The 53424-nt window shown below is 68.4% G+C and carries 63 protein-coding genes and 5 pseudogenes (2 of these 68 running past the window's edge); 40 read left to right on the forward strand and 28 right to left on the reverse strand.

Annotated features, from left to right (window positions below; translation table 11 throughout):
* The 3 genes in view from ACWCO2_RS01260 to ACWCO2_RS01270 are tightly spaced (at most 5 nt apart) and all read left to right on the forward strand, a layout consistent with a single transcriptional unit that may run on beyond the window.
* On the forward strand, positions 1–334 hold the 3' portion of the coding sequence (locus tag ACWCO2_RS01260) for a hypothetical protein (protein ID WP_450125679.1). Its footprint begins 311 nt before the window's first position; the window shows 334 of its 645 coding nt (coding positions 312–645); its start codon lies beyond the left edge, outside the window; it ends in the stop codon at positions 332–334.
* Positions 335–339: 5 nt separating this feature from the next.
* On the forward strand, positions 340–1332 hold the full coding sequence (locus ACWCO2_RS01265) for a peptidoglycan recognition protein family protein (protein WP_450125680.1): 993 nt from the start codon (positions 340–342) through the stop codon (positions 1330–1332).
* A complete protein-coding gene (locus tag ACWCO2_RS01270; protein ID WP_450125681.1) occupies positions 1329–1652 on the forward strand; it encodes a hypothetical protein in 324 nt (107 codons plus the stop codon). The genes ACWCO2_RS01265 and ACWCO2_RS01270 overlap by 4 nt, the downstream gene beginning before the upstream one ends.
* Before the next feature lie 143 nt (positions 1653–1795).
* Here the strand turns inward: ACWCO2_RS01270 and ACWCO2_RS01275 are convergent, their stop codons facing one another.
* Positions 1796–2998, reverse strand: coding sequence for a helix-turn-helix domain-containing protein (locus tag ACWCO2_RS01275; protein ID WP_450125682.1), 1203 nt, complete (start codon positions 2996–2998; stop codon positions 1796–1798).
* A 164-nt stretch (positions 2999–3162) separates the two neighbouring features.
* Here ACWCO2_RS01275 and tgmA point away from each other — a divergent pair, with 164 nt between their 5' ends.
* From tgmA to ACWCO2_RS01300, 5 genes are all read left to right on the forward strand, one after another.
* The gene (gene tgmA, locus ACWCO2_RS01280) at positions 3163–3462 is read left to right on the forward strand and encodes a putative ATP-grasp-modified RiPP (RefSeq protein WP_450125683.1); all 300 of its coding nucleotides are present in this window, start codon (positions 3163–3165) and stop codon (positions 3460–3462) included.
* 7 nt (positions 3463–3469) lie between these two features.
* On the forward strand, positions 3470–4453 hold the full coding sequence (tgmB, locus tag ACWCO2_RS01285; RefSeq protein ID WP_450125684.1) for an ATP-grasp ribosomal peptide maturase: 984 nt from the start codon (positions 3470–3472) through the stop codon (positions 4451–4453).
* Positions 4437–5570, forward strand: a complete 1134-nt coding sequence (locus ACWCO2_RS01290) for a methyltransferase domain-containing protein (RefSeq protein ID WP_450125685.1) — start codon at positions 4437–4439, stop codon at positions 5568–5570. Before tgmB ends, ACWCO2_RS01290 begins: the two co-directional genes overlap by 17 nt.
* A 369-nt stretch (positions 5571–5939) precedes the next feature.
* Positions 5940–6224, forward strand: coding sequence for a PadR family transcriptional regulator (locus ACWCO2_RS01295; RefSeq protein ID WP_450125686.1), 285 nt, complete (start codon positions 5940–5942; stop codon positions 6222–6224).
* Positions 6224–6610 (forward strand): hypothetical protein, encoded by a 387-nt coding sequence (locus ACWCO2_RS01300; RefSeq protein ID WP_450125687.1) that lies wholly within the window; start codon positions 6224–6226, stop codon positions 6608–6610. Before ACWCO2_RS01295 ends, ACWCO2_RS01300 begins: the two co-directional genes overlap by 1 nt.
* 428 nt (positions 6611–7038) lie before the next feature.
* Here ACWCO2_RS01300 and ACWCO2_RS01305 read toward each other — a convergent pair whose 3' ends face one another.
* Positions 7039–8253: a helix-turn-helix domain-containing protein gene (locus ACWCO2_RS01305; protein ID WP_450125688.1), complete on the reverse strand. Its 1215-nt coding sequence runs from the start codon at positions 8251–8253 to the stop codon at positions 7039–7041.
* A 367-nt stretch (positions 8254–8620) separates the two neighbouring features.
* Here ACWCO2_RS01305 and map point away from each other — a divergent pair, with 367 nt between their 5' ends.
* Entirely contained in the window at positions 8621–9388 is a 768-nt protein-coding gene (gene map, locus ACWCO2_RS01310; protein WP_450125689.1) for a type I methionyl aminopeptidase, read from the forward strand.
* 25 nt (positions 9389–9413) lie between these two features.
* Here map and ACWCO2_RS01315 read toward each other — a convergent pair.
* Positions 9414–9949, reverse strand: a pseudogene (locus ACWCO2_RS01315) (aldo/keto reductase).
* 263 nt (positions 9950–10212) lie between these two features.
* Here ACWCO2_RS01315 and ACWCO2_RS01320 point away from each other — a divergent pair.
* Entirely contained in the window at positions 10213–11385 is a 1173-nt protein-coding gene (locus ACWCO2_RS01320) for a macrolide family glycosyltransferase (protein WP_450125690.1), read from the forward strand.
* A gap of 41 nt (positions 11386–11426) precedes the next feature.
* Here ACWCO2_RS01320 and ACWCO2_RS01325 read toward each other — a convergent pair whose 3' ends face one another.
* Positions 11427–12122: a DUF2306 domain-containing protein gene (locus ACWCO2_RS01325; protein WP_450125691.1), complete on the reverse strand. Its 696-nt coding sequence runs from the start codon at positions 12120–12122 to the stop codon at positions 11427–11429.
* Positions 12123–12305: 183 nt separating this feature from the next.
* Between ACWCO2_RS01325 and ACWCO2_RS01330 the strand changes: the two genes are divergently transcribed.
* On the forward strand, positions 12306–13253 hold the full coding sequence (locus ACWCO2_RS01330; protein WP_450125692.1) for a TetR/AcrR family transcriptional regulator C-terminal domain-containing protein: 948 nt from the start codon (positions 12306–12308) through the stop codon (positions 13251–13253).
* A gap of 57 nt (positions 13254–13310) precedes the next feature.
* Here the strand turns inward: ACWCO2_RS01330 and ACWCO2_RS01335 are convergent, their stop codons facing one another.
* The 3 genes and pseudogenes from ACWCO2_RS01335 to ACWCO2_RS01345 all read right to left on the reverse strand — a co-directional run bounded on the left by ACWCO2_RS01335 (position 13311) and on the right by ACWCO2_RS01345 (position 15313).
* Positions 13311–13598 carry a hypothetical protein gene (locus ACWCO2_RS01335; RefSeq protein WP_450125778.1) on the reverse strand — a complete coding sequence of 96 codons (288 nt, stop codon included), beginning with the start codon at positions 13596–13598 and terminating at the stop codon, positions 13311–13313.
* A gap of 24 nt (positions 13599–13622) precedes the next feature.
* Positions 13623–14158 (reverse strand): annotated as a pseudogene (mtnB, locus tag ACWCO2_RS01340) (methylthioribulose 1-phosphate dehydratase); the annotation flags it as partial.
* 126 nt (positions 14159–14284) lie between these two features.
* Positions 14285–15313, reverse strand: a complete 1029-nt coding sequence (locus ACWCO2_RS01345) for a s-methyl-5-thioribose-1-phosphate isomerase (RefSeq protein WP_450125693.1) — start codon at positions 15311–15313, stop codon at positions 14285–14287.
* Positions 15314–15616: 303 nt separating this feature from the next.
* Between ACWCO2_RS01345 and ACWCO2_RS01350 the strand changes: the two genes are divergently transcribed.
* The 6 genes and pseudogenes from ACWCO2_RS01350 to ACWCO2_RS01375 all read left to right on the forward strand — a co-directional run bounded on the left by ACWCO2_RS01350 (position 15617) and on the right by ACWCO2_RS01375 (position 18936).
* Positions 15617–16582: a Tn3 family transposase gene (locus tag ACWCO2_RS01350; RefSeq protein ID WP_450125694.1), complete on the forward strand. Its 966-nt coding sequence runs from the start codon at positions 15617–15619 to the stop codon at positions 16580–16582.
* A pseudogene (locus ACWCO2_RS01355) lies at positions 16507–16917 on the forward strand (Tn3 family transposase); the annotation flags it as partial. The gene ACWCO2_RS01350 and the pseudogene ACWCO2_RS01355, both read left to right, overlap by 76 nt.
* Positions 16918–17122: 205 nt before the next feature.
* The gene (locus ACWCO2_RS01360; RefSeq protein ID WP_450125695.1) at positions 17123–17767 is read left to right on the forward strand and encodes a GNAT family N-acetyltransferase; all 645 of its coding nucleotides are present in this window, start codon (positions 17123–17125) and stop codon (positions 17765–17767) included.
* Positions 17768–18461: 694 nt separating this feature from the next.
* Positions 18462–18560, forward strand: a pseudogene (locus ACWCO2_RS01365) (recombinase family protein); the annotation flags it as partial.
* Positions 18557–18703 carry a recombinase family protein gene (locus ACWCO2_RS01370; RefSeq protein ID WP_450125696.1) on the forward strand — a complete coding sequence of 49 codons (147 nt, stop codon included), beginning with the start codon at positions 18557–18559 and terminating at the stop codon, positions 18701–18703. The pseudogene ACWCO2_RS01365 and the gene ACWCO2_RS01370, both read left to right, overlap by 4 nt.
* Positions 18703–18936: a helix-turn-helix domain-containing protein gene (locus ACWCO2_RS01375; RefSeq protein ID WP_450125697.1), complete on the forward strand. Its 234-nt coding sequence runs from the start codon at positions 18703–18705 to the stop codon at positions 18934–18936. Before ACWCO2_RS01370 ends, ACWCO2_RS01375 begins: the two co-directional genes overlap by 1 nt.
* A 440-nt stretch (positions 18937–19376) precedes the next feature.
* On the opposite strand, the gene ACWCO2_RS01380 is transcribed toward ACWCO2_RS01375, so the two are convergent.
* The 5 genes from ACWCO2_RS01380 to mug all read right to left on the reverse strand — a co-directional run bounded on the left by ACWCO2_RS01380 (position 19377) and on the right by mug (position 23469).
* Positions 19377–20390 carry a MerR family transcriptional regulator gene (locus tag ACWCO2_RS01380; RefSeq protein WP_450125698.1) on the reverse strand — a complete coding sequence of 338 codons (1014 nt, stop codon included), beginning with the start codon at positions 20388–20390 and terminating at the stop codon, positions 19377–19379.
* Positions 20391–20394: 4 nt separating this feature from the next.
* Positions 20395–21072: a HEAT repeat domain-containing protein gene (locus ACWCO2_RS01385; protein WP_450125699.1), complete on the reverse strand. Its 678-nt coding sequence runs from the start codon at positions 21070–21072 to the stop codon at positions 20395–20397.
* A 209-nt stretch (positions 21073–21281) separates the two neighbouring features.
* The gene (locus ACWCO2_RS01390) at positions 21282–21710 is read right to left on the reverse strand and encodes an HIT family protein (RefSeq protein ID WP_450125700.1); all 429 of its coding nucleotides are present in this window, start codon (positions 21708–21710) and stop codon (positions 21282–21284) included.
* Between the two features lie 354 nt (positions 21711–22064).
* Positions 22065–22529: a hypothetical protein gene (locus ACWCO2_RS01395; RefSeq protein WP_450125701.1), complete on the reverse strand. Its 465-nt coding sequence runs from the start codon at positions 22527–22529 to the stop codon at positions 22065–22067.
* A gap of 349 nt (positions 22530–22878) precedes the next feature.
* Positions 22879–23469: a G/U mismatch-specific DNA glycosylase gene (gene mug, locus ACWCO2_RS01400; RefSeq protein ID WP_450125702.1), complete on the reverse strand. Its 591-nt coding sequence runs from the start codon at positions 23467–23469 to the stop codon at positions 22879–22881.
* A gap of 221 nt (positions 23470–23690) precedes the next feature.
* Between mug and ACWCO2_RS01405 the strand changes: the two genes are divergently transcribed.
* From ACWCO2_RS01405 to ACWCO2_RS01420, 4 genes are all read left to right on the forward strand, one after another.
* Positions 23691–24734, forward strand: coding sequence for a tyrosine-type recombinase/integrase (locus ACWCO2_RS01405; RefSeq protein WP_450125703.1), 1044 nt, complete (start codon positions 23691–23693; stop codon positions 24732–24734).
* Between the two features lie 85 nt (positions 24735–24819).
* On the forward strand, positions 24820–25173 hold the full coding sequence (locus ACWCO2_RS01410; protein WP_450125704.1) for a VOC family protein: 354 nt from the start codon (positions 24820–24822) through the stop codon (positions 25171–25173).
* 254 nt (positions 25174–25427) lie between these two features.
* On the forward strand, positions 25428–25556 hold the full coding sequence (locus ACWCO2_RS01415; protein WP_450125705.1) for a hypothetical protein: 129 nt from the start codon (positions 25428–25430) through the stop codon (positions 25554–25556).
* 147 nt (positions 25557–25703) lie between these two features.
* A complete protein-coding gene (locus ACWCO2_RS01420; RefSeq protein WP_450125706.1) occupies positions 25704–26621 on the forward strand; it encodes an NADP-dependent oxidoreductase in 918 nt (305 codons plus the stop codon).
* A 251-nt stretch (positions 26622–26872) separates the two neighbouring features.
* Here ACWCO2_RS01420 and ACWCO2_RS01425 read toward each other — a convergent pair whose 3' ends face one another.
* The gene (locus ACWCO2_RS01425; RefSeq protein WP_450125707.1) at positions 26873–27751 is read right to left on the reverse strand and encodes a helix-turn-helix transcriptional regulator; all 879 of its coding nucleotides are present in this window, start codon (positions 27749–27751) and stop codon (positions 26873–26875) included.
* A gap of 131 nt (positions 27752–27882) precedes the next feature.
* Here ACWCO2_RS01425 and ACWCO2_RS01430 point away from each other — a divergent pair, with 131 nt between their 5' ends.
* Together ACWCO2_RS01430 and ACWCO2_RS01435 are read left to right on the forward strand one after the other, a co-directional pair.
* Complete coding sequence (locus ACWCO2_RS01430) at positions 27883–28785, forward strand: MBL fold metallo-hydrolase (protein WP_450125708.1); 903 nt, start codon at positions 27883–27885, stop codon at positions 28783–28785.
* Between the two features lie 14 nt (positions 28786–28799).
* Positions 28800–30239 (forward strand): carboxylesterase/lipase family protein, encoded by a 1440-nt coding sequence (locus ACWCO2_RS01435; protein WP_450125709.1) that lies wholly within the window; start codon positions 28800–28802, stop codon positions 30237–30239.
* Positions 30240–30314: 75 nt separating this feature from the next.
* On the opposite strand, the gene ACWCO2_RS01440 is transcribed toward ACWCO2_RS01435, so the two are convergent.
* The 4 genes from ACWCO2_RS01440 to ACWCO2_RS01455 all read right to left on the reverse strand — a co-directional run bounded on the left by ACWCO2_RS01440 (position 30315) and on the right by ACWCO2_RS01455 (position 33423).
* Positions 30315–31301, reverse strand: coding sequence for an esterase/lipase family protein (locus tag ACWCO2_RS01440; RefSeq protein ID WP_450125710.1), 987 nt, complete (start codon positions 31299–31301; stop codon positions 30315–30317).
* Positions 31302–31541: 240 nt separating this feature from the next.
* Complete coding sequence (locus ACWCO2_RS01445; RefSeq protein ID WP_450125711.1) at positions 31542–31853, reverse strand: DUF6204 family protein; 312 nt, start codon at positions 31851–31853, stop codon at positions 31542–31544.
* A complete protein-coding gene (locus tag ACWCO2_RS01450; protein ID WP_450125712.1) occupies positions 31841–32494 on the reverse strand; it encodes a TetR/AcrR family transcriptional regulator in 654 nt (217 codons plus the stop codon). Before ACWCO2_RS01450 ends, ACWCO2_RS01445 begins: the two co-directional genes overlap by 13 nt.
* 20 nt (positions 32495–32514) lie before the next feature.
* Positions 32515–33423, reverse strand: coding sequence for an EamA family transporter (locus tag ACWCO2_RS01455; protein ID WP_450125713.1), 909 nt, complete (start codon positions 33421–33423; stop codon positions 32515–32517).
* A 68-nt stretch (positions 33424–33491) separates the two neighbouring features.
* Here ACWCO2_RS01455 and ACWCO2_RS01460 point away from each other — a divergent pair, with 68 nt between their 5' ends.
* Positions 33492–34355 carry a LysR family transcriptional regulator gene (locus ACWCO2_RS01460; protein ID WP_450125714.1) on the forward strand — a complete coding sequence of 288 codons (864 nt, stop codon included), beginning with the start codon at positions 33492–33494 and terminating at the stop codon, positions 34353–34355.
* Positions 34356–34494: 139 nt separating this feature from the next.
* Complete coding sequence (locus ACWCO2_RS01465) at positions 34495–35244, forward strand: dienelactone hydrolase family protein (protein ID WP_450125715.1); 750 nt, start codon at positions 34495–34497, stop codon at positions 35242–35244.
* Positions 35245–35278: 34 nt separating this feature from the next.
* Here the strand turns inward: ACWCO2_RS01465 and ACWCO2_RS01470 are convergent, their stop codons facing one another.
* Positions 35279–35830 carry a DUF1697 domain-containing protein gene (locus ACWCO2_RS01470; RefSeq protein WP_450125716.1) on the reverse strand — a complete coding sequence of 184 codons (552 nt, stop codon included), beginning with the start codon at positions 35828–35830 and terminating at the stop codon, positions 35279–35281.
* A gap of 165 nt (positions 35831–35995) precedes the next feature.
* On the opposite strand from ACWCO2_RS01470, the gene ACWCO2_RS01475 reads away from it, so the two are divergent.
* Both ACWCO2_RS01475 and ACWCO2_RS01480 read left to right on the forward strand, forming a co-directional pair.
* Positions 35996–36148: a hypothetical protein gene (locus ACWCO2_RS01475; protein ID WP_450125717.1), complete on the forward strand. Its 153-nt coding sequence runs from the start codon at positions 35996–35998 to the stop codon at positions 36146–36148.
* Positions 36149–36190: 42 nt separating this feature from the next.
* Complete coding sequence (locus tag ACWCO2_RS01480) at positions 36191–36409, forward strand: hypothetical protein (RefSeq protein ID WP_450125718.1); 219 nt, start codon at positions 36191–36193, stop codon at positions 36407–36409.
* A 1-nt stretch (position 36410) separates the two neighbouring features.
* On the opposite strand, the gene ACWCO2_RS01485 is transcribed toward ACWCO2_RS01480, so the two are convergent.
* From ACWCO2_RS01485 to ACWCO2_RS01495, 3 genes are read right to left on the reverse strand one after another with little or no spacing between them, the layout of a single operon-like run.
* On the reverse strand, positions 36411–37565 hold the full coding sequence (locus ACWCO2_RS01485) for a glycosyltransferase family 9 protein (RefSeq protein ID WP_450125719.1): 1155 nt from the start codon (positions 37563–37565) through the stop codon (positions 36411–36413).
* 42 nt (positions 37566–37607) lie between these two features.
* A complete protein-coding gene (locus ACWCO2_RS01490; RefSeq protein WP_450125720.1) occupies positions 37608–37955 on the reverse strand; it encodes an SDR family oxidoreductase in 348 nt (115 codons plus the stop codon).
* Positions 37956–38009: 54 nt separating this feature from the next.
* A complete protein-coding gene (locus ACWCO2_RS01495) occupies positions 38010–38828 on the reverse strand; it encodes a pentapeptide repeat-containing protein (RefSeq protein WP_450125721.1) in 819 nt (272 codons plus the stop codon).
* A gap of 87 nt (positions 38829–38915) precedes the next feature.
* Between ACWCO2_RS01495 and ACWCO2_RS01500 the strand changes: the two genes are divergently transcribed.
* On the forward strand, positions 38916–40040 hold the full coding sequence (locus tag ACWCO2_RS01500; RefSeq protein WP_450125722.1) for a hypothetical protein: 1125 nt from the start codon (positions 38916–38918) through the stop codon (positions 40038–40040).
* Positions 40041–40116: 76 nt separating this feature from the next.
* Positions 40117–41325 (forward strand): suppressor of fused domain protein, encoded by a 1209-nt coding sequence (locus ACWCO2_RS01505; protein ID WP_450125723.1) that lies wholly within the window; start codon positions 40117–40119, stop codon positions 41323–41325.
* 8 nt (positions 41326–41333) lie between these two features.
* Here the strand turns inward: ACWCO2_RS01505 and ACWCO2_RS01510 are convergent, their stop codons facing one another.
* On the reverse strand, positions 41334–41744 hold the full coding sequence (locus ACWCO2_RS01510; protein ID WP_450125724.1) for a RidA family protein: 411 nt from the start codon (positions 41742–41744) through the stop codon (positions 41334–41336).
* 100 nt (positions 41745–41844) lie between these two features.
* Between ACWCO2_RS01510 and ACWCO2_RS01515 the strand changes: the two genes are divergently transcribed.
* The 6 genes and pseudogenes from ACWCO2_RS01515 to ACWCO2_RS01540 all read left to right on the forward strand — a co-directional run bounded on the left by ACWCO2_RS01515 (position 41845) and on the right by ACWCO2_RS01540 (position 44987).
* Positions 41845–42015 (forward strand): hypothetical protein, encoded by a 171-nt coding sequence (locus ACWCO2_RS01515; protein WP_450125725.1) that lies wholly within the window; start codon positions 41845–41847, stop codon positions 42013–42015.
* A 32-nt stretch (positions 42016–42047) separates the two neighbouring features.
* The gene (locus ACWCO2_RS01520; RefSeq protein ID WP_450125726.1) at positions 42048–42578 is read left to right on the forward strand and encodes a hypothetical protein; all 531 of its coding nucleotides are present in this window, start codon (positions 42048–42050) and stop codon (positions 42576–42578) included.
* Between the two features lie 575 nt (positions 42579–43153).
* Positions 43154–43417 carry an amidohydrolase family protein gene (locus ACWCO2_RS01525; RefSeq protein ID WP_450125727.1) on the forward strand — a complete coding sequence of 88 codons (264 nt, stop codon included), beginning with the start codon at positions 43154–43156 and terminating at the stop codon, positions 43415–43417.
* Between the two features lie 284 nt (positions 43418–43701).
* Positions 43702–44031, forward strand: a pseudogene (locus tag ACWCO2_RS01530) (amidohydrolase family protein); the annotation flags it as partial.
* Positions 44032–44107: 76 nt separating this feature from the next.
* Positions 44108–44566, forward strand: coding sequence for a GNAT family N-acetyltransferase (locus ACWCO2_RS01535; protein ID WP_450125728.1), 459 nt, complete (start codon positions 44108–44110; stop codon positions 44564–44566).
* A gap of 28 nt (positions 44567–44594) precedes the next feature.
* Positions 44595–44987, forward strand: coding sequence for a VOC family protein (locus ACWCO2_RS01540; protein WP_450125729.1), 393 nt, complete (start codon positions 44595–44597; stop codon positions 44985–44987).
* Between the two features lie 4 nt (positions 44988–44991).
* Here the strand turns inward: ACWCO2_RS01540 and ACWCO2_RS01545 are convergent, their stop codons facing one another.
* Complete coding sequence (locus ACWCO2_RS01545) at positions 44992–45531, reverse strand: GNAT family N-acetyltransferase (RefSeq protein ID WP_450125730.1); 540 nt, start codon at positions 45529–45531, stop codon at positions 44992–44994.
* 6 nt (positions 45532–45537) lie between these two features.
* On the opposite strand from ACWCO2_RS01545, the gene ACWCO2_RS01550 reads away from it, so the two are divergent.
* Positions 45538–45828 (forward strand): hypothetical protein, encoded by a 291-nt coding sequence (locus tag ACWCO2_RS01550; RefSeq protein ID WP_450125731.1) that lies wholly within the window; start codon positions 45538–45540, stop codon positions 45826–45828.
* Positions 45829–45896: 68 nt separating this feature from the next.
* Here the strand turns inward: ACWCO2_RS01550 and ACWCO2_RS01555 are convergent, their stop codons facing one another.
* The gene (locus tag ACWCO2_RS01555; protein WP_450125732.1) at positions 45897–46883 is read right to left on the reverse strand and encodes a malate dehydrogenase; all 987 of its coding nucleotides are present in this window, start codon (positions 46881–46883) and stop codon (positions 45897–45899) included.
* Between the two features lie 820 nt (positions 46884–47703).
* Here ACWCO2_RS01555 and ACWCO2_RS01560 point away from each other — a divergent pair.
* Positions 47704–48378, forward strand: a complete 675-nt coding sequence (locus tag ACWCO2_RS01560; protein ID WP_450125733.1) for a DUF899 family protein — start codon at positions 47704–47706, stop codon at positions 48376–48378.
* 90 nt (positions 48379–48468) lie between these two features.
* Entirely contained in the window at positions 48469–49110 is a 642-nt protein-coding gene (locus ACWCO2_RS01565; RefSeq protein WP_450125734.1) for a LysE family translocator, read from the forward strand.
* A gap of 8 nt (positions 49111–49118) precedes the next feature.
* Here the strand turns inward: ACWCO2_RS01565 and ACWCO2_RS01570 are convergent, their stop codons facing one another.
* The 3 genes from ACWCO2_RS01570 to ACWCO2_RS01580 form a co-directional block, all read right to left on the reverse strand.
* Positions 49119–49385 (reverse strand): YdeI/OmpD-associated family protein, encoded by a 267-nt coding sequence (locus ACWCO2_RS01570; protein WP_450125735.1) that lies wholly within the window; start codon positions 49383–49385, stop codon positions 49119–49121.
* 37 nt (positions 49386–49422) lie between these two features.
* A complete protein-coding gene (locus ACWCO2_RS01575; RefSeq protein WP_450125736.1) occupies positions 49423–49962 on the reverse strand; it encodes a phenylacetaldoxime dehydratase family protein in 540 nt (179 codons plus the stop codon).
* A gap of 132 nt (positions 49963–50094) precedes the next feature.
* Positions 50095–51339, reverse strand: a complete 1245-nt coding sequence (locus ACWCO2_RS01580; RefSeq protein WP_450125737.1) for an MFS transporter — start codon at positions 51337–51339, stop codon at positions 50095–50097.
* Between the two features lie 245 nt (positions 51340–51584).
* Between ACWCO2_RS01580 and ACWCO2_RS01585 the strand changes: the two genes are divergently transcribed.
* Positions 51585–51707, forward strand: a complete 123-nt coding sequence (locus ACWCO2_RS01585; protein ID WP_450125738.1) for a hypothetical protein — start codon at positions 51585–51587, stop codon at positions 51705–51707.
* Positions 51708–51794: 87 nt separating this feature from the next.
* Here ACWCO2_RS01585 and ACWCO2_RS01590 read toward each other — a convergent pair whose 3' ends face one another.
* Positions 51795–52631, reverse strand: coding sequence for an SDR family oxidoreductase (locus ACWCO2_RS01590; protein WP_450125739.1), 837 nt, complete (start codon positions 52629–52631; stop codon positions 51795–51797).
* A 233-nt stretch (positions 52632–52864) separates the two neighbouring features.
* Between ACWCO2_RS01590 and ACWCO2_RS01595 the strand changes: the two genes are divergently transcribed.
* On the forward strand, positions 52865–53424 hold the 5' portion of the coding sequence (locus ACWCO2_RS01595) for a GNAT family N-acetyltransferase (protein ID WP_450125740.1). The gene runs 187 nt beyond the window's last position; only the first 560 of its 747 coding nucleotides appear in the window; its start codon is at positions 52865–52867; its stop codon lies off the right edge, out of view.

Here is a 53424-nt window from a genome sequence, read left to right on the forward strand (position 1 = left end):
CCCGGGACAGCCGGGCCGTGATGGTCAACAGGGTGTTCCTGGGCAGTCAGGCCGTGATGGGGAACCAGGAGCCGCGGGAGCGCAGGGCGAGCAGGGGCTGCCTGGCCAAAACGGCAAGGACGGCAAGGACGGCCAGGACGGGGCCGACGGCAAGGATGGGGTTGACGGCAAAGACGGCGCACCGCCGGCGACGTGGTCGTGGACCGATCCCAAGTCGGGCACGACCTACTCGTGCAGCCGGTCCGGTGGCAGCGATGACGCCCCGGCTTACTCCTGCACCCCGGCATCCAGCGACGGCGAGTCCGGGCTGCTGACGAACACGAAACCGAGGTGATCTGAATGGCTCAACCGCTCGTGTGGCTCGCTGACGTGCTGCAGGCTGCAGGGCTGCGGGTGGTGGAAACCCCTGGCTGGCGCGACCGTGCCGCCAGCGGTACCCCTCTGCGGCCGGTCGGTGTGCTCGAGCACCACACCGCCACCCCGACCAGCTACCAGCGTCCGGCACCGACGGTGGACCTGTGCATCAACGGCAGGCGGGATCTCGCCGGGCCGCTGTGCCACGGCGTCATCGGCTACGACGGCACCGTGCACCTGATCGCCGCCGGGCGCGCGAACCACGCCGGGAAAGCGAAGGCGTCGGGCCCGAACCCCGCCGGGGACGGCAACACGCTCTACGTCGGGTTCGAGTGGGACTACCAGGGCGTGAACCAAGGCCCGAGCCCGCAGCAGTACGACGCAGCGGTGCGCGCGACGCGGGCGGTGCTGGCCAAGCTCGGCCGCCCGCCGGAAGCCGCGCGCGGCCACCGCGAAACCTCCGTGACCGGGAAGATCGACCCCGGCCGCGTGGACCTCGACCAGTTCCGCCGCGACGTCGCCGCGGCCAATTCTCCGGAGGACGATTTGACCCCCGACCAGGCAGCCCAGCTCACCCGCATTGAGAACGAATTGCTTGGCCCTCGGGGTGATCGTGGCCAAATCCAGGGATGGGGCACCGCTGTTGGCCCGCGCACCATGGTCGCGATGCTCGTCGATCTGGTGAATGCGTTGCTGGCCCCGCAGACGTCGCGGGTTCCAGGTTCCAAGGTGAAGGTGACCGCGGTCGATGCGATCCGCAACGTGGACGGCGTGGTGTACCAGCTCCCGCCGCTGATCAACGCCGCCGGGCAGTCCGACCCCGCTGCGGTCGCCGAAGCCCTGCGCCCGGTGCTGGCCTCGGTCGTCGGCCCGGTCGTGGCCGAGTCCGTGCACGCCGCGCTCGGCCAGGACAACGCCGACCAGGCGGAAGCGATCGTCTCCGAGCTGGCGCGGCGGCTGGGAGGTGCGGCGGCATGAGCAACGTCGAGCTGACCGCCCTGGTCGTGTCCGGGCTCGTCGGGCTGGTCGTGCCGTGGCTGACGGAGCTGGTCACGCACTCCACGGCGCGCACCGAGCTGAAATCCGCGGTCACCGCCGCGTTATCGGCGTTGGTCGGCGCGGTCTCGACGATCGCGGTTGTGCCGGGCGCGGACTGGCGGGCGTACCTGCTGGCCATCGGCGCCGCGTGGGTCGCTTCGATGCGCACCTACTTCGCCGGGGTCGTGCGGCCGATCGCGCCCAGCAGCGGGATCGGTGCCCCCGCACCGAAGCACGCTGCACCCGACACCTCCGAGTAGTCCGTTCCTGGAAGCTACGGTCAACACGTAGCCCCCAGCGCCATTATCTGGCGCTGGGGGCTCTTAAGCGTCTCGACCTGACCCACAGATTGTGTTGGCCCCCCAGACTGGGGGCGTTGGTCATTAGCTCGGGATCTTCGAGCCTAGGTGGGCGTGAGTCCGATCCAGCGGGCGTAGCGGGTGAGATCCGGGTTGGAGCGGCGGTGCAGGCTGATCAGGACGGCGATGGTTTCGCGGACCATCGGGTGCAAGCGGGTTTGCTGGGGTGTGATCCGTTGGGCATGCTGGAGGGCGGCGAGGCTCGCGGCGCGGTCGCCGTGGATGAGGTGGGCGCGGGCGAGGTCGATGTAGTGGTGGCCGCGGCGGGTTCGGGGCATTGTGCGTGGGGGTGACCAGGAGTTCGCGGCGGCCAGTGCGGCTGCGCCGTTTCCGAGCTCGACTTGCGCGGCGACTTCGTGGGTCGTGGTGTTGGCGGGCCCGAAGGTCAGTCCGTAGTGGACCTGGTCGTCACCGAGTCGCGCGGCCAGTTCCCGTGCCGCGGCCAGGTGGTCGCGGGTGGTCGCGGTGTCTCCAGCGCGGGACGCCAGGGTGACCGACCGCAAATGCAGGCTGCCGACCACGGTTAGCGTGGCGGGGCTGGGCCGCCGCCGTAGTTCGTCGTCGAGGTCGGTGCGGGCGGTGTCGGTGAGCTGGAGTCCGTGGGTGTAGTCGCCGCCGGACTGGAAGCTCTGTGCTCGCACCCATTGGGCCAGGCCGCCGGCAAGGGGATCGCTGGCGCGGTGGGCGGTTTCGGTGAGGTGGTGGCCGACGGAGTCGGCGAGGTCGGGGAAACCTAGGCGGTGAAGCAGGGTGTGGGCGGCGTGGTAGGTCGTCACGAGCAGCCCGTAGACGCGGTCTGCCTGGGATGTGGGCAGGGTGTGGGCGGTGGCGGCCAGCTCGTCGATCAAGCTCGGCAGGCGGGCGGAGATCTGGCGGTATTTGGCGTCCCGGCGTAGTTGCGCGATCGCGGTGACGTCGGCGGCCAGCTCGTCGACTGGGCGGGGCCTTGTGTCGCTGGGCAGGTCGGTGCGGCGCAGCACGGTGCGGAGTGCGTCAACGGCGTCGTGTGTTGCGGCGTCGTGGGAATTGTCGTTGTAGGGCTGTCCGGTGAGCCGTTCCAGGGGTATCCGAAGGCCCCGGGACACGGCGGCCAGAAGTGCGTGTGTGGCGGCTCGGTCCCCGCATTCGACTTTGCCCAGCAAACTGAGTGAGACGTTCGCGCGTGACGCCAGCTGACGCTGGCTGTACCCGGCGGCTTTGCGCAGCAGCCGGATTGTGGCGCCAACATGGGAATCCTGATCCACCACAGCATTCTCCGGTCGTTGATGGTGTCCTGGTCAGTCAGCCTCGCAGACCACAGGTGCAGCCCACGACGTTTGTGCATGGTCTGTGAATGGTCACTGCCGCCCCAAGGTCGACACTCACAGTGCTCAAACGGGCACGTAGTGTTTACATCCCCGAGGAGGACACTGTGACCAGCATTCTGGCCGATCCGGTCGCACCCAATCCGCTACCAGCGCGGCGGGCAGACATGGCCATCTCCACCGACATCCCAACCGAGGGGGCGACGCGGCCGTTCGGTCTCACCCGCGCCACACCGCTGGGTGCAGGTGAGGCGATGGTGTCGCTGAAGGGCGCCACCTACGACCCCGGCCGCCAGGTCAGTGTCGACCCCGGAGGGCGGCCGTTCGTCGAGACCCCGGGTGTGATCCACGCCGGGACCAGCTACGACACCCAGTACGACATGCAGTGGTTCGTCGACGGGGACTGATGTTGCGATGACCGCTCCTTCCGTAGTCGTGATTACCGCCGACCAGGACATCACCGCCGATCTGGTAGTCGCCGAGCTGTGCCGGCGGGACGTGGGCGTGGTGCGCTTCGATCTGGCCGACTTCCCTGAAAACCTCGTCCAGGTGGCCTATCTGGTGCCGGACCGGCAGCGGTGGACGGGAGCGCTGCGCGGTCGGCGACGCGATGTGGACCTCTCGGCCGTCGAGGGTGTCTGGTACCGCAAGCCGTCGCCGTTCGCGCTGCATGCGGGCCTGACCGACACGGAGCAAGAGTGGGCAGCCGCCGAAGCCGCGATGGGCTTCGGCGGCCTGCTCGCCGCTCTGGACGCACGGTGGATCAGCAGGCCCGAACGGATCGCCCTGGCGGGCCGTAAACCGTTGCAGCTGTCGGTCGCGGCGGCCTGCGGCCTGGCAGTGCCGGAATCACTGCTGACCAACGACCCCACCCAGGCCCGCGACTTCTGTCGTACCCACCGCGAGGTGATCTACAAGCCCCTCACCGGCGGTCCGGGAACGGAGAACGGTCACCGCGTCGCACTGCGCGCGGACACCGTGTCGGCCGAGGAGATCACCGATGCCGTCCGCCGCACCACGCACCTATTCCAGGTGCGTGTCTCATGCGCGTACGCCGTCCGGCTCACCGTCGTCGGCCGGCGCCTGTTCGCCGCCCGCATCGACACCCCGTCCGATGTGGACGTAGTGGACTGGCGGGCGGTTCACGACCAGCTCACTTACACCCCCATCGACGTGCCCGACGACGTCGCGGCCGGGATCCACAAGGTGATGGACACCTTCGGCTTGGCCTACGCCGCACCCGACTTCGTGGTCGACCACGACGGGCGCTGGTACTTCCACGGCGACCTCAACCCCAATGGGCAGTGGGCATGGATCCAACCGTTACGGCAGGCCATCACCAGTGCGCTGGCCGACGAACTCACCTCACTCAAGGACGATGATGACGACCATCGATGACACGACGGCGCTGCGAGCCCGGCTCGCCGATCACCTGTCCGGCATCACCACCACACCGATGTGGCGGGATGCGTTCCGGACTGTCCCTCGCCACCTGTTCGCCCCGCAGTTCGCGATCCATAACCCTGCGGAAAACAACTTCGTCCACCACGACGTCACGGCCCCGGATAACGAGCGTCGTGAAGCTGCACTCGCCGCGGCCTATACCGATGACACGTTGATCACCCGGTTCAGCGAAGACGGTACGGCCATCAGTTCGTCGACCGAGCCAAGCTTGATGGCGAATATGCTGGAAGCCCTCGACGTCCAGCCAGGTCACCGTGTGCTGGAGGTCGGGGCGGGGACCGGCTACAACGCCGCGCTGCTCTGCGAAGCACTCGGCGACAGCAACATCACCACCATCGACGTCGACTCCGAGTTGGTGGACACCGCCCGTGCCGCACTGACTTCGGCCGGGTATGCCCCCACCGTCGTGTGCGGGAACGGCGCGGCCGGAGCTCCCGATCGTGCTCCCTTCGACCGGATCATCGCTACCTGCGGGGTGGATCGGGTCCCCGCCGCATGGCTGGGGCAGATCGCACCGGGCGGCGCGATCCTGGTCAACGTCAGCAAGGGGATCGTGCTGCTGCGACACCAGCACCACGCCGTGTCCGGGCGGTTCATCAGTTCGGCTGGGTTCATGGCGCTGCGATCAGCAGGCGATCCCAGCCGGTCACACGGCCGGCACATCGTCGAGATGACCGCCGGTGCGCCCGACAGCACGTACACCGCAGACGTGGCGCCAGACGTCGACTTCACCATGGCGGCGTTCTTCAGCAGCCTGATCGCCGAACACAGCCAACTTGTCTTCGTGCACGACGAGGACGGGGACGTCAGCTCATACCGGTGGATTCACCCCGCAACACAGTCATGGGCACGCGTCGATCTCACCAACGACCACGCGGCCGTGAATCAGTCCGGGGCACGTCGGCTGTGGACAGAACTGGCCCCGGTCCTCGATTCCTGGCACGCCGCCGGTAGACCTGGGCTCGAGCGGTACGGGCTCACCGTCACCGGCAGCGACCAGCACACATTGTGGCTCGACCACCCTGACCAGAAGATCACAGTGCTTGACTGAAGTCGTCTCAGGTGCTCGGCGAACAACATGCATGGAGTCGTTCGACGACGGGCGAGTGGATTGCGCTTGTGCGTTACCGCATGGTTCGCGGTGTAGGGGGTGGGGGATGCGGCTGGGCCATTGGGGGCCGGCGGAGGCGATATCACCAAGGCAGGACGCGCCCGCCCGGAACGACATGAGACCTGGTAGCGGCGGACGTGCTGAGCAGGGACAATGATCTGCGAAGTCTTCGCGGTGGGTTCGCGGAGGTGTGTCTCGGGGTGAGATGCAGGGTGATGGGAGAGCCCCTGGCGTTTCGACGCCGGGGGCTCTTTGCATGTCGTTGACAACCTATGTAGTTTAAGAGGCATGAGGAAAACGCACGCGCTGATGCAGGTCGCATCGGTGTTGATGGGGAACCCGACTTCGAAACACTGGGGGTACGAACTCGGCAGGCAAGCCGGGGTTCGTTCGGGCGTGCTGTATCCGATGCTGACCCGGATGCTTGACGAAGGGTGGCTGACTGATGGCTGGGAAGACCCAGAAACCATCCAGGGCCGTCCGCCGCGCCGTTACTACGAGCTGACCGAGGAGGGCAAGCTGGAACTGGGGGCGGTCCTGCAGGCCGGCATGTCGGACGCCCGGTTCAAGAACCTGCAGCTGGGGTGGGCATGATGGCTGAGCTGCTGGAAGCGGTCGCGTCCTGGAAAAGTCTTCTGTCGGTGCTGCTCGTTTTTGGGTTCGCACCCGGGTTTCTGATGCGCCTTCTGGTCCGGATTTACCCGAAAGACGATCCGCAACGCGCCAACCTCATGGCGGAGCTCTACTCGCGTGGTCGGCTGGAGCGGCCACTGTTTGTCGCGGAAAACCTGGAAACGGCGTTGGCCGAAGGCGTGCCTCATCGCATCCGAGCGCTCTTGCGCCGGAAGCCCGTTGTGAGCGGGCCGGTCGGCCAAAGTGCGCCGGACCGTTCTGAGTTCATGCATGAGCAGGAGATCAGGGAGCCCTTCTTCTACGGTGGCGTGACCTGCCTGGGCTGTAAGAGCGCGCCTCCGAACTAGTTGGATCGCAACCCGGAGTCGCGTAGCGCATTCGCCCGCGGATTAGCCGTGTGTTTCCTCGTGTGCGTCGAGTTCGGGTCCGGAGGACTCGAACTCGCGCCCGCACCGATAACACGTCCGAGACAGGCGCGCGTTCCACTCGGCGACGGTCTCCCCGTCGCGACGTTCCATGTGCGTCTTCCAGCCTCTTGGCTTGTGCGCCTCGGGAGTCTTGGTATCCGACACTGGCGTGGATCGCATCAGCTCGGATAGCGGGACAAGTCGCCCACTGCTGGCGCTCATCGGTCCCACCACCAGCGGTGTGCGGGCCCGGTGGCATCGAGGGAATCCACCGGCCCCGCGACGGTGAGGTTCAGCAACGGTTGCGGCATGACTCTAAGATCGACCGCTTCGTCGCAGCGAGAGGTACGTTTTGTACCCCTACCCGATCAGCGGATACCGATCCGATCTGCCAAGGAGCGCACCGCCGTCGCCTCGCCGCTCGGAGGACGGTCGAGAAGCGAATGCGTCAGCTCGCGTGCCCAGCCATTGAACCGAGCCGTTTCTGGGGCGGTCCTTTCTGAGCGGTCGAGCATCGCGAGTACTCCTGCGTGATCGCCCTGCAAAGCGTGGACACGGGCGACCTCGATCATGTGCCGAGCCCGGCGCGGCACCGACGCGATCTCGGCCGGATCGAAGTTCGCCGCCTGCATCGCCTCGCCACCGCGCCGCAGCTCCACGCCGAGCGTGACCGCGTTCGCCTGCATCACAGGGAGCCCGAAGCTCGATTGCACGTGCCGATAGCCCGGTCCGAGTTTCCGGGCGATGCCAAAAGCGGATTCCCAGCACCGCCAAGCTTCGCCGTGCCGGCCCCGGCGGGCGTAGGTCAACGCGTTCTCGGCTTGGAGTGCACCGACCATGCCGCGCCAGTCGCTCGGGGCTGACTCCAGGTAGGGCTCGAGCTGGGCGGCACCGTCATTGGCGACGCTGATCGCTTCTTCCCAGCGTCCGGACTCCCGCAGAATCTGGACCAGTGCCCACGCGCCGGCGGCCATCGCATACGGATCGTCGGCTTCCTGCCCTTCGGTCACGGCCCGGTCGGCGACCAGCCACACCAGCTCCGGTGCGGGTTGATAGGCGACGTAGAAGTCGGCGAGCTGGTAGACGCCGGCCAACGTGCGCCGCGCATCTCGTCGCTCCGAGCCCTGATGCGCTCGGACAGCCCGCTGCGAGTCCCTGATCAGGTCGGGCAGCAGCGCGCCGAGCTGGGTGCGGTGGTCCGGCGAGCTGTGCCGCACTTTCCACGCCGCCGCCAGTCGTTCTGCGAGGTGCGGCAGGTTGATGGGCCGACGGTCTGGAGTGATCCGGTACTCGGTCAACGCGGCCTGCACGTCGTAGAGCGCTTGGTGGGCGGCGCCCGGCGCGAACCTGGAAACCGATACTGCTTCGTCGTTGCCGGTGAGCTCGACGAGATCGCGGATGTCGAGTGCACGGGCGATTTTGGTGAGCATCTGCAGCCGCGGGGTTTGCAGGCGCCCCGTTTCGACTGCCTTGACCCACTCTCCGGACCTGTCGACCAGGGCGCCGAGCACGGGTCGGCTCATTCCTGCGCGTTCGCGGGCCTGTCGGATGCGTGCGCCGACGGGCAGATCGTTGTTGGTCACGACCACATCACCACTTCGCCGAGTTGCTCCCCGCCGAGCCCCTAGGGAGCTACCCCAGGGGCGTTGAACCTCGGCGAAGAGGTGGCCTTGAGGGTAACGAGTGTTCGATAACGTGGCGAGGATCGCAGTTGGTGCCCGCCGCAGTCGTTGGCCCCGCCTCGTTTCCCCCGACCGAGGCGGGGCCTTTTCATCCCTCGGGATCCTCTCGAAACCCGCCTTTTACCCCCGCCAGGACGCGCCCGCCGATGCTCGCCAGCGCTCCCCGAATCCCTGGAAGTGCCTGCACACGCCAGGTTTCACACCCCCGTGCTAGGTTTCAATGGTCAATATCGGTATAGTTATTGGGCCAGTGCTGTCGGAGGCGCACGTGATCGAGCTGAAAAGCGCCACCGAGATCGGTGCCCTGCGTGAAGCCGGCCGCATCACCGCCCGCACCCTGCACGCCGTGCGCGCCCATGCCCAGGTCGGCACCCAGCTGCGCGAACTCGACGACCTCGCCCGCACCACCATCACCGACGCCGGCGCCCAACCGGTGTTCGATGGCTACCACCCGCGCTGGGCGCCGAACCCGTTCCCCGCCGCGATCTGCACCTCGGTCAACGACGCCCTCGTCCACGGCATCCCGGACCGCACCCGCCTGGCCGACGGTGACCTGATCAGCATCGACTGCGCAGCCCGCCTGCACGGCTGGGTCGGCGACGCCGCGATCACCTTCACCATCGGCACCGCCCACCCGGTTGACACCGACCTCGTGGCCACCGCCGAACAAGCCCTGGCCGAGGGCATCGCCGCAGCCCAGCCCGGCGCCCGCATCGGCGACATCTCCCGCGCCATCGGCGTGCTCGCCCGCAGCGCCGGCTACGGCATCCCCACCCACCTCACCGGCCACGGCGTCGGCCGCGACATGCGCGAAGCACCGCTGGTGCCCAACGACGGCCACCCCGGCAAAGGCGTGCCGCTGCGCCCAGGTCTGGTGCTGGCGATCGAACCGATGCTGCTGGCCGGGGGAGCCGACAGCACCAGCACCGACGAAAACGGCTGGACGACGCGCACCGCCGACGGCAGCCGCGCCGCCCACGTCGAGCACACCATCGCCATCACCACCAACGGCCCGATGATCCTCACCGCGCTGTGAACGAAAACCAGAGCCGCTCACCAGGTCAGGACGATGCGGCCGTCAGCGTCAGGAGCTCGACGTCGGACAGGTGCAGGGTGACCAGCGCCGAGAGCTGCTCGACCGTGCGCGCGGAGGCGATCGGCGCGGCCACCGTCGGCTGCTGCGCGAGCTAGGCCAGCGCGACAGTCGCGATCTCCACGCTGCGGGCCGTCGCGACTTCCTCCAACGCGGCGAGGACCTTCGCGCCGCGCTCGGCGTCCACGTAGCCGTCGGCCAGACCGGGCATGTCACGCACGCTCTCGACGGTCTTGCCCGGGCGGCACTTACCGGTCAGGAAGCCGGAAGCGAGCGGGCGGCGAACCACTTGCCGATGATGGTCTCGGACTGGCCAGCCTCGCTGCCGGGGAAGTGGTACATGTACGCGTCGGCGGTGCCGACGACGTTGCCGCCCGCGTCGCAGCAGGCGTCGAGCACCGCGAACGAGTGAGCTTCGTCGGCAGTCCAGCTGAACACGTTCCCTCCCAAGCACAACGGGGATACGACAAGGTCAGATCGGCCAAGGTGGCGAAGTGCGAACATGATTGATTCGACCACGATCCGCGCCCCGTGTTCCCCGATTGGGCAAAGCTTGCCCGTTCGTTGGTGGTGGGGTGCCCGAAAGTACCGGTCGGACAGCGGATCTGCGACAACTCCTTGTAAGGACGGCCCGATCCCAGTCAACCCCCTGAACGTTGAATTCCTCGCTGCCCATCGATGATCAATCCCACATGCGATGAAGCGCGCATATCCGGATACTGTGAATTATCGATCACATCGTCGTGGAATTGCGCACCCGAGGAATCATGAAGAAACATTTTGCCTTCGTCAGCGTCCCCGCCTCCGGGCACATCAACCCCACCCTGCCGCTGGTGGCCGAACTGCTGCGGCGCGGCCACCGGGTCAGCTACGCCGTGGGGCGCGACATGGCCCCCACCGTGGCCGAAACCGGTGCTGAACTGGTCGAACTGCCCACCGAACTTCCCAAAGTAGGCCGCGGCGCGTTGAGCGCAGAACGCATGAAAATGATGCTGGACTTCTTCTGCGACGACCTGCGCGTCAGCTACCCGCTGCTGCGCGAGCACTTCCGCCACGACCTGCCCGACGCCGTCTGCGTCGACGCCATGACCCCGCACGGACACATGCTCGCCGAAGAACTCGACATTCCCGCGATCGTGCTCATGCCCAGTTTCGCCTCGGATGAGAAATTCTCGCTGCGCGACGTCATCCCGGCCGGGCAACCGCAATTCCCCGCCGAGATCTTCGCCGAGATGAGCAGCCGAATCCAGCAGGTCGCCGACGAACTCGGCGTGCGCCCGATGCTGCCGTTCCAGCCCCAGCCCGGCGAACTGAACCTGGTGTTCCTGCCCCGGCATTTCCAGCTGGCCGCCGACACCTTCGACGAGCGGTACCACTTCATCGGCCCACTGCTGGGCGAGCGCGAGCAGCAGCCCTGGCAGCCCCGCGACCCGCACGCCCCACTGCTCTACATCGCCCTGGGCACCGCCCTCAACGACCGCCCCGACTTCTACCGGATGTGCCTGCAGGCCTTCGCCGACAGTCCCTGGCAGGTCGCGATGTCCACCGGCCACGAGGTCGAACTGGCCGAACTCGGCGCGATCCCGGACAACTTCGACGTGCGCGCGAGCTTCCCGCAACCCGCGGTGCTGCGTCATGCCAGCGCCTTCATCTCCCACACCGGCATGAACTCCACCATGGAATCCCTGCGCGCCGCAGTGCCGCTGGTGGCCGTCCCGCAGATGCCCGAACAAGCCGTCAATGCCACCCGCGTTGAAGAACTCGGCCTCGGCCGCCACCTGGACCCGGCCACCGTCACCGCCGACCAACTGCGCACCACCGTCGACGAAGTCGCCGCCAACACCGACATCCGCGCCAACCTCGACCGCATGCGCGAGATCGTGCGCTCCTGCGGCGGCGCGATCGCCGGCGCCGACGCCCTCGAAGCCCACCTGCGCTGACCCGCGGTGGGTGCCGCCGCAGCCCGGCGGCACCCACCGCTTCACCGTGCCGTGGCCCGGGACCGCTTCGTGCGGCGGTCCAGCCACAACTGGCTGGCCATCAGCGGCACGACCCACCCCGGCCACGTCGACAAGCCCGCGATGCTGGCCACCATGTAGGCCTCATCGCCACCGAAAGTCGTCGGCAGCTGCGGCCCCAGCAGCGCAGCCCACAGCACCGTCCACACCCGATTGGTCACCGTCGAGATCGTCAGCACGAACGACCGCACCATCCACCGGCGGTGATCACCGAACCGTCGCGCCCGCGCCGCACACCACCCCGCCACTGTGCAGGCGAACCACACCACGCCCAACAGCACGTTGCTGCCCACCGCGACCGGACCGAACGGCCCGAACACACCCACCGCCACCGCCAACACCGACGCGGGCAGCACCCCGGCGAACACATAAGCCCGGCCGATGAGCCGGTGAGTGCGCGGATACCGCGTCCGAAACGCCGGCCAGACCTGGAAACAACAGCTCAGGATCGCCACCGACCCGAACAGCACGTGCCCCACCAGCAGCGGGTAGTGCACCTCAGCCCCGGCCGGCGGATGAACCCGCGCCAACGCCGGATCCAACGTCAAATACGGCGGCACCGACACAACCACGAACACCAACGCCACCAACGCCAACGGACCCACCCGCGGCCGCCGCCACCACCGCACCCGCGACCGGTCCTGCACCACCGCGCTCACACCTCAGCACTCCTGCGTACACCGTCCAATATGCGTACACGGTATTGGCCGGACAGAAGACACGTTCACCTGCGAAAATAAAGGAAGGAAAAGGCTTTCCAGCGCACTAGTGCACTAGGGGATTCCCGCTGGTGCACTACGCTTCCCGGCGCACGTGCACTAGTGCAACGACGGGGGAGCGCGATGCCGACCGGACCACAACCGCCCTACCTGCGCATCGTCACCGACATCCGCGCCCGCATCGACTCCGGCGACCTGCGCCCCGGCGACCGGGTCCCCTCCACCCGCCAGATCACCGACGAATGGGGCGTGGCCATGGCCACCGCCACCAAAGCCCTCGCCACCCTGCGCCGCGAAGGCCTCGTCCACCCCGTGACCGGCACCGGAACCGTCGTCGCCGACCCCACCGGCCGCGCACCCCGCCCCCGAACACGACCAGCCCGCCGCACCACCGAAACCCACCTCGACCAGCACCGCATCGTGCGCGCCGCCATCACCCTCGCCGACGCCGAAGGCCGCGCCGCGGTGTCCATGCGCCGCGTAGCCGCCGAACTCGGCACCGGCACCATGTCGCTGTACCGGCACGTGCCCGACAAGGACGAACTCCTGCGCCTCATGGCCGACGCGGCCCTCGCCGAAACCCCACTACCCGAACGCAGCCGCCGCAGCTGGCGCGCCAGCCTCGAAAAACTCGCCCGCCAGCACTGGGCCACCTACCAACAACACCCCTGGCTGGCGCCGATCGCCCTGACCTCGCTGGCCACACCACCGCTGCTGCCCACCGGCATGGCCCACCTCGAATGGCAACTCACCGCCCTCCACGGGCTCGGCCTGCCCCAACGCACCGCCATCCAGATCGCAGTCAGCCTCAACGGCTGTGTCGGCGGCATCGCGATGAGCCACTCCATGGAACGCGAATACACCCAGGAAACCGGCATCACCGCCCAACAACGCCTCACCACCGACCAACCCGAACTGCACACCCTGCTCGCCACCGGCGGCTACCCCAAACTCGCCGCCCTCGCCGCCAGCAACATCACCATCGACCTGGACCAGATCTTCGAATTCGGCCTGCAACGCCACCTCGACGGCCTCGGCCACCACCTCAACAGCCACCGGCGCAAACCCTGAAAAAACAAGCGCCGGGCACGGAAGAAATCCGCACCCGGCGCTCGGTCGAAACTCCGCTCAGCGGGAGGCCATCAGCTCGTCGAAGGACGGGAAGCGCTCGGCGGTGTCGGTGTTGCAGAAATCGCCCACCCAGCCGTCCTCGTCGTGGAAGAACCGGATCGCCACGAAGTCCGGGCGCGTGCCCATGTCGAACCAGTGCGTGGTGTTGGCCGGCACGCTCAGCAGATCACCCGCCTCGCACAGCACCCCGAAGGGCTTGAGGGCATCAGCGATCTCACCCGGATCCTCGGTGAGCACCCGCACCGCGGCGGGATCGGTGTCGGGCCACACGGTCAGCAACGTCAATGCCACAACCTCCTGAAATCCGTTCGTGGCCAAGGTGAACTGGAACAACCAGTCCAAGCATTCCGTGCGATGCCGGGCCTGCACCAGGTCACGACCCCACACGTACAACCCGTGGCGAGCCACGATCACCGCCGGCGTCGCCGCGTCGAAGCTCGCCTCGAAAGCATCGCCCAGCACCCGCATGTCCTGGCTGTTGGACACCACCGGCACCGTCATCACATCGTCATCTCGACGCCCCAGGCCCTTGAGCATCTCCAGATCGCGCAGCACCACACCGTCGGGCCAGCGCTGCCCGGCTACCACAGCTGAGAGCATGTGCACGTGCACCACCGCACCCGTGCCGGCCACCGCCGCGATCCGCGCGTGCAACCCGGCCGAGGGTTGCTGATCCGGGTTGGGCTGATCGGGCACCGCCGCGCCCACCTCGTCGACCACCACCACGTCCGAGGCGGTCAACTCGCCCTTGTCCAAGCCGCTGGCGGTCACCGCCAACCGCAGCGGATCACGCCCCAACGTCACCGGTTCCCCGACGTGCCACGCATCCAGCCCAGTCCCGCCATCCGCGCCGACTCGGCGGCCAACGCCGCCCCGGCCTGCTCCAACTCGCTGCTCACACGATCACCTGGCTGGTGGCCGTCAGCGTCCCCTCGATGTCCAGCACGACCCACCCGCCGCGACCTGCACGCTCACCGCGACTCCTCCCCGAAGTACTCCGAGAGCCGATCCGGCGTGAACGCCCCGCGATCGGTCACCACCGTGGTCACGAACCGCGGATCGGTGACGTCGAACGCCGGGTACAGCCCGCGCACCAGATCAGTGGCACTGCGCCGCCCCAGCGTGTGCAGCACCTCATCACCGTCGCGGTACTCGATCGGCACATCCGCCCCGGTCGCCGAACGCGGGTCCGGCGCGTGGCACAACGCGTGGAACGGCACGCCGAAGGTGTGCGCGGCCACCGCATGCTGCAACGTGCCCACCTTGTTGATCACGTGGCCGTCCATGGTGATCCGGTCGCTGGCGGTCACCAGCGCATCGATCTCCCCGGCCCGCATCAGCGACGCGGGCATGGCGTCGGTGACCAGGGTGGTGTCCACACCCATCTCGGCCAGCGTGTGCGTGGTCAACCGCGCGCCCTGCAGGTACGGGCGGGTCTCGCTGCACACGAACGAAGGCTGCTTGCCCTGCTCCAGCAACGCCTCCACCAAACCCACCAGGTACAGATCACCCCAGCAGTGGGTCAGCACCCGGGCGCCCTGGGGGAGCAGCTGCGCACCGGCGCGGCCCATCTCCCGGCTGCGACGCCGGTAGTCCTCATCACCGGCCTGCGCGCCCTCCAGCGCCGCGGCAGCAACGTCGTCGCGCTCGGCCACGGCCGACATGACCCACTCGACTGCCTTGCGTGGCTGGTCGTTGGTCGGGCGCGTGGCGATCAGCCGATCACCAGCAGCCTGCAACCGCTTGCGGGCGGTGTCGGGATCATCCGCGGTGGTCTCGCCGGCGGCCAGCACCATGCCCCACAACACCGCGAAGTAAGGGCCTGAGGACTGGGTCACCATGTCCTCGATCGCGACGGCGACCTCTTCTACGGTTCGGGCGTGCACCCAGCGGTGCTCGAACGGGAACACCCTGCGGTCCAGGATGTGCACTCCGTCCTCGGCCAGTCGCACGCTGTCGGCCAGCGTCGCAGAGCCGGGGTGCGCGGAAGGTGGCGGCATGAATTCCTCGATGAAAAATGTGCGGTTCTTTCCACCGCCACACTAGTCAGCCCCGCCTGCAACCCGGCAAACCAACCCACATCGCGGGAGTCACCACCGGTACCGAACCGGACACGCAACTCCAGCTGCGCCAACTCCGGTGCGGGTCCCCGTAACAATGAATGGGGGTTGAGGAACATCGGAACGGTAGACAGCGCTAGGCCATGACCTGCTGGTTTGCGAGTTGACCTTGGTTGCTGACTGCTGCTGAGGTACGCCGTGGTGCCGCCACGGTGTGCGGTGTAAGCAGCAGGAGGCACTGCGTTGCCCGTTGAGTTGCTGTCCGATTTAAAGGCCACGGCCTACGGCCGGTTGCCCGAGTCGTTGTCCCGGGCCGAGTTGGAGCGTTTCTTCTTCCTCGACGATGTCGATCGGGGTCTGGTGGAGGCCAAGCGCCGGGATCACAACAAGCTCGGCTTCAGCTTGCAGCTGGTGACTGTGCGCAACGCCGGTGCGTTCCTCGACGACCCGCTGGACGTGCCGGTCGAGCTGGTCGATTACCTCGCCGAACAGCTCGGTATCGACGACGCGTCGTGTGCGAAGTCCTACGGCGAGCGGGTAATGACGCGTCTGGAACACCAGTGGGAGATCCGGCGCGCCGAGCGGTGGCGCGAGTTTTCCGAGGTGGAGGGCGAGCTCGGGGAGTGGATCGGGGCCCGTGCCTGGACCACGGGTGACGGGCCGAAGGCGGCCAACGCCGCCCTGATCGACGAGCAGGCGCGTATCGGCCTGGCCCAGGTCTGGGGTGGTGGGCATGTGGCCAGTGTGGACGGGATGCGGTTTGTCGTGCCGGTGCAGACGATCAACGCCCGCCACAATCCCCATTACTGGGGCCAGAAACGGGGCGCGACCTGGCTGAACATGCTCAACGACCAAGCCGCCGGGCTCGCCGGGAAAGTCGTCGCCGGCACACCTCGCGACTCCCTTCACGTCCTGGACGTGCTCTATGACCGCGACGGCGGGCAGAAACCGCAGATGATCGTGACAGATACCGCCTCCTACAGCGACATCGTCTTCGGTCTGCTCACCCTCGCCGGGTTCACCTACGCCCCGCAGCTGGCGGACCTGCCTGATCAGAAGTTGTGGCATCAACACCAAGGCGGATTACGGCCCTTTCGCCAACGCCGCCCGTGGCCGCATCGACGTGGAACCGGGTGCGATGGAACTGGGAGGACATCCTGCGCGTCACCGCCTCCATCCACACCGGCGCGGTCCGGGCGCATGACGTGATCCGGATGCTCTCCCGCGACGGCCACCCGACCCCGCTGGGCGAGGCGATCGCGCACTATGGACGGATCGCCAAGACCCTGCACGTGTTGCGTCTGGTCGACGACACCGGCTACCGCCGCGACATCAAAGCCCAGGCCAACCTCCAGGAAGGCCGCCACGCCCTGGCCCGGCGGATCTTCCACGGCCAGCGCGGCGAACTGCGGCCGCGCTACTACGAAGGTATGGAAGATCAGCTCGGTGCCCTCGGCCTCGTGCTCAACGCGATCGTGCTGTTCAACACGCGCTACCTCGACGCTGCGATCGCCGAGCTGCGCGCCAGCGGCTACGAGGTCCGCGACGAGGACGCCGCCCGGCTCTCGCCGTTCGTGCGCCACCACATCAACATGCTGGGTCGCGACTCGTTCCTCGCCCCGGAACTGGCTGGCGGGCTGCGCCCGCTGCGCGACCCGTCCGAACCGGCTGCGTCCTACAATGAATGCGGTTTGCGTGCCAGTGGATATGTCGAATCCGTACGGGTGCGTGACGAGCGGAGTGACGGGGATGGTCGAGACGATGGTCGTGGTCGAGCGGGGAGACGAGCTCGGCGAGGGATACCGGCGCCGCATCACCGAGGTCTACGTGCGCAGCTTCGCGGAGGACTTCGTCGCGTTCTCGCGCGACACCGGCAAGTTGGCCGACGCGTTCGAGCACATGCTGCTGCTCGAACGGTTCTACATCGCGCTCGTGGACGGGGAGCCCGCCGGCCTCGCCTCACTCACCGAGGGCGACCAGACGCTGTTCGCGCCGCGATGGCGGGAGATCCGGCGCCACCTCGGGCTGGCGCGCGGGCTGCTCGGCTACGTGGTGATCCGGAGCTGGTTCATGAGCGCCTCCGACGGCGCCCGGCCCGGGCTCGCCGAGATCGGGTTCGTCGCCACCGAGCCGGCCTATCAGGGTCGCGGCGTCGCGACCGCGTTGCTGCGTCACCTGCTGGCGCAGCCCGAGTATCGCGAGTACGTGCTCGAGGACATCAAGGACACCAACGCACCCGCCCTCGGCCTCTACGCCAAGCTCGGCTTCACGGTGTACAAGCGTCGGAAGGTGCGCTTCGCCCGACGCGCCGGATTCACCGAGCTCGTGTCGATGAAGCTCGTGCAGGACCCCGCGTCGCAGCCTGCCGCCGGGCGATCATCCGGAGCCGTCTGACCGGTCGCCGCCGTAGACGACACTGCCGGCACGGACTGCGGGTTGCTCGTGCGACGAGTCGACCAGCACGCCGTCAACTCCCCAAGTCAGCCCCGAATCCCTGTGAACAACTCCGCGAGATCAGCGCGTGCTACAAGCAGAGTCATCAGTCCATCCCCCTGTTGTCGATGTCCGAAATCGGCCGCACGGATGTCCGTAGTTCCCTGCACGCGGTCGGGTTGATGAGGTTTGGCGTTCCTGGCTGGGCACAACGTGACGCGTCCAGCCAGGAACTTGCCCGGCCACGGGCACAGGCGGTTGATCAGCCCGATGGCGTGACTGGTCGGATCGTCGATCTGGATGTTGCTGGTCAGGGCTAGAGCACGTAGCGACCGCGCACCCCGCCCTTCGCCATAGCCCGGTGGGCATCGGTGACCTGGTCCAGAGGCACGACCGTGTGCACTCGGGTCGGAAGTCGCCGGATGCGGCGCGGGCGAGTCGCCCAATCGCGGGCCGTCGGGGTGCGTTACCACGGCGGCTACGGTGATCCCGCGCTCCGTGGCCGGCACGGCGTTCGGCCGGACGCCGACGAAAGCCCCGCCGTCGCGGACCAAGGCGAGATCCTGCTCCTGCAGTGCGGCACCGTCGGCGACCGCGTCCCAGCCCGACTCGGCTTGCGTGGTGAAGCCGGCGCCGAGGCTGCGGCGGCACACTCGCCAAGCGCCCCGAGTTAGACAAAGCGCTGCTGTCGGCCAACCGCGAGGGCGACCAGATCGTGGTGACCAAGCTGGACCGGCTCGGCCGCTCCTCTTGAGGCACCTGATCCAGCTCCCCAAGGAGCTGGAGAACAAGGGCGTGGACCTGGTGGTGCTCGACCAGGGCATCGACACCTCCACCGACGTCGGCCGCATGTTCTTCCAAATTTTGGGGCGATCGCGGAGTTCGAGCACGCCCTGATGTCCGAGCGGACGATGGACGGCCTCGCGGCGGCGCGGGCGCGCGGTCGGACCGGCGGCCAGAAAGCCAAACTCGGCCCCCGGCAAGTGAAACTGGCCTGGCAGATGTACGACGAGAAAGACGAGGACGGCAAGCGCAAGCACACCGTCCAGCAGATTGCCGACGAGTTCGGCGTCACCCGCCCCACCATCTACCGCCACCTGGCCAAGGCGCAGACTTCGGAAACCGAGTAGCCGACCAAGGTATATCATCGCTGGTCAACCAAATCCGCCCGATATTCGACAACCCCTTTGCCCGTGCTGCAGATCACAAGAAATCTTCGAAGTGGTGCACCCGCAGCTCGCTGATTAGCAACTTCAGGGCTTGGCGCTGATTTTCGTGCCGATGTTCCTCAAACCCTGAATCCAGCGACCCGCACCGCGTTCCCCAACGGGAGGTACCCGTGCCCCTGGCACTGCCCGAGTCCTGACTGACCGACGGCGTCATCACCATCCGCCACCTCAGCGACGACGACGCCGAAGACTTCGCCACCGGAACCACCGACGAGGCAGTGTGTTGCTTCGCGCACCTGCCCAGCCTTTATCTGCCCGGGCGCTGGATGCCAGCCGAGTGCCGGAGGCGGACATGGTGTGCATCATGCGGCTGACTTCAGTGGCGAGCTGTCGGCTCGGAGTCAGCCGCGGGACCGCTCGTCGAGGACATCCACGAGGGCCGAGGCGACGCGAGCCACAGCCTGATCGTCGTCGTGGGCCAACTGCTGCAGGACTCCCTGCGCGATGGTCGTCGGCATCTCGACGAGCGCCTGGGCCAGCCGTATCCGCACCGCAGCGTCCGCAGTGGGCGCGGCGAGCTCGTCGACCAGCGCAGTCATGATCCGCTCTGCGCACCCGGAGTCCAGCGACAACGTTCCCAGGACCTCGGCCGCCTCGACGTCGTTCACGCCCTCGACCACCATTCCGACAAGCGTCGGCACAGCGGCGATCCCGCCACGCCGCCCCAAAGCCAGAGCAGCATGCCTGCGCACCGTTGCGTCCGAGTCGCCGAGAGCGTCCGCGAGCACCGCGGTCACCTCACCACCGGACATCTCGGCAACCGCCAGGACCGCACGCCGCCGGACATCGACGTCCTCCGAACGCACCCCGGACACCACACTCACCAAACCGTCACTACCCGCCCGCGCAAGGGCCCACCGCAAAGCCCCGGCAACGTTCGCGTCGGATTCGGCGAGGACCGCCCTCGCCAGCACCTCGGTGGGAACCGGCACACCCTCGGCCGGGGCCAGGATGCTCTGCTGCCGACTCGCAGCACTGGGGGAGTTGAGCCCGCGCATGAGCTCGACGATGCGCAGAACACCATGCCAGTCCGAGGGCGCCGAGGAATCGACTGCACGAAGGCGCTTGAGCAGCTCCTGCTCCCGCGCCAATCGGTCTTCGGCCCACCGGATGAGGTCGCCGACCAGTGTGGACGGCGTGAACGCCGGATCCTCCAGGGCGCGTCCGATCTGTCGCAACGACAATCCCAGCGAGCGCAGACTCTCCACGTGGAAGATCCGGCGAATGTCCTCATCGGAGTACTCGCGGTAGCCACCCATGGTGCGGCCCGTTGGCTGCACCAGCCCGAGGGACTCGTAGTGCCTGAGCATCCGGGTGCTCACCCCCGAGCGGCGTGCCACTTCTCCGATCAGCACGGTTTCACCGGATCCAGTCCGGGCCGAGCGCGACGATCCGCTTCGCCTCGTCGAGAACCGAGTTGAAACCGGCGTCCGGGTCCCGCAGCAGCATCTCCGTGGCACGGGCATGCGCACACACCACCGCGTCGTCACTCGCCAGTCCCGGCTGCAGAGCCGGCTCGGCCACGTCCCCGAGCGCGACGAGTGCCCGGCTGAGACTGAGGTGCACATTCCGGTCGCCACGACCGAGCTGCGCGACCAGTTCCTCAGCCAGCTCCTTCCGCTCCTCGTCGGGCACGAGGACGACAGCAGCACGCCATGCGCTGCGCGCGACCTCGTCGTCGGTGTCGCGCAACAACGACCGCGTGATCGCGGGCCACGTACTCCCGTCCCCGATCTTGGACAACGTGTGCAACGCCTGGCTTCGCGCCTGAGCCTGCTCAGAACGAAGCTCCGCGAGAAGTCTGGGCACCGTGATCTCCGATGGGAAGCGGGTCAACGCCCAGGTGAGCATGTCACGCACGAAGAAGTCCGGCTCGACCGCGCACCGCGCCACGAGCGCACCGACGAGGTTGGGGTCGGGGTGCGTGCCAACCGCCAGAGCGGCCTTGAGCCGCGCCGACGAGTCTTCTGCGTTCAACGACGCTTCAGGCGGACGGGCGCTCTGCGGGTTCCTGTGTGGCGAGTTGATGGGAATCACCTCCTGCACACAGTGAAGGCCTTGTCACAGTGTCAAGGTCAAGTGCGCGCCGCCCGCGGCGAGCGGCAGCTCGACCCTCGACGCCGCCGAAACCGCACTCACCGCACCAGCACCAAGCCGCTGACCTTTGGCACGAGGCCGTCAAACATGTTCAGGCGCAGGTGGATGCCGCGATCGAGTCAGTCGAGATGGCGGGCGAGCAGGTCGGCTTAATGCCGACGTTGCTCCGCCGAAGCGAACTGCGGGCACGGTGCGGAGCCGTAGAGATCATCGCCCGAATAGCGCGGGAAGACGTGCACGTGGTGGTGCCAAACGTCCTGATCACCGACCGGCTCGTTGTGCTGCCGGGTCGAAACTCCCTCGCAGCCGTACGCGGTGCGCAGCGCGATCGCGACCTCGCGGACCACGTCGTGCACAGCATGTCCGTGCTCGAGCGGAAGGTCGTAGAGATTCTCGTGGTGGGCATTGGGGATCACCAGCACGTGGCCGAGGTTGCGCGGCCACCACCGAGGTGAGATCAGCGCGGTGGCCAACTCGGCACGCAGCACGATGTCGCGCTGGCTGTTGATCGCCGTTTCGCCGCCAGCCAGCAGAACGCAGAACGGGCAGGTGTAGCTGGGCGGTTCGTGGTTGTGCAACGGCGACCTCTCCTCGAACGAACGAGCCCGACAGCGAACAGCTCAGCCTCGGCGAGGGTGAGGAGGAGAACGCGGCGGTCAGCGTCAAGATCGGCGTTGGGCATCGTGAGGACTACTACCTGGTCAAGATAGACCGGTCCTAGGGGCCTACCAGGGGTCCCGCCAGTCATCCAACCGCTCCGTCACCAACCAGATTCGAGCCGCCGACCTCGAGATTCGGAGCTAGCCATTGGTCTTTCGGCACGCGCTACCAGGATGTAGGAGAGCAGCGGGGGGAGGAAATGACAGTGGCCTTGGCACTGGCGCAGGATGCAGGTCTGCGCCAGTGCCAAGGCCACCGCTGTTGACGCCGGGTCAGCGCCGCTTCTTCGGCGGGTCCTTGCGCAACAGGTCCGGTCCGATGATCCGCCGCACCACGCGGCGCACCAGGCCGCGCTTCTTCGCCGGCGCAGCAGGCGCCTTCGCAGCGGGCCGGGGCGCGGGCTTGGGCTCCGCCCTGACCTCCGGCGGTGCGACCGCCGACTGCGGGCCCGTCATGCTCGGCGAAGCAGCCGGCGGCTCGGGGTTGAGGCGCTTGGCGAACTCAGGGCGCTCGTCGCGGATCGCGGGAATGTAGGGCTGGGTGACCTCCACCCGCTCCGGTGCATCCGCCATCGGGGGCGGCGACGCCGGTCGAGTGGGGAGGACCGCCTCGTTCAACGGCAGCTGACCGACGATGCGGGTCGTCGGCGGCCCGGGATCCGGCCGCGGCGCCTGCTGCGCCTCCGACTGGACCACCGGCTGGAACCACGGTCGAGCAATGTCGTCTTGAATAGTCATCCGAATCGACTCTGCGGGGAGCAAACGGCCAGTGTCACCGGAACGGGGTCTTCCCGAACCAGCCGATCAGACCCTACCGGTAACGGACAGATAAAGCACACCCCCGTGTTTCCTAGCTCTCTCCGACGATCACACCCAGTACCCAATGCACTATTCAGTGCAGCAGTGAAGTCCATTTGGAGTAGTTGAGCACCGAAATGGTTGCCCAGCCAGCACGAACGAACACTGTGAGTGCGCAAAATCGGCGTCGATCGTCCACACGGGAGCAGCTCGACCGTCGCGCGCCAAAGACAAAGATCACAGCCAGGTAACCCCGACGATGGCTCATCGCGACCGGGAACCGGGTTGCTCAGCAGGGTGTTTCGTGGTTGCTCCGGTCGGCCAACGGCTCGGGGATGGCCGCCTGGCGCAGCTGACGGAACTCCGAGGCCAGTGTGCCCGCCGTCCAGTGGGCGTTGAGACCGCTGGTGTTGGGCAGCACCCACACCTGTGCGTCCTCGATCCGGCGGTCCTGGCGGCCCACAGTTGCCCGGCGCTCACCGAAGGCCACCCGGTACGCGGTGATCCCCACCACCGCCACCCACTCCGGCTGGTACTGCCGCACCTTCGCCGCCAGGGTCATGCCGCCAGCGCGCAGCTCGTCGTCGGACAACTCGGCCGCGCGCGCACTGGCTCGCACCACGAAGTTGGTGATGCCCAACCCGAAGCCCGGCAGCTCATCCTGCTCGTGCGGCTCCAACAGGCGCGGGGTGAACCCGGAGTCATGCAGCGCCGGCCAGAACCGGTTGCCCGGGCGTGCGAAGTGGTGCCCGGTCGCACCCGACCACAGCCCGGGGTTGATTCCGCAGAACAGCACCCGCAGGCCAGGGGAGAGGACGTCCGGGATCCTCGCTCCTTCCGCGGCGGCCAGCTCCTGCGCACTCGGACGGTTCCCCGACAACTCCCACCTCCGGTACGGCAACCCAATTCACCCCGGACCTTAACCGGCCGTCCACCACCACTCGGGCGCAACCGCCCAACTCGTCCGCCACCCAGCCCGAAACACAATAACGTAACCAGTAAAACAAAACGTAACTCAACAAACGAAACAAAACTGGGACGAGAGGAAACGGACATAATGACACCACGCATAATCGCGCTTATGTGCGGTAAGGTGTCCGCATGGAGATCGTTTCGGGCGCGGGCGCCAGGGTGCAGCCGATGGGGGAGCAAACGGAACTCCTGGCCTCGACGACGAGGACAGGCCACACCGTCACCGCGCTGATCTCGGCCTGGCTGGGCTCGTTCGCCGACTCCTCGGACACCCGCGCCGCCTACGCGCGCGACCTGCGCGAGTACCTCGCGTGGTGCACCCAGCGCGAGCTCGACCCGCTGACCATGCGCCTACCCGAAGTGCAGATGTACGCAGCTCAACTGGCCGCAGCGACCAACCCCCGCACCGGGCGCCCCTTCGCCGCGTCGACCCGCGCGCGCAAACTGGCCGCGGTCTCCAGCTGGTACACCTTCCTCGTGCGGGCCGGAGCGATCGACGCCAACCCCGCCCGCGACGCCGCCCGGCCCCGATACGACCGCAGGCACTCGACGACGGCCAGTGTCTCCGAGCAACAAGCCGCGCAGATGCTGACCAACAGCCGCGACTACGCGCACCGCACCCTCGGCCCGCAAGCGGCAGCGTTGGCCATGATGTTGCTGATCGACTTGGGCATCCGAGTATCGGAGCTGTGCAACGCCGACCTGGCCGACCTCGGCCAGCGCGACGGCATGCGGGTGCTGACCGTGCGGATGAAGGGCGGCAAAGTCCGCACCCGTCCCATCCCGGCGCCGCTGGCGCCGGTTCTCGACGACTACCTGCAGTCTCGGCCGTCCGATGTGGACACGACCGCGCTGCTGGTCACCCGACATGGCAACCGCGTCAACCGGCACCAGGTCTACCGGCTCGTGCAGACCCTGGCCACGCAAGCCGGAGTGCCGATGCCGCAGCGGATCACCCCGCACTCGATGCGGCACGCCTTCAACACCATCGCCCGGGAAAGGGGAGCGGCCCTGGAAGACCGCCGCGACGCCCTCGGGCACTCCTCAGCCGCGATCACCCAGCTCTACGACCACGTCGCCCTGTCCCTGACCCGCGACCCAGCCCATCTCGTCGCTGGAGCAATCCACCGAACCAACCCGGAAACACCGGAATCCCAAGAGGAATCACCTTGATCATTTATGTCACGGTGACGAAAATGATCGCCTGTGCCGCACGCTCCGCGGCATCCGAGGGAGACAACGCGAAGGGGTTGAGGGCATGGGAAACCGCTGGGGTGGCGTGACCATCGACTGCGTCGACGTGGAACGAGTAGCACGTTTCTGGAGCAGCCTCCTGGACCGCCCGCAGGGGCCGACACGGCCCGGCTGGATCTACCTCGGCCACCCTGACGACGTGCAGCCCCGCCTTGTCTTCCAGCCGGTGACCGAGCCGAAGCGCGGCAAAGCGCGTCTGCACCTCGACATCGTGGTCGACGACATCGATCAAGGCATCGCCCAGGTCACCGCACTCGGTGGCCGGTTCACCGGCGAACGGCACGACTACGACGAGGGAGTGGTCGTGGTGATGGCCGATCCCGAAGACCACGAGTTCTGCCTGGCCCAGTACGACTGACGTTCAACTGGTTCACCCGACGCGCAGGTGCTCGGCCGCCCAGGACGCCTGGATCTGCAACGCGTCGTTCGAGGGTGAGCACGGCTCGGCGGTCCACACGATCAGCTGCTGGTCCGGCGCGTGTTCGCGTTCGGCAGTCGATCGCTTTCCGAACAGGCATCCCGGCGTCCTGGTCAGGGGCGCGCCAGGGTGGGAGGCGGTCCGCAGACCGTTTCGACCCGGCAACCCTGGCGGCCGGGGCTCATCCTGGGGGCATGGCCGCCACCGGCACGGGAGTGCAGCGGGTTTCCGGCAGCGCGGGCGGTGTCTGCTGGTTGTGCGGCAGGCTGGCGGTGTGCGGGGAGCAGCTGCCCGGCCGCGGGCACCGGACCAGGCTCCTCTAGGGGGCCGACCGGGATACGCGAGAAAGGGGCAATGAGCCCCTGAAACCGCTGCTCAGCCGTCTCCGGTGATCCGGCGACCACGTCGGCTGGCCCGCCGGCGCGCTCCTGTCGTTCCACAGTGATCCCCATGCGTATACGGAGGTACCAATGAAGGCGATCGTCGCGGCGGATCAGGCCGCGGAAGCAGCCGGAATCACACTCGCGGAGCGGCCTGAGCCGACGCCGGCGATCAACGACGTCGTCGTTGAAGTCCATGCGTCGGGCTTCGTCCCTGCAGAGTGGGAGTGGCCCTCGACGTGGGTCGATCGCTCCGGTCACGATCGAGCCCAGGCGATCATCGGCCACGAGTTCGCTGGAGTGGTCACCTCCCTCGGCTACGGCACGACGGGACTGTCGCTGGGACAGCGGGTGTTCGGGATCACCGACTGGCACCGCGATGGAACCCTGGCCGAGTACGCGGCCGTGGAGGCACGCAACCTTGCGCCGCTGCCGGGGAACGTCGACTTCGCGGTGGGTGCGAGCCTGCCGATCTCCGGCCTGACCGCGTGGCAAGGCCTGTTCCAGCACGGTCGTCTTCAGGCGGGGCAGAGCGTCCTCGCACACGGCGCCGCCGGCGCGGTTGGATCTGTGGTGACGCAGCTCGCCCGGGAGTTCGGCGCCTACGTCATCGGTACCGGGCGGGCGGCGGACCGCCAGCTGGCGCGCGACTTCGGTGCGAACGAGTTCCTCGACCTCGGCGACGCCGATCTCGAAGACCTCGGCGTGGTCGACCTGGTCTTCGATGTCATCGGCGGTGACATCCAAAGGCGCTCGGCGAGCATCATCCGGCCTGGCGGGACGCTGGTGTCGGTGGTCGGGCCTGCTGAGACTCGCCCTGTCGACGGCCTCGCGGTCGACTTCGTCGTCGAGTCTGTTCCGAGTCAGCTGGTGGAGATCGTCGACCGGGTGCGGGACGGGCGCCTTCGCACGCACATCGGAACCGTCGCGACCCTCGACGACGCCGTCCCTGCGCTCAACCCGACCGAGCGGCGCAAGGGCAAGACTGTCATTCGCGTGCGCCCCTGAGCGCCCTGGAATAGGCCAACAGCGCCGTCATGCTGACTCCCTACTGACGAGATCGGCACCCGACCCGACCCCGACGACGTAAGTGGGGCCGCTCAACTTCGACAAGGCGGGGCCGAAGAAGCTCGACAAAGCCAGATCTCGGCACGCCTGGCCGGGTCCTGGCAGCCCCGAGACCCAGTGGCTGGAGCCGGTCGCCGAGGGCACCTACAACGGTCCCCGTACCACCAGCCGCTGACCCGGCGCTTTCTCCGTCATCGGGCGATGCTCGTCGCGGCGATGTGCGGTGTTGCTGCCAGTTGGGCCAGGAGGTCGAGGGTGTCGGTGGAGGGGGAGTTCTCCTCGGTGGTGACCACGACGAGGGACTGCTCTGGGGAGTGGGTGAGCTGGAGGCTCTGCTGGGTGATGGTGAGCTCGCCGACCAGCGGGTGGCGCAACCGGAACGAGTCGCCTTCGCAGGGTTTGACCCGGTGGTCGCCCCACAGCGCGACGAACTCCGGGCACTTCACCGACAGCTCGCCGACCAGCGAAGCCAGCAACGCGTCCTCGGGGTGACGGCCCGCGGCCAGTCGGAGGCTGGCCACCAGCCCACGTGCCTTGCGGTCCCAGTCCGCGTAGAGCTCGCGGGTGTGCGGGTCCAGGAACAGCATCCGGACCAGGTTGGGGCGCTTGCCTGGGCGTTCCGGGGCGGTCGGGTCGATGTGCCCGGCCAGCAGGGCGTGACCCATGGGCGTCCACGCCAGCACATCGGTTCGCCGGCCGACGACCAGCGCGGGCACGTTGCCCAGCGACCGCAGCAGCTCGCGGGTCATCCCCTTGACGCGCTCCGTCGGAGGGCGTTTGTGCGGGCGGGAACGCTGAGCGGCGAGTTCTCGCAGGTGAGCGCGTTCGTGATCGTCCAGGCGCAGTGCGGTGGCCAGAGCGTCGAGCACACCGTCGGAGGCGTTGGTCGACTGGTGCTGTTCCAAGCGCGTGTAGTACGAGACGCTGACGCCCGCCAGCTTTGCGAGTTCTTCACGGCGCAGTCCGGCAACGCGGCGGTGGCCCGGTGGCGTGATCAGTCCGACGTCTTCTGGTTGCAGACGCGCTCGCCGCGCTCGCAGGAACTCGCCGAGGTGCCCAGAGCTTGCCATGCCCTCACTATGCCTTCAGCGCCGGCGGTGAGCCTGCCCCTGTCAGTGGTATGCACAGTCGGGGCTGGTTGGCAGGGGCACCGCGGGCGCAGGCTTGGGGAGAGCTGAATCGAGAGCCTTTCGGAGCAATCATGCGAGAAATCGTGCTGGGCGAGGTCACCGTCACCCGGGTGATCGAGTACTACGGGCCGGTCGCGATGTCGCCAACCACCTTCGTGCCGGACGCGCCGGTGCAGACGTGGCGGGACAACGAATCGTGGCTGGCACCGGACTTCATCGACCCCGCCGCGAACGAGTGCGTGTGCGCGGTGCAGACCTGGGTGCTGCGCAGCCAGGGGCGGACGATCCTGGTCGACACCGGCGTCGGCAACCACAAGGAGCGGCCGGATACCGAGTTGTGGGACCACCTCGACACCGACTTCCTCGGCAACCTCGCCCGTGCCGGGGTCCGGCCCGAGGACGTCGACCTGGTGGTCAACACGCATCTGCACGTCGACCACGTCGGCTGGAACACGCGGCTGCAGGGCGAGGACTGGGTGCCGACCTTCCCCAACGCGACCTATCTGATGCCGCGCACCGACTTCGACTACTGGAACCCCGCCAACGGCCACCCCTCAGCGCAGCGCCGCGATTCCCAGAACGTCTTCCACGACAGCGTCGATCCGGTGCATCGAGCGGGCCAAACCCTGCTGTGGGAGGGCGAGCACGTCATCGACGACAACCTGCGGCTTGTCCTCGCGCCGGGGCACACTCCCGGATCGTCGGTGCTGAGCTTGGATTCCGGTGGTGACCGGGCGCTGTTCGTCGGGGATTTGCTGCACACCGCAGTGCAGTTCCTCGAACCCGATGCCAACAGCTGCTTCTGCGAGGACCCCGTCCAGGCGCGGGCCACTCGGCGCAGGTTGCTGGGGCAGGCCGCTGACACCAACACCCTGGTGCTGCCCGCACATCTCGGTGGGCACGGCGGCGCGGAGGTCGTGCGGGAGGGCGAGAAGTTCGCCATCAAGTCGTGGGCACCGTTCGCCCGGATCTGAGAGGAGGACAGCAGGTGTCCGACCCCATCGTGACCACCACCCGCGGAGCCGTGCGCGGAACCACCAGCGGCAGCGTGCGGCGCTTCCTGGGCGTCCCGTATGCCGCTGCGCCCCGGGGTATCGACCGGTTCGCCCCGCCTGTTGCGCATCAGCCCTGGTCAGGCGTACGCGATGCCACCCGTCCCGGGCCGACCGCGCCCCAAGCACGCCGGGACGGGTTCGCCGCGCTCGACATGTCACCGTTCTTCGGTCCCGGCTGGGTCCGCGGGGACGACTACCTCACCGTCAACGTCTGGGCGCCGCAGCCGGCTCAGCGCTGCCCGGTGATGGTGTTCGTGCACAGCGGTGGGTTCGTCTCCGGTTCAACCCGGTCTCCGCTCTACGACGGCAGTGCGTTCGCCCGCGATGGTGTGGTTCTGGTGACGGTGAACTACCGGCTGGGCATCACCGGGTTCCTCGATGTGCCCGGGGCTCCGCGTAACCGCGGACTGCTCGACGTCCGCGCCGCGTTGCGGTGGGTGCAGGACAACATCGACGCCTTCGGCGGCGATCCGGGCAATGTCACGCTGTTCGGTCAGTCCGCTGGTGCCACGCTCGTCGCAGCGCTGCTCGCCGACACCGAGGCCAGGGGGTTGTTCCAGCGCGCGATCGTGCAGAGCGGCAACGGGCTCGGGGCGTTCACGCCGGAGCAGGCTGCGGTGGTGACCCGTGCGGCGGCCACTGCTCTCGGCATCGAACCGACCGCTGCTGGTTTCGGTGCCGTGCCTGACGAGCGGTTGGTCGAGATCATGCCCGAGCTCGGCGGCCTGGACCTGCAGACGGCGGGGGAGTTCGATCCGCTGGTCGGTCTCACCCCGTTCGACGTGGTGCTCGAGCGCCAGCCCGCCGACAGCGACTTGGCGGACGTGGACCTGCTCGTGGGCTCCAACACCGAGGAAGGCAACCTCTACCTCGCGCCGCAGGGGGCTCTACCGACCTCGACCGCCGCCGATGTGCGAGAGCTTGCCGCCCGGGTGCACCGGGATCCGGACTCGCTCATCGCGGCCTACCGGGCGCAGCGGCCGGAGGCCGGTCACGGCGAACTGCGCTCGGCGATCCTCGGTGATGCGATGTTCGCAGCGGGCGGCCGCATGCTGGCCGAAGCCCACGGCAATGCGCACGTCTACGAGTTCGCCTGGGGATCGTCGGCTGTGGACGGTCAGCTCGGTGCGGCGCACTCGGTCGAGCTGCCGTTCGTCTTCGACCTGCTCGACCTCCCGGTGCTGCGCGGGGCGCAGGGACTGCTTGGGACGGGGGAGCCGCCTGAGGCGTTGGCGAAGGAGATGCACGCCGCGTGGATCTCCTTCGCCACGACCGGACATCCCGGTTGGCCTCGGCTGTCAGAAGGGGGCCTTCTACGGCGCTTCGACTCGGTCTCCGAAACCGCCGCAGCACGCGATCTGTCCGTGTGGTGAGCCATGAAACACCCTTGATCATTAATGTCACGGTGACGAAATGATCAAGGGTGTTTCTGCGCCGCGGATCCGGTGTTATCGCGGCAGGTCGTCGCCTTTGTGCGTGGCTGCTTTGAAGGCGACCTTGAGCGGGGACCAGCCGTTGTCGGTGGTGTAGGGACCGCCGTTGGGGCCGTGGTGCCAGTAGCGCAGGCAGAAACCTCCGGCGCCCTTGAGCTTGCGGAGATTGCTGTGGCTGACGTTCGGGTCCGAGCATTCGGGATTCCCGTTGCCGTTCAGATCCTCGTCGAAGCCGTACTTCTGGTGCGCGAAGTACCCCTTGTCGATGCCCGAGTCGTACGACACCGTCGTGTCCTCGGCGGATCCGACAAGGCTCCAATCGATCCCGGCGGCCCACGGATCGTCCAGGCCGCGGTCGTTGCGACCGGGCGCGGACTCATGCAGCTTGTCGATGAACCCCGACCCGCCGTTGCTGCTCGGGGTCATCTGGTACCACTGCCGGGTGCAGTGATCGGGATCGCCGCACGGATTCTTGCTCACGCCCTGGTGCGGAGTGCCGAGCGTGACGATGTTGTCCACGGCCACCTTCGGCGGGAAACCCTTCCAACCCTCGCCGGTGCCCAGCACCGCGACGCGGGTGATCAGACCGCCCATCGAGTGCGCGACGATGTCGACCTTCTCGCCCTTGCTGGTGTAGTTCCGGTAGATGTAGTTGGCGAAGTCCTTCGCGAGGTCCTGGATGGGACGGTCGGGGGTCGCATCGCCATCGCCGATCACGTCATCGCAGTACTTGGCGTCACCCTTGTAGTAACCGATCGTCCGCAGCGAGGAACGATCCCGGCCGCCCTTGTCGTGGAAGTACTGGAGGGCCGTGTTCCAGGTCGACTCGTTGCACTCGGTGGGCGGTTTGGCGTTGTAGCCGTGCACCAGCAGCATCGTGTTCTGCTTGGCGGCCGGTGCGGCGTCTCCGTGTTCCTCGGCCTGGACCGATGCCGGGATGCTGAAGGCGAGCCCCGCGGCGGCGAGCGCGGCGATCACTGCGTGCCATCGTCGGTTGGTCATCGAGCGCACTCCCGTCGGTCGACGTCGATGCGAGGCCTTGGTAGCGCCTCGCATCCGGACGACATCGCGGTCTGTTGGGGACCAGCGGTTCAGAGCTCGACCACGCGCGGCCCGCAGGCGCCTGATGTCGTTCCCGCCGACTCTAGGTACACGGCCTCGGCATTCGTGGACGAACCCGCAGGTTTCGCTCCCGTGGAGCAGTCGGGTTGCCCCGGCCGGAGGACCTCGGGCGTTGTCGCGTCATCGGGATGCTGCAGACGGTTTGCCCTTGCGGTGGATCTTGATCTGGCGCATGTCGGTGACCGCCACGCGCAGGACCTGGTACGGATAGCCGTGGGCGTCCAGAGCGGCCAGTGCTCGCTGGGTTGCCGCTTGCTCGTCGTCGTCATCGCCGTGGACGGGCACCTGGCAGCGGAAGGTGAACGCCGAGACGCTCGCGTCGTGGGTGAAGGCGCCGCCTTCGGTGAACGCGGCGCCGGAGGCGGCTCGCACCTGCTCGCGTCCTGCTTCGCTGATTCCGTCGAACTTGCCGCGGATGGTCACTCGGAACACGTCCGGTCCTCCCTGATGGCGTAGTTGAGCACGTTGTCGCCGAGTGCGTGCTCGATGGCGTCCAGAAGTCGCGATGCAGCCTCGGCCAGTTCCTCTGGTTCGGTGTCCGCAGCAAGACGTGCGCCGAGCTCGGCGTAGACCAGCGAGTGCAGGCTGCCCAGCTGGTGTGCGACCACGCGCGGCAGCGGATCCTGCGGCGCCGCACCGGTTTCCTCGGCCAGCACGGTGGCCAGGGCTTCGGTCATCTGCCCGCCCAGCTGCTCGAGCCGGGCCAGCAGGGTGGGGGCGGCGCGCATCATGGCCAGCACCGGACCGAATCCCGGGGACAGTCCCAGTTTCCTGTCTCGCCGGGCGATCTCGGCGCGCAGCTCCGCCAGCACCGCCCCGGCTGCGGACTGACCGGCGGGGCGGGCCCGCACGATGTCAGCGAGCCGCTGCGGAGACGCCTCCTCGGGCGGCAGGACGAGATCTTCCTTGGTGGGGAAGTAGTTGTAGACGGTGTTGACCGACACCTCCGCCGCCTGGGCGACCTCGGCGATGGTGACCTGGTCGAACCCTCGTCGCACGAACAGCGAGGTGGCGACCTGGCTGATGTGCTGCCTCGTCCAGCGCTTCTTGCGCTCCCGTAAACCCTCGACCACGAATATGAACTCTACTCCAATTATGGAGTGGACTTCAAAATATTCTCGGATGAGCTGCGCCGAAGCCCGGACGTGACGCTGATGCCATTGGCGGCCACGATCGCACCGATGCTCAACCACTGCGCCACCTGCAGGGGCTCACCCAGCACCACCACGCCGATCCCCGCCGCCAACACCGGGTTGACACTCATGAAGATCCCGAACGCGGCCGCCGGAATCCGCCGCAGCGCTAGCAGGTCCACCAAGAACGGCACCGCTGAGGCCAGCAGGCCCGCCCCAGCCGCGCACAGCAGAGCCCCGGCGGTCGGCGGGTGGTTGACCAGCACCAGCGCGCCGATCGGCACGAACACCAACCCGGAAACCCCGGCGGCCGCCGCCGAACCCTGTGCGCCCGGCAGCCGCCGCCCCACCGCGCGGTTGAGCAGGATGTAGCAGGCCCAGCACACCGCGGCCAGCAGCGCCAAGCCGATACCGACGTAATCGGTGCTGGGCTGCGGGCGGGTCAGCACCACCACCCCGGCCGCAGCGATCACCGCGCAGCCCAGGTCCAGCCGCCGCCGCGAGCCGGCCAGCGCCACCGCCAGCGGCCCCAGGAACTCCAGTGTCACCGCCAGTCCGAGCCCGATGCGATCGATGGCGGCGTAGAGCGAGAGGTTCATCGTCGCGAACACCGCTGCCAACGCCAGCACGAGACGCCACTGAGACAACGTGAACGCTCGCAGCTGCGGTCGTCCGACGCCGAGCAGCAGCACCGCGGCGATCCACTGCCGCACCGCCACCACACCGGCCGGACCGATCACCGGGAACGCCATCGAACCGATCGCCGCACCGAGCTGATTGGAGAACCCACTGCCGAGCAGCATCGCGAAACCCGCGCCGCGACCGGCATTCGCCGAGCCTGCCGCGGGAGCTGTGGTGGTCGTCTGCATGCCGTGAGCTTGCGCCCGGCGAACGCATTCGCAAAATGCATGCAATGCCGCAGCGATACGCTGTGGTTATGAATGTGGAGCTGCGGCAGCTGCGCTGCCTGGTCGCCATCGTCGACGCGGGCACCTTCACCGACGCGGCCATCGACCTCGGTGTTTCGCAAGCCGCCGTCTCCCGCACCCTGGCCTTGCTGGAGACCGTGCTCGGCGTGCGGCTGCTGCGGCGCACCAGTCGCGAGGTCGCCCCGACCGCGGCCGGCGCGCGGGTGCTGGCCCGAGCCCGCCGCATCCTGGCCGACATCGACGACTTGGTGCGCGAAGCCACCACCGGGCACACCCACCTGCGCATCGGCTACGCCTGGTCGGCGATAGGCCGCCACACCGTGCAGTTCCAGCGCCGCTGGGCACGGCTGTTCCCCGAAACCGAACTGCAGCTGGTGCGCACCAACTCCGCCACCGGTGGGCTCGCCGAAGGTGCCTGCGACATCGCCGTGGTGCGCACCGAACCCGACCAGCGGAGATTCGACGGCGTGATCGTCGGGCTGGAACGACGTCACCTCGCGATGGCCGCCGACGACCCGTGGGCGCGCCGCCGCTTCATCCGTCTCGCCGAGATCAGCGACCGAACCGTGGTCATAGACCGGCGTTCGGGCACCACGACCACCGACCTGTGGCCACCGGAGAAGCGACCGGCCGTGGAGTACACCCATGAGGTCGACGACTGGCTGACCGTGATCGCCACCGGGCGCTGCGTCGGCATCACCGCAGAAGGCACCGTCGCCCAGTACCCCCGACCCGGCGTGGTGTTCCGCCCCGTCCGCGACGCCGCACCGATCCCGGTCCGCCTGATCTGGTGGCGCGATGACCCGCACCCCCTCGCCGACAAGGCCACCCGTCTGCTCACCGAGCTCTACGGAACACCGGACCGACCCTGAACCCGATGGGGCGGACGTGGCCAGCGGGCTCGGCTGATCATCACTGCTACGGTCCTTACCGGTGCCGGTGGCCGCAGGAGTGAGCTTGGCCCTGGTGGTGGTTGTGCACCGGCATCATCCCGAGGAAGGAAGATCCGCCATGCCCACCAAAACGCTGCAGATTCCCACCGCGGACGGCCAGGCCGACGCTTTCGCCGCCTTCCCGGACATCGACGAGCGCCACCCGGGACTGCTGCTGTACGCGGACGCCTTCGGCCTACGGCCCGAGCTGGAGGAGAAGGCCCGCGAACTGGCCGAACACGGTTACTACGTGCTGATCCCCAACCTCTACTACCGGCATGGGCCGGCACCGGTGATCGAGCTTCCCGAGCACATCGGCGAAGAGGCCAGGCCCGCGGTCTTCGCCCAGCTGATGCCGTTGATCGAAGCGCACACCACCGAGCGCGTCCGGCGCGACGCCGACGCCTACCTGCGGTTCCTCACCACACAGCCCGAGGTCAGCGCCGGACCGGTCGGCGTGATCGGCTACTGCATGGGTGCCGTCCTGGCGATGCGCACCGCAACCGCCCACCCCGACCAGGTGGCCGCCGTCGCCGGATTCCACCCCGGCCACTTGGTCACCGACGAGCCCGACAGCCCGCACCGCAGCATCCCCGAGCTCACCGCCCAGGTCCACATCGGACTCGCCGAGAACGACATGTCGCCGGAAACCATCAACGAGCTCAACCAAGCCCTGGACACCGCCGGCGTCAGCTACACCACCGAGGTCTACCCCGGCACCATCCACGGCTTCACCATGTCCGACACCAGCGCCTTCAACCCCTCCGGACTGCAACACCACTGGGACCGCTTGCTGCCGCTGCTCGCCCGCACCCTGACCAACGGCTGACAGGCACTCAGCGCGTCCCGGACCGAGTGTGACATCACGTGGCTGAGATAGCGTTGGCAGACTCGGCCAGCGCGGTGACCGTTCTCCAGTTCCGGGCGGTCAGCTCCACTCCCAGGTGCCGCTGCAGGTAGGCGGAAGTGACCTTGGACCGTCCAGCCCCGGCGGGGTAGTGCAAGTACAGCTCGCGGCCGCGCAGCAACACCTGTTCGGGGGCGCCTGCGGGCAGATCCATCGCCGCGGCCCGCTCGGCATCGGGTTCGGCAGCCAGGAAAGCCACGTGCAGCTTGGCCGGGTCGTCCTCCTGCTCGGCGAAGGGGTGGCCTTCGGCCACCGCGGTGATCTCGGCGGCGGTGCGGACCATGACGGTGGTGTCCAATCCCAGCTCAGCGGCCAGCTGAGCCCGCACTTCCTGCTCCACCACCTGCGGATCTTCCTGCGCGGTGGTGAACACGACGTTGCCGCTGCGCAGGTACGTCGTCACATCACGCCCGCCGAGAGCGCTGATCGCGGCGCGCAGGTCGGCCATGGCGAGGCTGCCGCGCGAGCCGAGGTTGACCGCACGCAACAACGCGACACAAGTGAGCACTAGGCGATCCTTCCGCCGGAACGCGAGGTGGTGCCGTCGGTCAGTTTTCCTGAAACCGGCGCCCCCGCCAAGGCGACCACCATCCCCGAAGACCTCCACATCGGACGGACCGCCGGTCCGTAGGATGACCCGCACGGTTTTTCGGACAGGAGAAGCGCAGCAACGATGGTGGACCGCGACGTCGCCGTGCTCGACGACCCGGTGGGCGAATCGCTGCGCGGTCACCACGCACACCTCGTGCGCCGGAACGGACGGGCCGCTACCTACGAGCCGGGTGTTGCGACATTCTCCTCGATCACCGCCGATCCGCAGGCCTGAGGCGACCTCGCCGAGCTGCTCGGACTGGGCCAGTTCGCCGACATGTTCAGCTGCACGGCGATGCCGCCGTCGGATTGGGAGCCGGTCTTCGAACTCGACGGACTCCAGATGATCTGGTCCGGCAACCACCACCCGGATTCCGAGGCCGGCACCGGTGTGGTCGAGCTGGGTGACGAGGACGTGCCCGAGATGCTCGACCTCGTCGGCTTCACACCCCGCAAGCACGTCATGTTCCGAGGGTTCCGCACGCCACTCGGTTAGATCATCGTTGAGATGGTGTCTCGTCGGTCGGCAGGTAGGAGACCAGCAGGTTGTCCACCGAGTACAGCAGTTCGGTGCGGCCGCCGAAGAGTGCGTGTGCGCGGGTGGCGTGATCGCGCATCGCGGTGTCGAAGTCCAGACCCGCCAGGAGCCTGGCGGCTCCGTCGAGGAGCTCGGGCAGGTCCGCCTCGATGCGGGCCGCCGACATGCTCGGGGAGCGGGGACCGTCGTCCTCGATCGGGTCGGGCGTGTTGCCCAGCAGCAGGTAGCAGGGGAAGCGCTGCAGGTCGGGCAGCGCAGAGTGGAACGGCACGCCGGGGTTGAAGTAGTACTCGGCCCAGTCGTTGCCCGCCAGCGTCAGCCACGGTGTGCCCGCGGCCATCGCGGCGAAGGCGAACCCGCTGTGCGGGGACAGCAGCATGTCGCAGCGCTGCAGCGCGGCCAGCTGCCGCTCCAGCGGCACGTCGACCGCCCACACCACCTGCGGGGCGACCTCGGCCAGGGCCTCGAACTCCGCGCGGGTGAAGCCGGTGCTGGTGCGGCCGTCGTCGGCGTGCTTGCCGGTCAGGCAGAACCGGGCCTGCGGCCAGCGTTGCGCGAAGGCCTCCAGGATGCGCTGCCACGACGCCAGCGACGGGTAGCGCCACCGTTCGGCGCTGCCACCAGGTAGCACGGCGATAGTGGGGCCGTCGTGGTCGGGCAACAGCTCGTCGGCCCAGTCGCGGGCAGGCTGTGGCAGTGCCAGGCGGAGTGGGTTGCGCGGCTGGTAGGACGGTGTGGGTGCGCCGACCTGGGTGTGGCCGCTGGTGGTGCGGAAGTGCTGGGCGGAGAGCTCGTAGTAGCGCTTCAGGCCGGGGAAGTACTGGTGCTGCCAGGCCTGGTGACCGCGCGGGTCGTCGACGACCCAGTCCCACTCGGCCGGGACGTGCGCCAGGACCTCGGGACCAGCGGGCTCGAACACGTCGATGTCCACTGTGTACACATCGTCGATCGCGTCGCACCAGTCGGCCAGCTGTACCGCGGTCGCGGAGTTGAGCACCACCCCGATGCGCCGGTCCGGTTCGGCCTGCCGGTATCCCAGGGCATACTGCAGCGCCTCCACGGCATGCCCGACCGGGTGGCAGTAGACGAAGTTGACCAGCAGCGATTCACCCACGACCTCCACGTTAGGGGTCGCAGCAACCGGTTTTTTCCCGCTTCACAGCCCGCCCGCGACGCGCAGCACGGCCCCGCTGGTGTAGGCCGATTCCGGGCCGAGCAGCCAGCCGATGGCCGGCGCGATGTCCTCGGGTTCCCCGGCGCGTCCCATCGGCACACGTGACACGGCTGTCTCGAGGCGCTCGGGGACACCGGCGCCAGCGTGGATGTCGGCGCGCACCAGCACACAACGACCCCCGTGCCCGGTGACCTCTGCTGCGACCTTCTCGGCACCGCTGTGGTTTCCGCGGTAGCAGAGCGCGAGGTCGTGTCCGGCGCGAGCCAGCCACAACGCGGTGGCCGCGCCGATGCCTCGACTGCCACCGGTGATGATCGTGATGGGGCGCACTCGCCGATCATGTCATGCGCGCTGCTGTCCGAGCCGATCCTCACCCGCGGCTGGTCACCAGTGCGCGGGGCGGTCCAGTCCGGCGGGGATCTTGGTGGTGGCGTCGCCCTTGGCGGCGTTGACCTGGGCCTGGGTGAGGAACAGGGCGTCGGTGAGGTCAGCACCGCGCAGGTCGGTGTCGCGGAAGTCCGCGCCGATCACATCGGCCGAGCGCAGATCCGCTCCACGCAGGTCAGCGGCGATGAGCAGCGCTCCGCGCAAGTTCGCGCCCCGCAACCGCGCACCCCGCTTCGACGCACCGATGAGGTCGGCGCTGCGGTGGCTCTTGGTGCGGCCGCCGACCTCGGCGCGGACCAGCTCGCTGGTGCCCACCAGCAAGGTGTTGACGTCCTGGCGCACCGCGGCGACATCGACCCCGGTGATCGTCTCGGCATCGCTGCGGGTGAGCGCGTCGATGTCCTGCACCATGCGACGCACGTCGTCGTGCACGGGGCTGGCGGCCGGGCGGGTCAGCGCGTCGGCGAGGTACCACAGCAGTTCGTGCAGTTGACGCATCACGGCGAAGGTGGTGAACATCTGCCCGGAGCTCTTCGGGTCCTGCCGCCAGTCGCGGCCGTTGAAGGTCACCTGGGAGACCTTCTGGCCCGCGCCGAAGCAGTCGAAGACCGTGCACCCGGAAAAGCCGCGCTCGCGCAGGCGAGTGTGGATACCGCAGCGGAAGTCGGCGAGCAGGTTCGTGCACGGCGTTCCGGCGTCCTTGTCGACGGCGAAGTCGGAGGAGGCCGCGAAGGGCAGGGCCACGCAGCACAGCCCGAAGCAGCTGCTGCAGTCGGCGCGCAGTTCGAGATCGGCCGGGGTGTGGTTCGGGTGCATCAACGCGGAGTGCTCCTGGTGGATGTGCGGGGTGTGCCCATTGTCCCCGACCCGGATCGTCGAGGTCGGCTTCGGTACCGTCCAGGCATGGGTGAGGTGGCTGCCGAGCAGGACGGGGTGTGCCGGTATCCGGGGTGTTCGCGGGAGATCGTGCGCAGTTCCGGGCCTGGACGACCGGCGGAGTACTGCGACCTTCCCGAGCACACCCGGTGGCGGGCCTGGAAGCAGCGGCAGCGCCTGCAGGCCGCGCAGGAACAACTCCCCGCCGCCCCCGCACCGTCAGCGGAGTACGACGGGGCGCGGTTGCGGGCGGAGGAACTGGTGCGGCAGTACCGCCTCCTTTCGGAGCAATTGACCCGGAATCTGCGCGCCGGACTCGACGAGCTGGCTACGATCACCGATCCCAGCGCGGCTGAGGCGCAGATCCAAGCAGCCCAGGCCGAGGCCGCGCACCGCATCGCGCAGGCCGAGCAGGCCTTGGCCACCGCGCAGCAGCAGCGCCGCGAGGCCGAGCAGGCGCGCACCGCCGCCGAGGAAGCGGCCGAGGACGCCGCTGCCGCTGCCGAACAGGCCGGCCACGACGCCGAGCGCGCCCGCAAAGAACGGGACGATGCCGTGGAGCAAGCGCGAGCAGCCCAGCAGCAGGCGCAGCAGGACGTCGAAGCCGCCCGCAACGAAGCCGAGGTCGCCATGACCGCCGCGCGCCGGGAAGCCGAGCAGCAGGTCGCCGAGGCACGCGAGGCCACCGAGCAGGCCAAGGTTGCGGCCGCGGCCGAAGTTCAAGCAGCGCAGGAACAAGCCCGCGAGCAGATCGCTGAAGCCGGGCAACAACAGGCCGCAGCCGCCGAGCGTGCGGCGCGGGCCGAGCAGTCCGCCGAGACCGCGCAGGCTCAGCTCGACGAGCTCAAGCGCGCGGCGGAGGAAGCGCGCGCTGAGGTGCGCCGTCAGCGCGACGAACTCGACGCGCTGCGCCAGCAGCAAGCCGAGGAGCTGCGGCAGGCTCGGACGGAGGCCGCGGAACGCCTGCAGACCGAGCGCGAGGCCGCCGCACAGCAGTTGGCGGTCGTGCGGGACGCGCAGTCGCAGTCGCAGACGCGTGCGGAGCGCGCCGAGCGGCAGCTGGACGTGGTCAACGAGGAGCTGCGGCAGTTGCGCTCCACCACCCAGACCGCGCAAACCGCTCAGCAGGAGGCTGCGGCGGAACGCAATTAGAGCTGTTTCGGGAACGCGGTCGGACGAAGATCAATACGATCTCGCCCACCCCCGTTCTTCCTCCGAAAGGCAGCTCATGGTCACGCACGCGGAACTCGTCGAGGTCTTCGGTGAAGACGGTGTCGTCACACTCGATCGGGCCGATGTCGAGTCCTGCGGTTTCCGCCCCGCCGATGTGGCAGTGCTGTGTTCGCTCGGGCTTCCGGTGGCCGCTGGCATTTGCTTCACCATGCAGGTCGACGGCCCGTACGAAGCCTTCACGATGTTCGACGCACACACGCCGGACAGGCCCGCGCAGTTCCTGATCCTCGGTCAAGGCCACAACGGTGAGCAGGTCGAGCACGCCGACCAGATCCGCTACGCCGTGGAACTCGAGAGCGGCAACGTGTTCATGCTGGGTCTCGAGGACGGCGAGCTCACCGACCACGTCGAGACGATCAACACCACGCTCGAGGCCTTCGTGGAGTTCCTCTACCGGATCGAGCTGCGCAGCAAGGAGATGGCGGGCGCCTCCGCTGAGGAAGCCCGCCCGTACACCGAGAAGCTCATCGCCGAGCTGACATCCCTGGACGAGCGGGCGCTGGCCCCCGACACGTTCTGGGGCGGACTGTTCGAGGTGTTTCTGCAGGTGGATGTGCCGGAACCGCGAGAAGGCAGCCGCAAGGCGATCGTCGCCGCGCTCGAGACCCTGGTGCCCGGCGAGCAGCCGCTGCGCTGGTCGACCGGGGCCGCGATGGGTACGGGCGTGCAGGAGATCAGCGCGCACCGCGCGGACGGCTGCTGGCTGCTCATCACCTGGGGCTTCAGCGACCTCGACGGTGTCCTCGATTCCGGGCCGATGATGCCGGCACCTGACGACGGACCGCAGACCGACGGGATTCCCGAGCCGCTGCTCGGCCTCGACTTGCGCTCCAGCGGGCTGGGGTTCGAGCTGACGATGCGCGTGCCCCGCGAAGACGACGACGAGCTGCCGCCCGGCTGGGCCCTGCAGACACTGGTCAGCCTCGGTGAGTACGTCTTCGACGAAGGACGCCCGTTCGCCGACGGACACCGGATGGGCGTGGCCGGCGCGCTCGGCCCGGACAGCAGCCGGATCACCGCGTTGGCGTTCATCACCGACCCGCAGCTCGGTGCGATCGACACCACCAACGGCCGGGTCGAGTTCGTCACGGCCGTCGGAGTCACCCGCGACGAACTCGTCGAGGCGAAGGAAACCAGCAACGACCTGGTCCTGGCCCGTTTCAACGACGAACACGGGGTGCCGATCACCGACGTCACCCGCTGACGCCCGGATCAGTCGGAGGGCAGGGCGGCCAGCGCGTCGATCTCGACCAGCTGGTCGGCGTAGCCCAGGACCGTCACGCCGAGCAGGGTGCTGGGCGGGTCGTGGTCGCCGAAGTAATCGCGCACCACTGCCCAGGCGGTGACCAGGTCCTGCTGGGAGCTGCTGGCCACGTAGACGGTCGTCTTGACCACATCGGACAGTGCGGCTCCCGCTTCGGCCAAGGCGGTTTCGAGGTTGCGCATCATCTGGCGCGCCTGGCCGGCGTAATCACCGACCGCCACGGTCGCCCCATCGGCGTCGAGCGGGCAGGCTCCCGCGGCGAAGACCAGGTGGGAATCGGGTGGCACGACGGCGCCGTAGGCGTATTCGGCCACATCGGACAGTGCTGCGCTGCGCAGCAGGCGGATCGGGCTGGGCACGCCACCACGCTACCGCGTTTCACGCACGTTCCCGGGAATCGGCTTTCGCCGGCGGGAAAATCGGTTGATCGTCGCAATAGTCTGGTTGCGTGGTCAGTCGATGAGAGGACTGGTTGTGGAACGGGTGCTGCGGGATGTGTGGGTGATCAGCGGGCGCGCCGGTGATGAACCGTTCGTCGGTGACATCGCCTTCACCGGCGGCCGCATCACGCGCATCGACCGCAGCACCCGGCAACAAGCGCGGCCCACGAGGGTGGTGTCTCTGGGCTGATCAACGCTCACCTGCACCCGACCCCGGTGCTGATGCGCACGGCGTTCGCCTCGATCACCATCGACGACAACGACCGCAGCCCGCTCATCGAGCGCCTCTACGAAGTGCTGTGCGGCGACCGCGAGGCGCTGGAGATCGGGGCCAGGTTGACCCTGGCCGAGACCATGGGCTCGGGCACGACCTTCGGCTGCCTGCACGAGTACCTCGACCCCGAGATCGCCGCGCTGCAGGCCGCTGAACTGGGACTTCCCTGCGTGGTCGCGGTGCTGCCCGGTGAGCCCGGCTGGCGGGAGACCCTGGCGCGGGTGCGTGACACCGGGGCCGAGATGATGCTCTCCGGGCTCAACGAGAACGACCCGCACAACACCGACGAGGCGCTGGGCGAGCTGGCCACCTGGGCCGGTGAGCTCGGGGTGCGGGTGCACAGCCACGTCAGCGAGACACGCGAACGCCACGCGGCATGTCGAGGACAACCGGCAGTTCCGGGGTCGAGGTGTCCGGGACGGCGGCCGTGTACTCGGGCAGGAGGTCGGCGATGGCGGTGCGGATGGCGCCGCGGCTGACGTCGTGGTCGCGGGCGAGGGCGGCGATGGAGCGGCCCTCGATCCCGGCCTCGTGAAGGACGAGGTTCTGCCGGGCCGTCGACTGCTGGTCGGTCGAGACGCGCTTGTAGACCAGGTTCGCCACCGAGGGCCCCTTCCGTACGGAGGATCGGCCCCTACCTGTCATCAATCAGCATCGGATCCGATTGGGTTCGAGCCGCCGCGAACCCTCGGATTGTGCGGGTTCATTGGACGTCGGTCGCACCTGTCGTCAAACGATTGTTTGCCGACACTCCAAGCCTGGCCCGCCTGTCAGATGGAGAGGTCTCGTGCGTGATGACGCATGGCGCCGCGCATGACGGAGTCGGAGGCGATGGGGTAGCGGCCTGCTGACGCGGGCATGGCGGGCCCGGTCGCACGGTGGCCTTACGTAACTGGCGGCAGCGGAGGTCTGTTGACGGCGCCTGGATGAACAGCAGCTACAACCGCTACCCGCAAGGCAAACTGGAGGACGTCCTGGCATCGGTCAAGGCCCTGCACGACGCTGGCGCCGACCTGATGGCGGGCACCGACGCAGCCCCCTGCCACTGCCGTTCATGGGCGGTGTGGTCCACGGTGCCAGCGTCCACCAGGAGCTCCAGTACCTCGTCCAGGACGGCCTCACCCCGATCCAGGCCCTCCGCGCGGCGACCCTTACCCCAGCACGTCGCTTCGGCCTGGAGGACCGTGGCCGCATCGCCGAGGGCCTGCGGGCCGACCTGCTGCTCGTGGACGGCGACCCCACCACCACGATCAGCGACACCCTCAACCTGCGTGACGTGTGGCGCCGCGGCACCCGCACCACACTCTCGGCCTCATAGAAACCCGCTCCCAGCGAACAACCGCTGCCCGCCACGTCCTCCGTGGCGGGCAGCCGCCGTGTGGCCACACACCCGCCTGACGCCGTACGGGAACAGGCACGATGGCTCAACACTCCGCCATGCCCGCAGCAATCCCGTGACTTGCCGAGCGTTCCCCGGAACAGACCCGGCCGCCGCGAACCGGCTGACGAAGGCGGTGGCATGCAAGCCGACCAGCGCCCTGGTCGGCTCCTGGTACTTACTCCTGCCCGCCGGCGTCGTAGCCCTGGCGCGTTGCGCGGGGCGAGGTGATCGAGCTGGCCACGTTCGGTGGTGCACAGGTGATGAGCTGCGAGGCCGATCGCGGCGGCCTGCAGGTCGGCAAGCGCGCCGATCTGGCGGTGCACGACCTGGACCGGCCAGGGCTGCGACCGGTGCTGGACGGCCGGCTGTCGACGGTGCGCGACGTGGTCGCCTTCGCCGCGACCAGCGCCGATGTGATCGAGACGATCATCGGCGGCGAGGTGGCGCACCGCCGCGGCGGTGACCCGATGGTCGGCGTCGATGCGGTACAGCAGGTCGCCGACCGGGTGTGGCGCAGCGCGGGCGGCGACTGCACCCGCAGCTGGCTTTGAATCCACTGTGGAACGTTGGAAGCGGTGCTGCTACCGGACTGCGGTCGGTGTCGTGGGGTGGTGTTGACTGCGTTCCATGACGACGAACGTGGACGACGCGACGATCGGCGACACCGAGGAGCTGACGCGGATCGTGCGCACCAGCAGCGCCTACGACGGGCACTACCGGGCCATGGTGGCCGAGCCGGGTCTCGACGCCGACTACCTCGCACAGCACCTGGTGCGGGTGGCCCGCGATGAGGACGGGCGGACGCTGGGCTTTCACACCGTGATGGTTCCGGGGCGCGGCACCACCGGTGAGGGCGAGATCGACTTCCTGTTCGTCGACGACGCGGCACAAGGCCTCGGCATCGGGCGTCTGCTGTTCGCCGACGCCTGCGAGCAGGCGCGTGCGCGGGGGTTGAAGCGGCTGCACGTGGTGTCGCACCCGCCGTCGGAGGGCTTCTACCGGTCGGTGGGTGCCCAGCTGGTCGGCACGGTGCCCCCGGAGGGGGAGATCACCTGGTCACGGCCGCACTTCGCGTTCGAATTGTAGGTGCGCGCGATCGGTTTACCGTGTCGTCATGCACATCTCTCGTCTGCAGTTCGTGTCCGTTCCAGTGGACGATCAGGCCAAGGCCTGCGCCTTCTACGTCGACGTGCTCGGTTTCGAGCTGGTGGCCGACGTGACCGGACCGCACGGCCGATTCGTCATGGTCGCCCCGCCCGGCTCACCCAGCGGGGTGGTGCTGGTGGACTTCCCCGTGGCCGGTCGCGAGCTCAACGGTCCGGTGCACCTGCAGTTCCACACCTCTGACGTCGAGGCTGATGTCGTCGAGCTGCGGGCGACGGGAGTGCAGGCCGGGGACGCGCAGGAGATGCCGTGGGGCCGCGCGACGTCGTTCACCGATCCCGATGGCAACGTGATTTCGCTGCTGCAGCCCGCCCGGATGGGTGAGCGCCCGACCGGGACCTGAGTGTTCAGCGGGTCAGGCGCCAGATGACGTCGATGCCGACTTCGCCGGGGCTGGCAGGGGCGCGGGTCGGGGTGCGGCGGTCGACGCAGGTGAAGCCGAGGCGTTGCGGGACTGCCTGGCTGGCGGCGTTGGCCGCGTCGTGCCAGATCTCGACGTGGTCGACGTCGGGCAGGGCCAATGCTTGGTCGACGAGCGCGGCGGCGCTGGTGGTGGCCAGGCCGCGGCCGGTGTGGTCGGGGTGCAGCCAGTAGCCGATCTCCAGGCCGGTGGAAGCGATCCGGCGTTCGAGGCTGATGCAGCCGACGATGGCGCCGTCGACGGTGATGGCGTAGGTGAAGGCCTTGCCGGTGCGCCAGTTGCGGCGGCAGTCCCGCAGGAACTGCGTGGCGACCTCCAGCGTGTAGTCCCCGGCCGCCCACGGCATCCACGGGCGCAGGTGGGGCAGGGATTGGTTGACCACGCGGTGCATTTCGTCGAGGTCGTTGGTGCGCCATCGACGCAGCACCGCCGTGTCCAGGGTGATCTCCTCAGCGGGGTGGTCCATGGGTCGATGTTGCTGGTCCGGCGGGTGCGGTGGCAACAGGATTTGATCCCGGCACGTCTGGGGGTTGGATCGTGGACCTACGACCCGGCGACCAACTCGGTCGCGGCCGACCAGGCGCCGGACTCACCGAGTCGGCGGCTGGACCACGTACTCCCGCTGACCGGGCACGGACCGCAGGAGTGGGTCAACGAGACCCGCGCGGTGCACTCGCCGGAGTGGTCGGTGACTTCGTGGGGCCAGACCTACACCTACACCGACTTCTCGGACCACTACCCGGTTTTCGCGAGCCCGTCCTAGGAGAACAGGCGCTGGAAGCACTGTGGGGCCGCACCTCTTGTATCGAGGTGCGGCCCCACAGCGTGGGCTCAGATCAGGCCGAGCTCGCGGACCGCGTCGCGCTCCTCGACCAGCTCGTTGACCGAGGCGTCGATGCGGGTGCGGGAGAACTCGTCGATCTCCAGGCCCTGCACGATCTCGAACTTGCCGTCGCGGGCGGTGACCGGGAACGAGGAGATCAGGCCCTCCGGCACGCCGTAGGAGCCGTCGGAGACGACCCCGGCGGAGGTCCAGTCACCCTCGGGGGTGCCGTTGACCCAGGTGTGCACGTGGTCGATCGCGGCGTTGGCCGCCGAAGCCGCCGAGGAGGCACCGCGGGCCTCGATGATGGCCGCGCCGCGCTTGGCGACGGTGGGGATGAACTCGTCGGCCAGCCAGGACTGCTCGACCTGCTCGGCAGCGATCTTGCCGCCGACCTCGGCGTGGAACAGGTCCGGGTACTGGGTGGCGGAGTGGTTGCCCCAGATCGTCAGCTTCTTGATGTCGGAGACCGACACGCCCAGCTTCTGCGCCAGCTGGGTCTGCGCCCGGTTGTGGTCCAGCCGGGTCATGGAGGTGAACCGCTCGGCCGGCACGTCCGGCGCGTGGGCCTGGGCGATCAGCGCGTTGGTGTTGGCCGGGTTGCCGACCACCAGCACGCGCACGTCGTCAGCGGCGCCGGCGTTGATGGCCTCGCCCTGCGGCTTGAAGATGCCACCGTTGGCCTCCAGCAGGTCACCGCGCTCCATGCCCTTGCCGCGCGGGCGGGCGCCGACCAGCAGCGCGACGTTGGTGCCGTCGAAGGCGGTGCGCGCGTCGTCGGTGATGTCGATGCTCTCCAGCAGCGGGAAGGCGCAGTCGTTGAGCTCCATCGCGGTGCCCTCGGCCGCCTTGACCGCCTGCGGGATCTCCAGCAAGCGGAGCTTGATCGGGGTGTCGGGCCCGATGAGCTGACCGGAAGCGATCCGGAACAGCAACGCGTAGCCGATCTGACCGGCCGCACCGGTGACGGTCACGGTGACGGGAGCTTTGGTCATGAGGTTTCGTTCTCCTGCTCGCCGGGTGATTGCCTAGCTCGGATGCTATCGCCAGCGCCGAAGCGCTGCGGCGGGCACGCCACGGATCACAGTGGACAAGTCGCAGGACCGATTCAGCCCGCCGACGATCACCACGCCCGGGGTGACTTGCGCTGCCCTAGCACCACACCTGGGGTTGTTCGGGTGAAACCGCTGGTGGTGCGCGAGGGACGGCCGGTCGGAACGCGCTTCAAGGGGCAATCCACCTAGCTGTGCCCGATCGTCGGCGGGTCCGGGAGTCCCGTCGGCCATCAGGCGGCGGTGTCGCGAGCACACCCGGATCAGGGGCCTTCGCACCATCCGTTGCAGGTGTAGAGCCGGCCGGCTCCGCATCCGCCCACCCGCTTGCAGTCCTTGCTGCCGAGGCAGCCCATCCAGCAGTAGTCGCTCCTGGTGAGGCACTGGCACTCCGTTTTTGGCAATGCTGACGCCGGCGTCCGGTGGTCCGAGGGTGGCGATCAGGGACTGGGTTTCCTCGCCGAAGGCAGCGTTCACCTCGTTGTGGAGGTCCTCCATCGTTCGGTCCAGCTCGGGCGGAGCGGGCTGGGCGTACAGAGAAGAGATTCGTTCCTTCGAGCTTGTCGCCGCAGACGTTGGCCACAGCGCGGGTGTTTTCGCGAACCTGACCAGCGCTTTTGTTCATCGGATGGGAAATCCTGGACACCGTCCGGTGGGCATCCCCAACGAGCTGCAGAAGCGGCGATGAGTTCGCGCTGGTTGCGCGGTCTGAGCTGGTGGGCCTTGTGCACGGCCTGGTAGATCACCGATAGGAGGCGGAACCGTGACCAAGCAGGATCAGCCGCATGCCGCTCCGGAGATCGTCGGCCGCGAGCGATTCGACGCAGCGCTGGCGGAGCAGGTGGCGGCGGAGAAGGAAGTCACGCGGCACAACGACCGGGTCGCGGCGAGTCGCCGCCGTCTTCCGATGGTCGAGGTGGACGACTACGTGTTCACCGGCCCCGACGGCCTGGTGCGGCTGACCGAGCTGTTCGGCGACAAGTACCTGCTGGTGGTGCAGAACGTGATGTTCGGCCCTGACTGGGACCTGGGGTGCCCGAGCTGCACGTGGGCGGTGGACAACCTGCCCGCCACCATGCAGCGGCTGTTCGACGAGGCGATCGCGTTCGCGATGATCTCGCAGGCACCGATCGACAAGCTCGAGGCCTGGCGCGCCGAGCGGGGTTGGCCGCACCTGTGGGTCTCGTCCGGGCAGACCTCCTACCACTACGACTGGGGCTGGACGCGGCCGGACGAGCAAGGCGGCGAGGAGCTGCGGCCGGGTTACTCCTACTACCTGCTCAAGGACGGCAAGCCGTACCTGACGTACATGACCACGGCTCGTGGCACCGAGGCGGTGTTGCCGGTGGCGCACTTCATGGACCGCACCGTCTACGGGCGCCAGCAGGACTGGGAGGACAGCCCCGAAGGCTGGCCGCAGTACCCGACCTACGGATGACTCCCTGCGCCGAAGGCCAGTTCCGTGGAATTGGCCGTTCGTGCTGGTGATGGGGCCGCTTAGCGTCACCTGCGCAACGTGTGGAGGTGCGTGGTGGTCAGTGTTGGTGCGGTGGCCGGGATCGGGGTGGTGGCGTTGGGGCTGGTGCTCACCCCGGGGCCGAACATGTTCTACCTGGTGTCGCGGTCGTTGACGCAGGGTCGCCGTGCCGGGCTGGTGTCGCTGGCCGGTGTCGCCGTGGGTTTCCTGGTCTACGCCGCGGCCGCCTCGGCAGGTATCGCCGCGGTGTTCACGCTGGTGCCCGCGCTCTACACGGCCGTGCAGGTCGCCGGTGCGGCGTACTTGTCGTGGTTGGCCTGGCAGGCGGTGCGGCCGGGTGGGGTATTGGTGTTCGCCTCGGCGGAAGTGCCCGAGCACGGTCCGGGCCGGTTGTTCGCGATGGGATTGGTGACCAACCTGCTCAATCCGAAGATCGCGGTGCTCTACGTGTCGCTGTTGCCGCAGTTCGTCGATCCGGCACGGGGTGCTGTGGCGGCGCAGAGCTTGGTGTTGAGCGTGGTGCAGATCGTGGTGGCGGTGTCGGTGAACGCGCTGATCGTGGTGACCGCGGGATCGGTGTCGTCGTTGTTGTCGCGGCGGCCGGGCTGGCTGCGGGTGCAGCGCTACTTCATGGGCACGGTGCTGGCCGGTCTTGCGATGCAGCTGCTGACCTCTCGCGCCCGCCCGGCCTGAGCTCCTGCCTAGCTGCCGGTGCGCTCGCGGTGTTTGCACCCCGGCCAGCAGCAGGGGCGGCGCTGACCTTCCTCCAGTTCCTCCTGCGTCCGGCGGATGCGGCGCTGACGGGTCTTCTCCTGCTTGGCGTCCTCGACCCAGCAGATGAACTCGTTGCGGGCCAAGGGCGTGATGTCGTTCCACGCGTCGAGCGCGGTGGCGTTCTCGATCAACGCTTCGCGTAGATCGGCAGGTAGTTCGTGCACCACTCCGCCGGGCACCGGCTGGCTGTTCACCAGGCCACGGTAGCTGGCAGGCGTCGAACCTGGCGGCTCACGTCGCGGTCCGGGCGACCGCGAGCAGGCCGGTGTCGGGGTGGCAGCCGAGGTACTCGAAGTGCTGTTCCTCGGCTGCTGCCACTGTGACCTCGTGGTAGAGCCGCAGTCGCGCGGCCGAACCGAGGGTCGACAGGTGCCGCATCGCCGCGCCGAAGATGGCTTCGCAGCTCATGTGGTGGTCGCCGAGCCACCTCTCGCGGGCCGTGGTGAACCAGCTGTCGTAGCGGGTCATGTCGTCCCAGTAGGCGATCGTGACGAGGGTGGTGTAGCCGCGTTCGTCGAGGTAGCTGGCCCGATCGGTGTGGCTGGGACCGTCGGGCGTCGCGCAGGCCGCGGCGAGATCGGTGAGTGCGGCGCGAACTGGTTCCGGAGGCGGACCGTCACCGGGGTACTGCGCGCCCAGGTAGGCCATGGCGACGCGGTTTACGTGCGGCTGGAATCTCGCGACGTAGGAGGGGTACGGCGTCCAGCCGGGCTTGAGGCTGCTGGGCTGCGTGCGCGTGGTCGTCAGGTGCTGCGCGGGATCTCCGGTCACGCTGGTGTCGTGGTCGGCGGGAAGTGGAAATGGCACGCCACGTCGAAGTGCCGGTGGCACGGGCGGATGCTGCCAGTGCTCGCGTTGTGATCATTCTGCTCGACGAGCCCCGGCCCGTCGACCTGCGCAGGTTCAGGTCGCGGGTACCGAGGTCGGGATGGTGGCGTGGCGAAACGGGGAGGCGGTGAGGACGGCGGCAGAGGCGATCAGACCGCCGATGCCGACCCACAGTGCGACGCGGTAGCCGGCGGCGTCGGCGATGAGCCCGCCGAGGGGAGCTCCGATGACGATCGCGCTGCGGTTGAGCGAGCGGATGGTGGTGTTCACCCGGCCCTGCAGTCGTTCCGGGGTGATGGCTTGTCGGTAGGCCATCTCGTTGGGGCCTTCCAAACCCATGAGCACCCAGAACGACAGCTGCGAGGCCCCCAGGACCACGATCGCCACCGGGCTGGGGCCGGTGAGGGGCACCAGCAGCCACGGCAGCGGCATGAGCAGGCGGGTGGTGACCACGGTGCGTCCCGCGCCGAACCGTTGGCCGCTGCGGTTGGCCAGCGCTCCGCCCAGCAACGCCCCGGCTCCGGCGCAGGCGTAGGTGATGCCGAGCTGGAATTCGCTGAGGCCCAGTCCGTCGGGGGCGCGCAGCACGTAGAGGACGAAGACGGTGGTGAGCATGCTGTGGGCGAGGAACCACAGGTGCCCGGCCAGCGACTGGGGTGCCAGCATCCGGTGCCGGTAGACCCAGGCGGTTCCTTCGCGTAGTTCGGTGAGCGCGCTGCGACGGGTTGCGCGGGGTGCGGCGTTCTCGCGGGTGCGGATGCGGGCCAGCAGCACACCGGAGATCAGGTAGGACAGCGCGTCGACGAGGATGGCCAGCGGTGCGCCGATCGTTTTGACCAGCGCGGCGGCCAGCAGCGGCCCCGTGGTTTGGGCGACGGCGTGGGATTGTTCCAGCCGCGCGTTGGCCGAGGTCAGCATCTCCACCGGCACCAGGCGAGGCAGGAAGGCCTGGTCGGCGGCGTCGAAGAACAGTGAGAGCACGCCGAGCAGGGCGGCGAAGGCGATGAGCACCGGCAGGGTGAGCAGCCCGGTGGCGTGCAGGATCGGGATCGCGCACAGCAGGGCCGCGCGGGCGAGGTCGGCGCCGACCAGCATGGGTTTGCTGCGGTAGCGGTCGACCAGGACGCCGACGAACAGGCCCAGCAGCAGGTAGGGCAGCCAGCGGGCGGCGTTGAGCAGCCCGAGTTCGGTGGCGGTGGCGTGCAGGGTGACCGCGGCCAGGATCTGCAGGGCGAGGCTGGTGACGTAGGCGCCGAAGATCGAGGTGGTCGATGCGGTCCAGAACCTGCGGTAGTCACCGACATCGGCCAGTCGCGTCATGATCAGGACGGTAGCAAGTGCTTGCCCCCTCAACATTCAGGTTTTCTGAGGCGGTCGGGAAAATCAGTGGAGATCCTCGCCGGTTGCGCCCTATATGCAGCACAGTTCTTCTTCCGCCTCAGCTGACTCGGGTCCCAAGTCCTGCCACTGATCCCGGGCACGTTCCGGAGGCAGTCACCACCGATTCCTGGCCCGAGATGCGCTGGGAGCGGTGGGTCGGTCGCGGGCCGGGCCCGGAGTGGGCGATGACGGTTCTGGACACCTCGCAGCTCACACCCGAGCAAGTGGGTGCGGGTGTCGCGGACTGGTGTCAGCGCGCGGTGGCCGGGGATGCCCCGGTGTTCCGGGCCGGCTGGTTCCGCGAGTGAGAGGCCTGATCTCGATCCGCCGGTGAACAGCGGCGGAGTTCGTGGTGCTGCCCGCGCGAAAGGCCGGGCAGCACCACGAACTCCAGCTCAGAGCATGCGTTTGCCGCCGCCGGCGTAGATGGTTTGGCCGGTGATCCAGCGGGCTTGGTGGGAGGCCAGGAAGACGGCCAGGTCGGCGATGTCGTCGGGGCGTCCGATGCGGCCCAGGGGACTGAGTTCGGCGACGCGGTCGGCGAGATCGTCGTTGAGCCAGCCGGTTTGCACCGGGCCGGGCGAGATGATGTTGACGGTGGTGCCGGTGGGGCCGAGTTCGATGGCGGCCGAGCGGCTCAACGATTCCAGCGCGTTCTTGGTGGCCCAGTAGGAGATCTCGTCGGCGGCACCGGAGGCGGCGTCGGTGGAGATGTTGATGATGCGTCCCCAGCGGGCTTTGCGGCGCAGGTGGCGGCGGTGGAACTCGGCCATCAGCAGCGCGGGTGCGCGGGTGTTGACCGCGTGGTGGGCGTCGAGTCCGGCGGCGTCGATGGTGACCAGTCCGCGCACCGGCTCGGGTTGGAAGGTGTCGGGCACGCAATGCGCGGCGTTGTTGATGAGGATCTCCACCGGGCCGAAGACGGTTTCGGCGTGATCGAAGATCGTTCGCGGGGCTGCGGGGTCGGCGAGGTCGATGGCCAGGGATTCGGCGTCGGCTCCGTCGGCGCGCAGTGCGTCGCGCACGTGGTCGGTGTCGGTGGCCTTGGCGTTGCCGTAGGTGGCGTCCGCGCCGATGATCGCTGTGCTCAGGGGTGTTTCGGGGAGAGAGGCGAGCACGACTTTGCTGCCTTGGCGGGCCAGGGCGCGGGCGATGGCCGCGCCGATGCCCAGCGGGCTGTTGGCGCCGGTGATCAGGGCGACGCGGTCGCGCAGGCGGGGGTCTATCGGCACAAGGCCCTCTCTGGAGTTGATGTGACCGGCGTGCAGGTCCGGGGTGGCCCACACCCCGCCGTCGAGCCGCGGCGGGTGTTGTTCGACGCGAGCTGGTCGCGGAAAGCCTCGGGCCGGGGTCAGTTCTTCATGATGTTGTTGATCTTAGTGTCGCGGGCGTGGGCGTCAACGTTGTTGGGTGGGCGCGGAAATCCCATTGCATGGGGCGGGGATTGCGGTGTAGACATTGGCGGGTGCTGCGCGAAGACGGTGCTGCGGACGGTGTTGTGGTGTTGCGTCAGGACACCACAACGGTGTCCTACGCGCCGGTGATCGGTGTGCCTCGGCTGGCGCGAGTGCTGGAGGCCAGCGGCCCGGCGGTGCGCGAGGTGCTCTCGGCGGAGTTGCCCGGCTGGCGGGTCGGCGTCTCCGAACAGCTCGGCGAGCAGCTGCTGCAGACCGGTGCGCGCAGGGTGCGCCACGCGGCGACGATGTACCGCGACCTGCGCGACGATCCACCTCCACCGCAGTGGGCCGAGGTGGTACCGGAGGCGCCGCTGCGGGTGGTGCCGTGTGATCGTCCGGCCAGCGCGGTGCTGCCGGCGTGGCGCGAGGCCTACCCGCCGGGGCATCCCGACTGGATCGACGGCAGTGATCAGCAGTTGCTGACCGAGATGATCCAGCCGTTGTTGAGCGGTCGGGTGCTGGGTCCGGTGCTGGAGGCCAGCGCGCTGGTCGTCGACGGCGACGACGAGGTGGTGGCGGGGTTAGTGGTCAACGACTTCAACGGCACGGCCTGGATCGGGGATGTGTT

Source organism: Saccharopolyspora sp. NPDC002376 (assembly GCF_053593195.1).

Bases quoted from the DNA above. Each gene is read 5' to 3' on its own strand.
- ACWCO2_RS01405 (WP_450125703.1), top strand. From the start codon at position 23,691: ATGGAGATCGTTTCGGGCGCGGGCGCCAGGGTGCAGCCGATGGGGGAG.
- ACWCO2_RS01525 (WP_450125727.1), top strand. From the start codon at position 43,154: ATGGGCGGTGTGGTCCACGGTGCCAGCGTCCACCAGGAGCTCCAGTAC.
- ACWCO2_RS01410 (WP_450125704.1), top strand. From the start codon at position 24,820: ATGGGAAACCGCTGGGGTGGCGTGACCATCGACTGCGTCGACGTGGAA.
- ACWCO2_RS01375 (WP_450125697.1), top strand. From the start codon at position 18,703: ATGTCCGAGCGGACGATGGACGGCCTCGCGGCGGCGCGGGCGCGCGGT.
- ACWCO2_RS01580 (WP_450125737.1), bottom strand. From the start codon at position 51,339: ATGACGCGACTGGCCGATGTCGGTGACTACCGCAGGTTCTGGACCGCA.
- ACWCO2_RS01520 (WP_450125726.1), top strand. From the start codon at position 42,048: ATGCGCACGGCGTTCGCCTCGATCACCATCGACGACAACGACCGCAGC.
- ACWCO2_RS01460 (WP_450125714.1), top strand. From the start codon at position 33,492: ATGAATGTGGAGCTGCGGCAGCTGCGCTGCCTGGTCGCCATCGTCGAC.
- ACWCO2_RS01555 (WP_450125732.1), bottom strand. From the start codon at position 46,883: ATGACCAAAGCTCCCGTCACCGTGACCGTCACCGGTGCGGCCGGTCAG.
- ACWCO2_RS01270 (WP_450125681.1), top strand. From the start codon at position 1,329: ATGAGCAACGTCGAGCTGACCGCCCTGGTCGTGTCCGGGCTCGTCGGG.
- ACWCO2_RS01455 (WP_450125713.1), bottom strand. From the start codon at position 33,423: ATGCAGACGACCACCACAGCTCCCGCGGCAGGCTCGGCGAATGCCGGT.
- ACWCO2_RS01345 (WP_450125693.1), bottom strand. From the start codon at position 15,313: ATGCCGCCACCTTCCGCGCACCCCGGCTCTGCGACGCTGGCCGACAGC.
- ACWCO2_RS01540 (WP_450125729.1), top strand. From the start codon at position 44,595: ATGCACATCTCTCGTCTGCAGTTCGTGTCCGTTCCAGTGGACGATCAG.
- tgmB (WP_450125684.1), top strand. From the start codon at position 3,470: ATGACCGCTCCTTCCGTAGTCGTGATTACCGCCGACCAGGACATCACC.
- ACWCO2_RS01515 (WP_450125725.1), top strand. From the start codon at position 41,845: ATGAGAGGACTGGTTGTGGAACGGGTGCTGCGGGATGTGTGGGTGATC.
- ACWCO2_RS01500 (WP_450125722.1), top strand. From the start codon at position 38,916: ATGGGTGAGGTGGCTGCCGAGCAGGACGGGGTGTGCCGGTATCCGGGG.
- ACWCO2_RS01320 (WP_450125690.1), top strand. From the start codon at position 10,213: ATGAAGAAACATTTTGCCTTCGTCAGCGTCCCCGCCTCCGGGCACATC.
- ACWCO2_RS01475 (WP_450125717.1), top strand. From the start codon at position 35,996: ATGGTGGACCGCGACGTCGCCGTGCTCGACGACCCGGTGGGCGAATCG.
- ACWCO2_RS01300 (WP_450125687.1), top strand. From the start codon at position 6,224: ATGGCTGAGCTGCTGGAAGCGGTCGCGTCCTGGAAAAGTCTTCTGTCG.
- ACWCO2_RS01550 (WP_450125731.1), top strand. From the start codon at position 45,538: ATGTTGCTGGTCCGGCGGGTGCGGTGGCAACAGGATTTGATCCCGGCA.
- ACWCO2_RS01360 (WP_450125695.1), top strand. From the start codon at position 17,123: ATGGTCGAGACGATGGTCGTGGTCGAGCGGGGAGACGAGCTCGGCGAG.
- ACWCO2_RS01430 (WP_450125708.1), top strand. From the start codon at position 27,883: ATGCGAGAAATCGTGCTGGGCGAGGTCACCGTCACCCGGGTGATCGAG.
- ACWCO2_RS01585 (WP_450125738.1), top strand. From the start codon at position 51,585: ATGACGGTTCTGGACACCTCGCAGCTCACACCCGAGCAAGTGGGTGCG.
- ACWCO2_RS01505 (WP_450125723.1), top strand. From the start codon at position 40,117: ATGGTCACGCACGCGGAACTCGTCGAGGTCTTCGGTGAAGACGGTGTC.
- ACWCO2_RS01395 (WP_450125701.1), bottom strand. From the start codon at position 22,529: ATGACTATTCAAGACGACATTGCTCGACCGTGGTTCCAGCCGGTGGTC.
- ACWCO2_RS01425 (WP_450125707.1), bottom strand. From the start codon at position 27,751: ATGGCAAGCTCTGGGCACCTCGGCGAGTTCCTGCGAGCGCGGCGAGCG.
- ACWCO2_RS01465 (WP_450125715.1), top strand. From the start codon at position 34,495: ATGCCCACCAAAACGCTGCAGATTCCCACCGCGGACGGCCAGGCCGAC.
- ACWCO2_RS01295 (WP_450125686.1), top strand. From the start codon at position 5,940: ATGCAGGTCGCATCGGTGTTGATGGGGAACCCGACTTCGAAACACTGG.
- ACWCO2_RS01330 (WP_450125692.1), top strand. From the start codon at position 12,306: ATGCCGACCGGACCACAACCGCCCTACCTGCGCATCGTCACCGACATC.
- ACWCO2_RS01415 (WP_450125705.1), top strand. From the start codon at position 25,428: ATGGCCGCCACCGGCACGGGAGTGCAGCGGGTTTCCGGCAGCGCGGGC.
- ACWCO2_RS01535 (WP_450125728.1), top strand. From the start codon at position 44,108: ATGACGACGAACGTGGACGACGCGACGATCGGCGACACCGAGGAGCTG.
- ACWCO2_RS01480 (WP_450125718.1), top strand. From the start codon at position 36,191: ATGTTCAGCTGCACGGCGATGCCGCCGTCGGATTGGGAGCCGGTCTTC.
- ACWCO2_RS01265 (WP_450125680.1), top strand. From the start codon at position 340: ATGGCTCAACCGCTCGTGTGGCTCGCTGACGTGCTGCAGGCTGCAGGG.
- ACWCO2_RS01545 (WP_450125730.1), bottom strand. From the start codon at position 45,531: ATGGACCACCCCGCTGAGGAGATCACCCTGGACACGGCGGTGCTGCGT.
- ACWCO2_RS01420 (WP_450125706.1), top strand. From the start codon at position 25,704: ATGAAGGCGATCGTCGCGGCGGATCAGGCCGCGGAAGCAGCCGGAATC.
- ACWCO2_RS01290 (WP_450125685.1), top strand. From the start codon at position 4,437: ATGACGACCATCGATGACACGACGGCGCTGCGAGCCCGGCTCGCCGAT.
- ACWCO2_RS01440 (WP_450125710.1), bottom strand. From the start codon at position 31,301: ATGACCAACCGACGATGGCACGCAGTGATCGCCGCGCTCGCCGCCGCG.
- ACWCO2_RS01495 (WP_450125721.1), bottom strand. From the start codon at position 38,828: ATGCACCCGAACCACACCCCGGCCGATCTCGAACTGCGCGCCGACTGC.